The following is a 56,718-nucleotide window of genomic DNA, read 5'->3' as shown; positions in this document are numbered from 1 at the left end:
GGGTCAACTCCTGTAATTCGCTGGCGGTCATGCTGCGACTGGTCATGTCCGGTACCGCAATCGCCATTTTGCCGCGGGCGATTCTGGAGCGGGAGCTGGCCGAGGGTAGCATCGAGAAAATCCAGGTAGATCGGCCGGTGCCGCCGCTGGCCATTTATGCCTCGTTCCCGCTGATCGGAGACGTGCGCGTTTTCGAGCGCATTGCGAACATGGCTCGGCAAGCCTTACTGGACGCCAGACTGATCCAGGAGTGCGACGGCGAGCCGTAAGTGCGCCGAAGTGGACTCGGCGATGCCACCGTCATCGCCAGGGGCGTACGCTCATCCCGTCCGTGATAGACCGGCTATGATTAGCGTGGACGGAGGCTGGCCATCCCGCGAACTGCCGAATTCCCGGAGTGAGTTAGGAGGCAGGTTGGTGTCGTTCAAACCCAATTCCCTATGAGAAGCGACCTTCCTTATGGAGACGATGTACCTCACTCATCCGTCGTGCAAACTGCATGAAATGGGCAGTTGGCATCCCGAGTGCCCGCAGAGGCTCGATGCCATCACCGACCAGCTGCTGGCCAATGGGCTGATGCCGTTTCTGACGGAACAGGACGCGCCGCCCGCCACGCGCGAGGCCATTCTGCGCGTCCATGGCGCGAAATATCTGGACAGCTTGTACGCACAGTCGCCGCAAGAGGGATATGCCCAGATCGATCCCGATACGCTGATGAGCCCGCACACCATGGAGGCGGCCTTGCACGCGGCCGGGTCGGGGATCGCGGCGGTGGACGCCATCATGCAGGGGCAGGCGGCGAACGCTTTCTGTGCGGTCCGCCCGCCTGGTCATCATGCTCGGCCCAACCAAGCGATGGGTTTTTGTTTTTTGAACAATATCGCTATCGCCGCCCGGCACGCTCTTGAGGTGCACGGGCTCAGCCGCGTGGCGATCATTGATTTCGATGTGCACCATGGCAATGGCACGGAGGACGCTTTCGCCGGCGACGAGCGTGTGCTGATGTGCAGTTTTTTCCAGCATCCGTTCTATCCCAATAGCGGCACGACAGACCCCGCCGTCAATATGGTCAACGTTCCCGTTCCCGCCTATACCGGTGGTGATGTCGTGCGGGCACTGGTCAACGATGTCTGGCTGCCGCGCCTGCACGCGCACGCGCCCGAATTCATCTTTATCTCGGCGGGATTTGACGCCCACCGCGAAGACGATATGGCGCAGATGGGCCTGGTTGAAGCCGACTATCGCTGGATGACGGAACAAGTGATGGAAATCGCTGACCGGTACGCCCAGGGCCGCATCGTCAGCACGTTGGAAGGCGGTTACGATTTGTCCGCTCTGGGGCGCAGCGTCGTCGCCCATCTAAGAGCGCTCACAAAGTTGTAGAATCGACAAATTGTGCAATGCGGGACCGGCGACTGCCGGTCTGTTTATCTATAGCTAGGAGGCTGCTGGATGAAGGTGCTCGTACCTGTAAAGCGCGTCGTCGACTACAACGTCAAAGTACGCGTGAAATCGGATCAGACGGGCGTGGATATCGCCAACGTGAAGATGTCCATGAACCCGTTTGACGAAATCGCCGTCGAAGAAGCGACCCGCTTGAAAGAGAAGGGCGCCGCCACCGAGGTGGTCGCTGTCTCCGCTGGCGTCGCTCAGTGCCAGGAAACCCTGCGCACGGCCATGGCCATCGGTGCCGACCGTGGCATTCTGGTTCAGACGGACGTGGAGCTGCAGCCCCTGGCCGTGGCGAAACTCCTCAAGGGCCTGGTCGAAAAAGAACAACCCCAACTCGTCATCCTGGGCAAACAAGCCATTGACGACGACGCCAACCAGACCGGCCAGATGCTCGCCGCGCTGCTGGATTGGCCGCAAGCCACGTTCGCCAGCAAGGTCGAAGTCGCCGGTGACAGCGTCACCGTGACCCGCGAGGTCGATGGCGGTCTGGAGACGATCAAGCTCACGCTGCCAGCCATCATCACGACCGACCTGCGTCTGAACGAGCCGCGCTACGTGACCCTGCCCAACATCATGAAGGCCAAGAAAAAGCAGCTGGACACCGTCACGCCCGAAGAACTCGGCGTCGATGTTGCCCCGCGCCTGAAGACGCTGAAAGTCACCGAACCGCCCGCCCGCAAGGCTGGCATCAAGGTGGCCGACGTGGCTGCGCTGGTCGACAAACTGAAGAACGAAGCGAAGGTGATCTAAGATGACGACGTTGGTTATTGCCGAACACGACAACGCCCAGCTCAAGGGCGCGACCCTGAACACCATTGCTGCCGCCGCCAAGATCGGTGGCGATGTCCACGTGCTGGTCGCTGGCAGCAACGCCCGCGCCGTGGCCGATGAAGCCGCCCAGGTCGCCGGCGTCGCCAAGGTCCTGCTGGCCGACGGCGCGCAGTTCGCCGATGGTTTGGCTGAAAACGTGGCAGCCCAGGTGCTGGCTGTGGCCTCGGGCTACAGCCACATCCTGTTCCCGGCGACTGCCTCGGGCAAGAACGTGGCTCCTCGCGTGGCCGCCAAGCTCGACGTTGCACAGATCTCGGACATCATCGGCGTGGAATCCGCCGACACGTTCCAGCGCCCGATCTACGCCGGTAACGCGATCGCCACCGTGCAATCGGCCGATGCCGTGAAGGTTATCACCGTGCGTACGACCGCGTTTGACGCCGTTGCCGCTACCGGTGGCTCGGCTGCGGTCGAAGCCGCCGAAGCCGTCGCCGACTCGGGCAAATCGTCCTTCGTCGGTCGCGAAGTCGCCAAGAGCGATCGTCCCGAGCTGGCTGGCGCCCGCGTCGTGGTGTCTGGCGGCCGTGGCTTGGGCAGCGCCGAGAACTTCAAGATCCTCGATCCGCTGGCCGACAAGCTCGGCGCCGCGCTCGGTGCCTCGCGCGCCGCCGTGGACGCTGGCTATGCGCCCAACGACTGGCAGGTCGGCCAGACCGGCAAGATCGTCGCCCCGCAGCTGTACGTGGCCGTCGGTATCTCCGGCGCCATCCAGCATTTGGCCGGCATGAAGGACTCCAAGGTCATCGTGGCGATCAACAAAGACGCCGAAGCGCCGATCTTCGGCGTGGCCGACTACGGTCTGGTGGGCGATCTGTTCACGGTGGTGCCTGAACTGACGAACGCGCTGTAATTCAGTCGTTCTACGCAGGTAGTCATCGCGCGGTCCGCGCGCAAACGCCTGGTGTTGCTAGTCAACGCCAGGCGTTTTTTTTGGCCGGCTCCATAGGCGCTCCACCGGGCAGAGGAAGCCAGCAACGCGTCTCGCAAAGGTTTAACATCAGTCCAAAGCACTAACCGCAACTGGAGACACCATGCCGTACGTTACCCCGCTGCAGGATTATCGATTTGCCCTGAAACTCGCCGGTTTGGACGAGGTGCTGGCGTTGCCCGGCTATCAGGAAGTCACGCCCGATTTGGTCGACGCCATTCTTGACGAAAATGCCCGTTTCGCCGAACAGGCTATCGCGCCGCTGAATGTGGCCGGGGACATAAAGCCGGCACAGTGGCGAGACGGCCAGGTGACGACGACTCCCGGCTTCAAGCAAGGGTTCGCGGATTACGCCGCCGCTGGCTGGCAGGGGTTGCAGCACCCGCCCCAGTGGGGTGGGCAAGGGCTGCCCAAGCTAGTCGCCGCAGCGCCATGCGAAAACCTGCAGGCCGCTAACCTCGCGTTCTCGTTGTGTCCAATGCTCACCGATGGCGTGATCGAAGCGCTGCTGACGGTAGGGTCCGAGGCGCAGCGCAAGGCCTATATACCGCAGCTGATCGCCGGCAAATGGACCGGCACCATGAACCTGACCGAGCCGCAAGCGGGTTCGGATCTGGCCCAAGTCGCGACCCGCGCCGTGCCGCAGCCAGACGGCACCTATCGCCTGTCGGGGCAAAAGATTTTCATTACCTACGGCGAACACGATCTCGCCGAGAACATTATTCATCTGGTATTGGCGCGCCTGCCGGATGCGCCCGCGGGCGTCAAAGGCATTTCGCTATTCATCGTCCCCAAATTCCTCGTTAACGAGGACGGCTCGCCCGGTCCGCGTAATGACGTGTGGTGTGCATCGCTAGAGCATAAGCTCGGCATCCATGGCAGTCCCACTGCCGTCTTGCTTTATGGTTCCGGCAAGGGCGATGTCGGCGAAGGTGCGGTGGGCTATCTGGTTGGCGAGGCCAACCGAGGCCTGGAATATATGTTCATCATGATGAACGCCGCGCGCTTCGGTGTGGGTCAGCAGGGTATAGGACTATCCGAGCGCGCCTATCAGCATGCGCTGGCGTATGCGCGAGAGCGAGTGCAAGGCCGCGCCGTGGAAGGGTCGGCGGGCCCGGTCGCGATTGTCCATCACCCGGATGTGCAGCGTATGTTGCTGACCATGCGTGGGCTGACCGAGGCCGCGCGGGCCATCTCGTTCGTGGCGGCCGCCGAGCACGATAAGGGCACGCAGCATCCCGACGCGGCCGTGCGCGCGCGGGGTCGTGCGGTTTATGAGTATCTGGTGCCTGTAGTCAAAGGCTTCTCTACGGAAATTGCCGTCGAGGTGGCCTCGCTTGGTGTCCAGGTACACGGCGGCATGGGCTATATCGAGGAAACCGGCGCGGCGCAATATTACCGGGACGCGCGCATCCTACCGATCTACGAAGGAACGACGGCCATTCAAGCCAACGATTTTGTCGGCCGTAAAACATTGCGAGACGGCGGGGCGACGGCGTATGCTTGTCTTTCTGCCATGAGGGAAACGCTAGAGGCCTTGCATACCGAATCGGGGCGAGCCGCGGCCGATGACCGTGCCGGCTTGCAACTAATGCGCGATAACTTCGACCTCGCGATTCAAAACTACGAGTCGGTGGTGGCGTACATCCTGGAGCGAGCGCAGTCGGATATCCGTGCCGTGTATGCGGCGAGCGTCCCTTATTTGATGCTCGCCGGGATCGTACACGGCGGCTGGCAGATGGCCCGCGCGGCGTTGGCGTGCCAACGTGAGATCGGGGCCGGATCCACCGACCCGTTCTATCGCAATAAGCTGGAAACCGCTTTGTTTTACGGGGCGCAAATTCTGCCGAGGTCCTTGTCGCTGTCGGCTGCGGCGCGCGCGGCGCACGTGGCAGACCGCAGTGCGACCAGTCTGATATAGCTGCTGGTTATTAAACAATGCTGTAAACGTATTTCCAGTGATACCGCATTGATGTGAGAATCGTTGGCATGAGTCTTGCAGACCGCTAGCCATGCTGGTTAGCGGCTACCATCGCTAAGGAGATATCCATGACCCAACTTCGACTCGGCGACCTCGCTCCGGATTTTGAGCAGAATTCGTCTATTGGCCCGATCCGTTTCCATGAGTTCCTGGGAGATAGCTGGGGCGTGCTGTTTTCGCATCCGGCTGATTTCACGCCGGTGTGCACGACGGAACTGGGTTATACGGCTAAGCTCGCCGACGAGTTTGCCAAGCGCAACGTAAAGGTGCTCGCATTGTCCGTCGATGGCGCGGATTCCCACAAAAAGTGGATCGAGGACATCAACGACACGCAGTCCACGCAAGTTAATTTTCCCATCATCGCGGACGAAGACCGCAAGGTGTCCGAGCTGTATGACATGATTCACCCGAACGCCAACGCGACGCTGACCGTGCGTTCGGTGTTCATTATTGACCCGGCTAAAAAGATTCGCCTGATCATTACTTACCCTGCGAGCACGGGTCGCAATTTCAACGAAATTTTGCGGGTTATCGATTCGCTGCAACTGACCGATAGCCACAGCGTGGCCACGCCGGTGAACTGGCAGGATGGCGACGACGTGATTATTGTGCCTTCGTTGCAGGACGAAGCGGTGATTCAACAGAAATTCCCGAAAGGCTACAAGGCAGTGCGTCCTTACCTGCGCATCACGCCTCAGCCGAATAAGTAAATGACCCATGATGGGGGTAGTCGCGTAGTGCGGCGCTCCCATCAGGTGCCGCTTGCGCGCGCTTGCCCAGCGCGCGCTTTTTTATGCGCGTGCGATTCGCGTAGTCACGTCGTTCGATGTGGCTCGCGTGACACACTGAAGAACATCAGTTCCACAGTCAGCGGTTGCTGGGCATGCAAGGCCCATTCACCTATCTTGCCCCTCGCCGAGCGGAGCCTTGCCAAGGTCGGACTCGTCTCATATTTCTTCCAGCGATGAGCAATCAAAAAAAGCATCGTTCCGTTTAATACGTGCGCACTGCACACTTGCATCCAACCATCTTCCAAACAGGGTGCAACGATGCAGTACAAGAAAAAAGTGTGGACCACGCTCGTAGCGATCGCGATGACATTCACGCTGGGTCTGCCGGCACAGGCGCAGGACAAGCAAACACTATTGAACGTCTCGTACGATCCCACGCGAGAGTTGTACCGCGCTATCGATGAAGCCTTTGTAAAGCACTACCAGGACAAGGCGGGCGTGAGCCTCAATATCCGGCAGTCGCATGGCGGGTCGGGAAAGCAGGCACGCTCAGTGATTGACGGACTCGATGCGGATGTCGTGACGCTGGCATTAGCCTATGACATCGATGCGATCGCCGCGAACGGCCTGCTGCCGCAAGACTGGCAAAAGCGCTTGCCGCTGAACAGTTCGCCCTATACCTCGACCATCGTGTTCCTGGTGCGCAAGGGCAATCCCAAGAACATCCGCGATTGGAGCGACCTGACCAAGGACGGCATCGAAGTCATCACGCCGAATCCCAAGACTTCGGGCGGCGCGCGTTGGAACTATCTCGCGGCCTGGGCATATGCGCTCGCGCAAAACAATGGTGATGAGAACAAAGCGCGCGAGTTCGTTGCTCAACTGTTTAAACACGTGCCCGTGCTGGACACCGGCGCGCGCGGATCGACCACGACGTTCGTCGAGCGTGGCGTGGGCGATGTGCTGCTAGCCTGGGAAAACGAGGCGTTTCTCGCACTCGAAGAGCTCGGCCCGGACAAGTTCGATATCGTCGTGCCCTCGATGTCCATCCTGGCCGAGCCGCCCGTCGCGCTGGTGGATCGCAACGTCGATCGCAAGGGCACGCGTGCGGCTGCACAAGCGTATCTGGAATACCTGTATACCCCAGAAGCGCAGGAGATCATCGCGCGCAACTTCTATCGTCCCACTGATAAGCAGGTCGCGGAGAAGTATAGCCAGCGATTCCCGCAGGTGAAGCTGGTCACTATCGACGATCCGATATTCGGCGGATGGCAAAAGGCGCAGCAAACGCATTTCAGCGATGGCGGCACGTTCGATCAAATCTATCTGCCTCAGGGCAGGTAAATCAAGCGGGACGCGAGCATGACTACTGCCACGATGGGTATTCCGCCAGTCGCACCCGCGCCGCTCAGATTGCGCAGGCGTCCTGGCGTATTGCCGGGGTTCGGCCTGTCGATGGGCTTTACTGTTGTCTATCTGAGTCTGCTGGTGCTGCTGCCGTTGGCAACGTTGCCGCTCAAAAGCGCGAGTCTGGGTTGGGAGGGCTTCTGGCGCGTTGTGAGCGCGCCGCAAGCCGTCTATTCGTATCAATTGACCTTCGGCGCGGCATTGACCGCGGCGCTGGTTAATCTGGTGTTTGGCCTTATCGTCGCCTGGGTCCTCGTGCGCTACGAGTTCCCGGGCAAAAAGATCTTGGATGCGATGGTCGATCTGCCTTTCGCATTGCCGACCGCGGTGGCGGGGATCGCCTTGACGGCCCTGTATGCGAAGAACGGCTGGCTTGGCGGGCCACTGGAACAATGGTTTGGCATCAAGGTGGCGTTTACGCCGATTGGTATTGTGGTGGCGATGATCTTTATCGGCATTCCTTTCGTTGTGCGCACCGTACAGCCGGTGCTTGAGGATGTCGAACAGGAAATCGAGGAGGCGGCCGCCAGCCTCGGCGCGGACCGATGGCAGACGGTGCGCCGCGTGATCTTGCCGACGCTTGCGCCTGCATTGTTGACCGGCTTTGCCTTGTCCTTCGCCCGCGCAGTAGGCGAATACGGCTCGGTGGTGTTCATCGCGGGCAATCGGCCGATGGTCACCGAGATCACGCCGTTGTTGATCATGTCCAAGCTCGAACGCTTCGACTACGTAGGCGCGGCGGCGATTGCGACCGTGATGCTCGCCATCTCGTTTGCCATGTTGTTGCTCATCAACCTGCTGCAAGGATGGCAAGCACGGCGCGGCAGGAGAGTCGCATGACCGTCAGACATACCCGCCCTGACCATCTGACAGAGCCGCGCTGGGTGCGTGGCATTCTGCTTGGTGTGGCCCTGGCCTTCTTAGCGCTGTTCTTACTGCTGCCATTGGCCACTGTGTTTGTCGAGGCGTTCCGCAAGGGCTGGAAACTTTATCTGGCTGCCGTGACCGAGCCGGATGCCGTCAGCGCGATCACTTTGACGCTATGGGTCGCCGCGATCTCGCTGGTCATCAATATGGTCTTTGGTGTGTCGGCGGCGTGGGCGATTGCGAAGTTTGAATTTCGCGGAAAACAGCTGCTCATCACGCTCATCGATTTGCCGTTTTCCGTATCGCCCGTGGTGGCGGGGCTGGTGTTTGTCTTGCTGTTCGGATCACAGAGCTGGCTATGGCCAACGTTGCAGGATCACGATTTAAAGATCGTCTATGCCGTGCCGGGCGTGGTGCTGGCGACTTTGTTCGTCACCTTCCCCTTTATCGCCCGCGAGCTGATTCCACTGATGCAAGCGCAGGGTAGTGAAGAAGAACAGGCCGCGTTGACCTTGGGCGCGAGCGGATGGCAGATCTTTTGGCGCGTGACCTTGCCCAACATCAAATGGGGGCTGTTGTACGGCGCGATCCTGTGCAATGCGCGGGCGATGGGCGAGTTCGGCGCCGTGTCTGTTGTATCGGGCCATGTGCGTGGTTTGACCAACACGCTGACGCTGCACGTCGAGATTCTGTATGGCGAGTACCAGTTCGCCGCATCGTTCGCAGTGGCTTCACTGCTGGCGTTACTCGCTCTGCTGACGCTGGTAATCAAGAGCATTGTCGAGTGGCGCAGCGCCACACCCGCCGATGCCTTGGATCCCTTTGAAACAGCAGCTGCCCCGATTGCCGTGTCGCGGCCGGCAACCGCCTGAGGAAGATTGAATCATGAGTATCGAAGTCAAAAATCTCTCGCGCCGGTTTGGCAATTTTCGCGCGCTCGACAATGTGTCGCTGCATATCGAGACGGGCGAGCTCGTCGCGTTGTTGGGGCCATCGGGCTGCGGCAAAACCACGCTGCTACGCATTATCGCTGGACTGGAAACCGCCGATAGCGGCAGCGTGTTGTTTTCCGGTGAAGACGCGACAGGCGTGGACGTGCGCCACCGCCGCGTGGGGTTCGTGTTTCAGCACTATGCGCTCTTTAAACACATGACCGTGTTCGAGAACGTAGCGTTCGGTCTACGTGTCATGCGTCGTTCCGAGCGCCCCAGCGAGGCCCGTATTCGAGCCAAAGTGCACGAATTACTGAATCTGGTGCAGCTCGATTGGCTGGCCGATCGTTATCCCGCGCAGTTATCGGGAGGCCAGCGTCAACGGATTGCCTTGGCGCGCGCGCTCGCGGTCGAGCCTCAAGTGCTGTTGTTGGACGAGCCGTTCGGTGCCCTCGATGCCAAAGTGCGCAAGGAGCTGCGCCGTTGGCTGCGTCGGCTGCATGATGAACTGCATGTCGCCAGCGTGTTCGTCACCCATGACCAGGAAGAAGCACTCGAGGTCGCCGATCGCGTCGTGTTGATGAATGCGGGGCATGTCGAACAAGTCGGCACGCCGCGCGAGGTATGGGAACACCCGGCCACGCCATTCGTATACGGCTTTCTGGGCGACGTTAATCAAGTGGCCGGGCATGTCAACGATGGCATTTGGCAGGCACATGGGATCGAACTTCCCGCGCCCGAGTTGCATGGCGCTCGTCAGCAAGAGGCCGTCGCCTATGTGCGTCCCCATGAAATCGATCTGGCGCGCAACGACGGCGGTGGGCAGGGCATACCGGTGCGACTGCGCCATGTGTATCTGGCGGGTCCCAGTGCTTATCTGGAGCTCGAGCGTCAAGATCGTCAGGACATGATCGAAGCGCAAGTGCCTGAACAGCTATACCGCGAACTTCAACTCAAGGAGGGTGAAAGCTTGCTTGCGCGCCCACGTCGCGCGCGCGTTTTCGCCTCGGCATGACGATGACAAACTTCGATCTACAACCCGCCGTCGCCCAGCGCTGGCAAGCGCTGCAACAGACCCTCGCCGACATTGCGCATCGCTATCCAGACGCCGCGCTCGCCTCATCGCTGGCGGCCGAGGATATGGTATTGACGCATGCTATTTATGAATCGGGCTTGGCGCTCGAAGTGTTCACACTGGATACGGGGCGCTTGCATCGCGAGACCTTGGATATGCTGGACACAGTGCGTCAGCATTATGGCCGCGAGTTAACCGTATATCGGCCCGATGAGGATGCCGTGCATGCCTATGTGCGGATACATGGAGCCCATGCGTTCTACGAAAGTCTGGAGCTGCGCAAGGCCTGTTGCCAGATCCGCAAGGTCGATCCCCTCAAGCGCGCACTCGCGGGGCGCGGCGCATGGATTACCGGCCAGCGACGCGAGCAAGCTGCCACGCGCGGCACGCTTGCCGAACAAGAGCAAGACCCGGTCTTCGGGCTCTACAAATTCAATCCACTGGCATCCTGGAGCCAGGACGATGTCTGGCATGTCATCCGCGCGCTGGGCATTCCCTATAACCCCTTGCACGATCAAGGCTATCCCTCGATCGGTTGTGAGCCCTGTACGCGCGCTATCCGCCCCGGTGAGGACGTCAGGGCAGGGCGGTGGTGGTGGGAAAGTTCCGACGCTAAAGAGTGCGGCCTGCACGCTGGCAACCGCGTCATCCCGGTGACCGCCGCGCCGTACAAAGCAACATCTGTCTGAGAGGAAAATTATGTCTGTCGTTGTTCATCGTAGCCATCTCGACTGGCTGGAATCCGAAGCGATCACCATCTTGCGCGAAGTGGCGGCCGAATGCGCACGGCCGGTATTGCTGTTCTCGGGCGGCAAGGATTCGGTCGTGCTGTTGAGGCTCGCTGAGAAAGCCTTTCGTCCGGGGCCATTTCCGTTTCCTCTCATGCATATCGACACGGGTCATAACTTCGATGAGGTGATCGCGTTTCGCGACGAGCGTGCCGCCGAACTGGGCGAGCAGTTGATCGTGCGCAGTGTCGAAGACTCGATTCGACGCGGCAGTGTGGTGCTGCGTCAGGAAAACGATTCGCGTAACGCCGCGCAAGCCGTCACGCTGCTCGAAGCGATCGAAGAATTCGGCTTCGACGCTTGTATCGGTGGCGCCAGGCGCGATGAGGAAAAAGCACGCGCCAAGGAGCGCATTTTCTCTTTCCGCGACGCATTTGGTCAGTGGGATCCGAAAGCGCAACGCCCCGAACTCTGGAATCTGTTTAACACCCGCGTGCATCCAGGCGAAAACATGCGCGTGTTTCCGATCTCTAACTGGACCGAACTGGACGTATGGCAGTACATCCATCGCGAGGCGTTGCGACTGCCATCCATCTACTACAGCCATCGGCGTGATGTCGTGCGGCGCAAGGGTTTGCTGGTACCCGTGACGCCATTGACCCCGCCACGCGACGGTGAACAGGTCGAAAACTTGTCGGTGCGTTTTCGCACCGTGGGCGATATCTCGTGCACCTGCCCCGTGGCATCAGAAGCAGCCGACCCCTTAGCCATCATCGCCGAAACCGCCGTGACCGACATCACCGAGCGTGGCGCGACCCGTATGGACGATCAGACTTCCGAGGCGTCCATGGAGCGGCGCAAGAAAGAAGGCTATTTTTAACTGGTAAGCGGATAACGACATGAACGCTGTGAATGACTCTTTTCTGCCCGCCGCCGACCATGGTGTATTGCGCCTGATCACTGCGGGCTCGGTAGATGACGGTAAATCCACGCTGATCGGGCGGCTGCTGTATGACAGCAAGGGCGTGTTCGCCGATCAGCTCGATGCGATCTCGCGGGCCAAATACAAGCGTGTCGCCGGCGATGGCATCGACTTCGCCTTGCTGACGGACGGCCTGGAAGCCGAACGCGAACAAGGCATCACCATCGATGTGGCATATCGCTATTTCTCGACCCCGTTGCGTAAGTTCATCGTCGCGGACGCACCCGGACACGAACAGTACACGCGCAATATGGTCACGGGGGCTTCCACGGCCGATGCCGCGATCATTCTGATCGATGCGACACGGGTTACCAATGGACAGCTGCTGACCCAGACCAAGCGGCACAGCACGATTGCGCATCTGCTCGGTATCCGACACATCGTGGTCGCGGTCAACAAGATGGATTTGATCGGCTGGGATCGGACTGTGTTCGAGCGGATCCGCGGGGCCTACGCCGATCTCGCGGCCCGGCTGCAGATTGAGCAGTATCACGTTATGCCCATCTCGGCGTTGGAAGGCGATAACGTCGTGAATCCCTCGGCGCATACCCCCTGGTATGACGGCCCGCCACTGCTGACGTTGCTGGAGCAACTAGGTGTGGACGCTGCTCCCGTCGAGCGGCCCTTGCGTTTCCCGGTGCAATGGGTGCTGCGTCATGGTGGATCCAGCGTCGATGATTTTCGTGGGTATGCGGGGCGTATTGCCAGCGGCGAGTTGCGTCCCGGAGACGAGGTGGTGGTGCAGCCCTCGGGCGTGACGGCGCGCGTCAAGTCTGTTTCGTCCTTCGACCGGGAAGTCGATGTCGCGGTGGCGGGCGATTCCGTGACTGTCGTGCTCGACCGAGACGTGGACGTCTCGCGCGGCGATGTGCTGTCGCACGTCGCCGCTCCCGCGCGCGTCGGACGCGATTTCGAGGCCGAGGTCTGCTGGCTGGATGCCCAGGCGCTCAATCCCGCTCGCAAGTACTTGCTCAAGCAAGGCACGCGACTCACCTCCGCTAAAGTGCGCGAGGTGCTGACGCGGCGTGACATCCACGAGCTGCAGGAGGTGCCAAGCGGCGGGGAGTCCCTGAGTATGAATGACATCGGCCGCATCACATTCTCGACGCGGGAGGCCTTGGCGGTCGACGCCTACGCGGACTTGCCGGCCACCGGCGCTTTTATTCTGATCGATGCGGCCACGCATCAAACCGCAGCGGCCGGCATGTTGCGATAAATGCGCTGTGCTCCACTGTTGTTTTTCTGCGAGGGCGGGGCACATTATCGCTTTCCCCAACTCCTCCTAGGAGCGCGCAAATCGGACGCGCCGTGGCGGCCTGGCTTGGAGTAAAGTGACATTTCGCTCAACGAGCGAACTTGGGGCTTGCCGAAAATACTGTATTTATGTACAGTACTTTCCATGGCACGCACCAACGTCGTTTTCTCCGCCGGTACTGGGTCCCCGGCTGCCGCCCCCGCCGCCTTGCGCGGTCGGGGAGCGGTTACTAATGTCCGCCACCGCTTCGAGCAAACGGAGCGCGAGCCGGCCGACGACGGCTGGCACGGCGATCAGGATTCGGCGCTACTCGGCGGCTCGCATGGCTGCGAGACAGGGGCCAGAACTGTAGAGCTCCAACCGAATCCCCAGACGACCGTCGCACCCGAGCAGGCGCGCAAGCTCTTATCGCGCAACGATTCGCCGGATATTCCGTTCGATGTGGCGGTCAACACCTATCGCGGGTGCGAACATGGCTGCGTCTATTGCTATGCGCGGCCGACGCATGCTTATCTTGGCTACTCCCCGGGCTTGGATTTCGAAACCAAGCTGGTAGCCAAGACCAATGCGGTGGACGTGTTGCGCGCCGAACTTGCGCGCCCGGGCTACCGGGTGTCACCGATCAACATCGGCTCAGCGACCGACGTCTATCAACCGATCGAGCGCCAGTGGCAACTGACGCGCGGCGTGCTGGAACTGCTGCTGCAGACCCGGCATCCGGCAACGATCGTGACAAAGAATGCACTGATCGAGCGTGATCTCGATCTGTTGCGCGCGCTCGCTGAGCAGCGGCTGGTGACGGTCTACATCAGCATCACCACGCTGGATAGCGACATGGCGCGTACCTTGGAGCCACGCGCTTCCGCGCCTTGGCGACGTATCCAGGCGGTGCGCACTCTCGCCAATGCCGGGATCCCGGTCGGCGTTCTGGTCGCCCCGGTCATCCCGTTTATCAACGACGAGTCACTCGAGCGCATCCTTCAGGAATCCGCGCAAGCGGGGGCCTGCTACGCCAGCTACACCGTGATACGCCTGCCTTGGGAAGTCCGCGCGGTGTTCGAGCGATGGCTACACACCCATTTCCCCGACCGCGCTCAGCGCGTCCTGCATCGTATCGAAGACCTGCGCAATGGCCGCCGGAATGATCCGCAGTTCGGCACGCGTATGAGCGGCACAGGTCTCTGGGCCAATCTGCTGCGCCAACGGTTCAACCTGGCCGTGCGCAAGTTGGCTCTGAATACCACCCGGCCCCAACTGGCCACGCATTTGTTTCAAGCCCCCGAGGCGGCCACCGCCCTGGGAGGCGCGGCCGCAGCGTCCTCGGTAGCGGGCAACTCACGCCGCGCCCGCGGCGCTACGCCGATGTCGCCTTCCCCGCAGTTAGCGCTGTTTTAACCGGAGTCTCACATGTCCACTGCCACGCTCACTTCCGATTCCGATCTCGCCGTACCATCGCGGCTGTCCATTTGGGCGCCCGCCAGACTGGTACAGATGGTGGCCACGGGGCTACGCCGGCCGGTACGTTGGCCGTTCTCCGCGGGGCGAGGTCGGGCCCATTCGGTATGCATGCCGCCCGCCGCTGCGCCGCAATCCCTGGAGATTCCTCAAGCAGACAGCGCACCCACATCCGATGCGCCGGCGACAGGCGAGGCCGTCCACACGACGCCGGCCTCCACGGGTCACGCGCACATCGCCGGACACGCCAAGGCCGAGGCAATCCACCTGGAAGGTCTTGCATTACACAGCCAGTCCCTCGGCACGGCCTACGCCTGCCAGCCTGCGCTGAGCTTGCGTCAGAAAGTGGTCGATATCCTGCTGGTTGCCGTGTGGGGGGCGTTGATTCCAGGACTGATGTGGTTGGGTGCGGCAGCGGGGTTCTGACTCGACGCTTAGCTGAGTTAACTCGATCCCAGCAAAATCACGCCCGCCAAGATAGCGAGACAGCCTAGCAATCGGCCCACGCCAACTTTTTCGCGTAACAGGAACATCCCGGCCAGGGTCCCCAGCATCATGGACATTTCCCGCGCTGGTGCGACCAGGCTTAGCGGTGCGCCGTTGCGCAATGCGTAGAGCACAAGGATGTAGCCCAGCGGCGACAAAAGCCCGACCAACCACGCCAAACCCCAGTAGCCACGCATGGCTTCCCAGTTTTGCGCCCGGCGGCTTAGGATATGGGGGGCCATGATGACGCTGCGCGTGGCACAGGTGAACCAGTCAAACAGCACGGGCATCAGCAGCAGCACCTTGACGCCATAAGCGTCCACGACGGTATACGCCGCGATAAAGAGCCCGATCAGCACGCCCCAGCGCACGCCGACCCAGGCATGGGGCTGGCGAAATAGCGAGAGCCGGCCCTGCGTGGCGATCAGCAGCACCCCACCGACCACGCACAGCATGCCAATAATGCCGGTGGTAGTGGCCGGCTCGTGCAACAGGATGAATGCCCCCATGGTCGATAGCAGCGGCCCGGTGCCCCGAGCGATCGGATACACCACCGACAGATCCGCCACCTGGTAGCCACGCTGCAGGCATAGACTGTAGGCCAGGTGCAACAGTCCCGAGGCGAAGATGCACAGCACCACTGGCCAGGTCCAGTCCATCCCCTCGGTCATCAAGATCCATAGCACCCAGGGCGCGTAGAGCAATACGGAACACATGCCGTAAGCAAACACGAAAACCGGCCCCACCATGGCGGCGCGCTTTGCCAGCAGATTCCAGGTGGCGTGCGCCATGGCCGCCAAGACGACTAATAACAGGGATGCGTAAGACATGAATGCTGCGGCTGCTGCGTACGACAGTTTTGTGACAAGAAGCCGGACAGCGTACTGCGAAAACTCTGTCCGTGGGGAAAGCCACCCGCTAATATGCCTAAATGCTTGATTTGATGTAGAATGCTGGGTTTACCACAACCCTCATCCTCTGCTTGCGTCACGCTTATCGGGTACGGGCTCACGCCACGAATCCACGCTAATAAACCGCAAGGCATGATGATTTTGGAGTTCTTATGAACCTCATCGCTATCCTGGAACAGGAAGAAATCGCCCGCCTGACCGGCGACAAGACCATGCCCGAGTTCGCCCCTGGCGACACCGTGGTGGTCAGCGTCAACGTCGTTGAAGGCACCCGTAAGCGCGTTCAGGCTTACGAAGGCGTCGTGATCGCCAAGCGCAATCGCGGTCTGAATTCTTCCTTCATCGTGCGCAAGATCTCGTCGGGTGAAGCCGTCGAGCGTACGTTCCAACTGTACTCCCCGCAAATCGCTGGCATCGAAGTCAAGCGTCGCGGTGACGTCCGTCGCGCAAAGCTCTACTACCTGCGCAACCGTTCGGGCAAATCCGCTCGCATCAAAGAAAAGCTGGTCATCAAGAAAGCCAAAGCGGCTTGATTGGACCCGGTGTGATGCCTGCTTCGGCAGGCTTGCACCACGCTTTACGGCGATTCGGGTTAAAAAGGCACCTACCAAGGTGCCTTTTTTATTATTCAAAGCTGGTATGCCTGACCCTTCGTCCCGTCCTCGCCGCCCTCGCGTGGCCGTACCGTTTGATCCCGCCTCACAGCCCTGGCAACCCGCCGATATCGGGCTCACCGCCGTGCCCGAGCGCCTGTTGACGCCGGAGTCGCTGCGCGAGGTCTTGAGCCAGGACGGACCATGGCCCCAGGACCCGCTGGGTTCGACCGAGTATCGTCATCCCGGCCGAGAGGGGCCGCCTGTTATGGCGGCTGTGTTGGTTCCCCTGGTGGTGCGCCCGGAAGGGGTCAGCGTGATGTTGACGCAGCGCACTGCGCATTTGTACGACCATGCGGGCCAGATCAGCTTTCCGGGCGGGCGCGTGGAGACCTACGATGCCACGCCCATTGCGACGGCCTTGCGCGAGGCTCAGGAAGAGACGGGCCTTGCGGCCGAGTATGTGGATGTACTAGGTACGATGCCGGACTATCTGACTTCCACCGGCTTTGCCATCACGCCGGTGCTGTCCTTGGTGCGGCCGGGGTTCACATTGGCCCCGGATGTGTTCGAAGTCGCCGAAATTTTCGAAGTGCCCTTGGCGTTCCTTGCTAACCCGGCGAATCATCGCCTTTATCGCGGGCCGTTGCCAGATGGGCGCGAGCGGCGCTACTACGCCATGCCTTGGCAAAAGTATTTCATCTGGGGGGCGACGGCCGGTATGTTGCGCAACCTCTACCATGCCCTGCATCACGGCTTGGTGGCCGGGGAAGGGCATGCGCAAAGTGATGCTGCCTAAGATTATGTAGCAGGCCTCATCGGCCACCGCAGATGTAGGGCGATGAGGCTTCGCACACACGATGCTGCGCAATGGGCGCGGGCAGCGGTGTGCGATGTACGCCTACTAATCAATACCGCTGCTGCGCCGCCTCGCTCTCTTCGAGGATACGCTGATAAAGCGCATAGCGACCTGGATCGATTTCTCCCGCTTGTAACGCTTCAACCACCCCGCAGCCGGGCTCGCGCCGATGCGTGCAGTTATAGAAGCGGCAGCGCTCGATATGCTGCGTGAATTCGGGAAAGCCCCGGAGGATGTCGGTCCCGGAAAGATGTTGCAGGCCGAATGCCTGGAATCCCGGCGAATCGATCAGGTCCCCGCCCGGAGGCGGCAGATGATACAGGCGCGTGCTCGTGGTCGTGTGCCGGCCCATGTCCAGCGCGGACGAGTATTCCCGCGTCGGCGCATCGGCGTCCGGAACCAGCGCATTGAGCAGCGTTGATTTACCCATGCCGCTTTGACCCAGTAATAGCGTGGTCTTGCCGATCAACCGCTGCCCGAGTGCCGCGAGCACCGTTTCCCGATCCAACGCGCTGAGTTCAATGACCGGTACACCCAACGCTCGGACGGCGGCCAGTCGTGCGCGCGCGGCTTCCAAACCGTTCTGGATATCCACCTTGTTCAGAATGATGATCGGCTCGATGTCCGCGCTCCACGCGCCGGCCAACGCGCGTCCCACCAGATCGTCGGCAAAAGTCGGCTCGACGGCCACGACGATCAATAGTTGATCGACATTGGCCGCGAACTGCTTGGTCCGCATTTCGTCCGACCGGAACAATAGATTGGTGCGGGGCAAGATTGCATCAATGGCGCCCTCATCGCGGCCCTGCGGTGCGATGCGTACCCGATCGCCTACCGCGGCCCCGGCCTTTTTGCCGCGCGGGAAGCAGTGACGTTGCGAGCCGTCGGGGAATTCCACCACATAGTGGCGGCCGTGGGCCGAGATGATGCGGCCTTCCAGAAGTTGGGGAGCGCTCATGCGGTCTGAGTCAGGTGGCGGATACGCACGGCGGCGGGAGGATGGCTGTCATAAAAGGCGGAGTGCACAGGGTCCGGGGTGAGGGTAGCGGCGTTGTCGTCGTAGAGCTTGACCAGCGCCGCGACCAATTGCTGAGGCGAGCTCTGGCTGGCGGCGTAGCGATCCGCCTCGAATTCATCGCGACGAGAATACCAGCTTGCAACAGGCGTGAGCATAAAGGTGAACACGGGGATCACCAGGAAAAAGAGCAACAACGCCATCGCATCGTTGCGTCCGTCCAGACGCGGCACGACACCCAGGCCTTCGTAGAACCAAGGCTGCTGCGCGAGCCAGCCCAGCGCGGCGAAAAACACCAGCGCGGCGATAAAGCTCAACACGATACGTTTGACAATATGGCGTTTGGCGAAGTGGCCCAGCTCGTGCGCCAGGACGGCTTCAATCTCATCGGCGTTCAGACGAGCCAAAAGCGTGTCGAAAAACACGATACGCCGCGATTTGCCAAAGCCCGTGAAGTACGCATTGCCATGCGCCGAGCGGCGCGAGCCGTCCATGACGAACAGCCCATTCAAAGCAAATCCGCAACGTTGCGCCAGTTGACGGATACGGTCAGCCAGCGCTGCGTCCGTGAGCGGCGTGAACTTGTTGAACAGCGGGGCGATGAAGGTGGGATAGATAAAGAGCAGCAGCAAATTAAATGCCGTCCATAAGCCCCATGCCCACAGCCACCACAAGCTGCCAGCGCTGGCCATCAGCCACAATATGGCTGCCGCGAGAGGGGTGCCGAGGATCAACGCGACAACGAGTCCCTTGATCAGATCGGAGACAAATAGCCTCGGCGTCATGCGATTAAAGCCAAAGCGCGCCTCCAGCCGGAACTGGCGCCACAGCGTGAACGGAAGTCCGAGCACCCCCAGCAGCAGCGCCACACTACCCAACAGCAGTAGCTGCCGCAGCAGATCGTGCGAGGTGATTTGCGCGATCGCCATGTCGATGGCTTGCAAGCCGCCCATCAATGTCAGCGCCACCAGGATGGCGGCGTCATATACTCGTTCCACCATTCCCAGCCGTACGCGCGCGGCGGTGTAGTCCGCGGCGCGCTGGTGGCTGTGGAGTCCGATACGCGGCGAAAACTCCGGCGGTACTTGATCCCGATGGCGTGCGACATGGCGGATCTGGCGCGCGGCCAGCCATTGGCGCACGCACAGATCGGCGATGAGGAAAAAGGCAAACAGTAGGGTCAGAGTATTCAATGGCACGAGATAGGCGTCACGTATGAGAAAATGCAGTGTTTTATAGGCAAATTATATGGCTCTGAACGAGAATCGCCTGGTCTGGCTCGATATGGAAATGACCGGGCTCGACCCATCGAGGGAACGCATCATCGAAGTCGCGGTGGTGGTCACCGAGCCCGACCTGACGGTGGTGGCCGAAGGCCCCGTGCTGGTGGTGCATCAGCCCGACAGTCTGCTGGACGCGATGGATAACTGGAACAAGTCCACGCATGGCAAAAGCGGCCTCATCGAAAAGGTGAAAGCCTCGACGCTGACCGAGGCGCAGGCCGAGCAGATGCTGCTTGAGTTCCTGTCTCAACATGTGCCGGCCGGCAAGTCGCCCCTATGCGGCAACACCATCAGCCAGGATCGCCGCTTTATGGTGGCCTACATGCCCGAGTTGGAGCGGTTCTTCCATTACCGTAATCTCGATGTCAGTACGCTCAAGGAACTGGCGCGTCGCTGGGCGCCTGCGGTCTACAAGGGCTTTGAGAAAAAGAGCAAGCATGAAGCGCTGGCCGATATTTACGAATCTATCGAGGAGCTCAAGTATTACCGCGAGCATATGATGAAGATCTAGGCTCGTGGGACGGTTTTCCTCCGAACCTTCCGAACACGTCTTCTGATAGCGCCGTATAACGCTCGTTATCGCGGCCGGCTATCTGTTCCAGATGGCGTTCAGAGGCATCGAACAACTTCCAATAGAGCTGGCCGCATAAGGCCCTTGCGGCATGTCCCGGCCATTGCGGGGGCAGCATGGGCACGGGCAGCATCGGGTCATGCAGAACGATTCGCCGCCAGGTGTGCAGCAGCAGCATGCGCGCGACAAAAGCGTCTGCAGGATCAAGGTCGCCCTCGATCAGTGCCGCTAGCGGCGCGAACCGCAGGATGAACTGTTCGTACTGCGCGGCCACATCGTCCAGATTCCAGCTCTGTGGCGCAAGGCTCGCGATGGGCAAACCGCCCGCGCCGGCCAGATCCCGCGCACAAAGCACGAGTGCCTTGTCCGGGATGCCCAGCTTTTCCAAAACCTCATGCGCCGTGTGCGCGTCCGCTTGCGGGTGCGCGAACAGGCCCGGGGCGATCATCGCGAAGCCTTCCCAGGCGAGCTCGCGGCGCAGCTCCGTGCGTTCCGACAAACCCTGATTACCCAGGCGCGGCAAGGCGACCAGCGTCCAGTCACCATTCCAGGTCTGCGCCGGGCCGACATAGATCCGTTGCGACGCATGCGCGGTGCGCCGCAGCCCCTGATCAGATAGCTGATACAGGCTGCGCCGCCCGTGGCGCTCGGCCTGTAGCCAGCCTTGCGCCACCAGCCGAAACACGCTGGTGCGCAGCAGCCGTTCATTGATTCCTAACGGCTCGAGCAACTCAATAATCGCGCCCAGCCAGATTGCCCCACCGTGGCAGGCCAGCGCGTCCCCCAGAAAACTCACGCACAGCGACTTGGCCCGCGGTGGGTCTTCCTCTAACTGGCGGTCAAGAAACAGGCGCAGGGCGGACGGTGAATAGGCCATCGGCAGTCTAGGGTGGTGGGATGTGCGACATGATACACATTTTGAACGTGATACTAAAATATCTTTGACAATCGTTTTTTTGTATTAAATAATCGTCCCAGCAGAGTCAGAACATCGACCGCCGCAATCGCCCCAACGGGGCGCATGTGATACAGGAGACCAACATGTATGCACAGCTCGTGGACACGGGTGTCAAGCAGGTGCGCAGCGCCGACCAGTTCAGCGGTCCGGAGCAGGAATTCCAACGTCGCGTCGACGAAGGCGTGCGGATCGAGCCGCAGGACTGGATGCCCGAGGCATATCGCAAGACACTGATCCGTCAAATTTCCCAGCACGCGCATTCGGAAATCGTCGGCATGCTGCCCGAGGGCAACTGGATCACGCGCGCGCCGTCGCTCAAACGCAAGGCGATCCTGCTCGCAAAAGTGCAGGACGAGGCGGGGCACGGGCTGTATCTCTATAGCGCGGCCGAAACGTTGGGTGTGTCACGCGACGACCTGGTGGATGATCTGCTGGCCGGGCGTGCCAAGTATTCGAGCATCTTTAACTATCCCACGCTGACCTGGGCCGACATCGGCATGATCGGATGGCTGGTCGATGGCTCGGCCATCATTAACCAGATTCCACTGTGTCGCTGCTCGTATGGTCCATATGCGCGCGCCATGGTGCGCGTGTGCAAAGAGGAGTCCTTTCATCAGCGTCAAGGCTACGACCTGCTCATTCAAATGTGCCGGCATGGCACGGACGAGCAGAAAGCCATGTGTCAGGACGCGCTGAATCGCTGGTGGTGGCCGGCGTTGATGATGTTTGGCCCGCCCGATACCGATTCCCCCAACAGCGCGCAATCGATGGCGTGGAAGATCAAGCTCTTTTCCAACGATGAGCTGCGCCAAAAGATGGTGGATCAGACCGTGCCGCAGGCCGAGTATCTGGGCCTGACCATCCCCGATCCCGATTTGAAATGGAACGAAGCGCGCGGGCATTATGACTTCGGCGAGATCGACTGGTCGGAGTTTTATGCCGTTCTGAAGGGGCACGGCCCGTGCAATCAGGAACGTTTGCAGGCGCGTCAGCGCGCGCATGAGGAAGGCGCCTGGGTCCGCGAGGGACTCATGGCTTACGCCGATAAGCGAGCACAGCGTCAGGCGGCGTGACCGCATCGATTCATCACGAGGGATTCGCATCATGAGTAAGGAATGGCCGCTGTGGGAAGTATTCATCCGCAGCCAGCATGGTCTCGCGCACAAACACGTCGGCAGCCTGCACGCGCCGGATGCTGAAATGGCGATCAATAACGCGCGCGACGTCTACACGCGTCGTAACGAGGGATTAAGCATCTGGGTGGTGCGGGCCTCGGATATTGTGGCGAGTCAGCCCGGTGATAAAGAACCCTTGTTCGACCCGGCCAACAATAAGGTGTATCGCCACCCCACGTTCTTCCCAATGCCCGAAGAAATCAAGCACATGTAGGGAGAGCACGATGGATCGCGCTTTATTTGAAAGCCTGCTGCGCCTGGGGGACTCCACGCTGATTTTGTCGCAGCGTCTGTCGGAATGGTGTGGACACGCGCCCGCGTTGGAAGAGGATCTGGCGATCACTAATACGGCCTTGGATTTGTTGGGACAGGCACGGCTGTGGCTGACGCTGGCAGGAGAGGTCGAGGGCGCGGGGCGTGATGAAGATGCCTTGGCGTATTTGCGTCATGACCACGAATTCCGCAATGTACTGCTGGTAGAGCGTCCTAATGGACATTATGGCGATACGCTGGCCAGGCAGTTCTTGTTCGATGTCTGGCACTACTTTCTTTTGCAAGAGCTGACCCGGTCGAATGACGAGCGGATCGCAGCGATCGCGGCCAAGTCGGTGAAAGAGGTGACCTATCACGTCAGGCGCTCGTCCGATCTGGTGGTGCGCTTGGGCGATGGCACCGGTGTCAGCCACAACAAAATGCAGGAGGCGATTGACAGCGCTTGGCGTCATACCGGCGAGCTGTTCATCGACGACGAGATCGATCGCGAAATGGCGCAGCGCGGTGCGGGTTGTTCGCTCGCGGCGCTGCAAGCGCCGTGGTATGACCATGTGCGTGAAGTACTGGATGAAGCCACGCTGGTTATGCCAAGTCAAGACGAGGGCATGCACGCGGCGCATCGCGGTGGACGCCAGGGACGGCATACCGAAGCGCTCAGCTATGTGTTGGCGGAAATGCAATCCTTACCGCGCGCATATCCTGGGGCAGTATGGTGAACGCTATGGTGCTGCCCGACGTCCGAGAGGTGATGACCTGGCTCGAAGAGGTTCCAGATCCCGAGATCCCCGTTCTGTCGGTCGTGGATCTGGGCGTCGTGCGCGAAATTGCATGGGAAGACGACGTCTGTGTGGTGACTATCACGCCGACTTATTCGGGTTGCCCGGCCATGCGAGAGATTGCCGAGGATATCCGGCGTGTGTTGCTGGCGCATGGCGTGAGCACGGTGCGTATCGATACGCGTTTGGCACCGGCTTGGACCACCGATTGGATGTCTGATCGGGGCAGGGCGGCTTTACGGGGATACGGCATCGCCGCGCCAGTCGAACGCGCGATCGATATATCCGGCATTACTCGGCGCCGCGCCGCCCCACAGGTGAGCTGCCCGCATTGCGGATCGCGCAACACTTATGAAGTGAGTTTTTCCGGTTCGACGGCATGCAAGGCGCACTACCGCTGCAACGCGTGCCGCGAGCCATTCGATTATTTCAAAGCCCACTGAGCCCAAGCTGTCGCCTCATGAGCCAGAATCTATTTCATCCGTTAAAGGTGGCATCCATCGCACGCAACACGCGTGATGCCGTAGTCGTCACCTTTGATCTGCCCGTGGAACTACGTGAGGAATTCGCCTTTCGCCCGGGGCAGTATTTAACCCTGCGTACAGAGCTGGATGGTACGGAGTTGCGTCGCTCGTATTCGATATGCTGCGCTCCGGACGAAGGCGTTTTGCGTGTGGCAATCAAGAAGGTCGACGAGGGCGTGTTTTCCTCATGGGCCAACCACGAGTTGCAACCCGGGCAGGTGCTGGAGGTGATGCCGCCCGCGGGCAACTTCACGGTGGAATTTTCGCCAGAACATCAACGTCATTATGTGGCGTTTGCGGTGGGTAGCGGTATTACGCCTGTCCTGTCGCTGGTGAAGACCGCGCTGGCGACCGAGCCGCAGAGCCGGTTCACTTTGTTCTATGGCAATCGCGCCTCGTCCTCGGTCCTGTTTCGAGAGGAGATTGAGGACATCAAGAACACCTATATGGAGCGACTCTCGCTGGTCTACATCATGAGCCGCGAGACGCAAGATATCGAGTTGTTCAATGGCCGGCTCGATGGCGACAAGGTCGATCAGTTGTTATCGGTGTGGATGCCGCCAGATGCAATCGATTATGCCTTTGTATGTGGGCCGCATACGATGATCGATAGCGTGGTGCAGCGATTGCAGGCGCGAGGCGTGCCGAAATCGAATATCAAGTTTGAATTGTTCGGCGCGCCCGATGGCCCGCGCTCCCTGCGCACGGGGCGCGAGGAGCGGACAGCACCGGGAAAAGGCCAATGCGAGCTGACCGTCATTCAGGACGGCCACAGCCGCAGTATTGTCATCGAGAAGAACCGCGATAGTGTCCTCGATGCGGCGATGAAGCAAGGCCTGGAGTTACCTTATTCCTGCAAGGGGGGCGTCTGCTCTACCTGCCGTTGCAAAGTCATTGAAGGCGAAGTCGATATGGACGCGAATTTCGCGCTGGAGGACTACGAGGTGGCGCGCGGCTTTGTATTGAGCTGCCAAAGCTTTCCCGTCAGCGATCGTCTCGTCATCGACTTTGATCAAGAAACCTAGAACGATATTTAACGGAGACCCACTGTGTCATCAGATTTTTTTCAACGTCACGAGCCCCTGCTAGAGCGCGCAGTTGAAGCGGCCGCGTCGCGCGGCTACTGGAGCGCTTTCGCGGAGTCGCCGAGCCCGCGCCATTATGGCGAAACCGCCAACGAGCAAGGCCAGGCGGCGTTCGAGGCGTTACGCGGCAACGAATTCCCCTTGGCATTGAATGGTGCAGATGGGCAGGTGGGCGACGAGCAATCGCCATTTGGTTTTGCGCTGAATATTACGTACCCGCGCGTGCCGGCGACGACCTTGGTGAAACAGGCCAATCAAGCCTTGGCGCAATGGCGTCGCGCCGGGCCGCGCGCATGGGTGGGGGTGTCGCTGGAAATCCTGGCGCGGCTGAATCAACGTAGTTTCGAAATTGCCTATGCCGTTCAACATTCGACCGGGCAGGGTTTCATGATGGCGTTCCAGGCGGGTGGTCCGCATGCGCAGGATCGCGGCTTGGAAGCGGTTGCCTATGCCTGGCAGGAGATGTCACGCATTCCCGGCGTGGCATTGTGGGAAAAGCCGCAGGGCAAGCACGATCCTATCAAGATGGAAAAACATTTCACCATCGTGCCTCGTGGAGTCGCACTGGTGATAGGGTGTTCGACATTTCCAACGTGGAATGGGTATCCCGGGCTATTCGCCAGCCTCGCCACCGGCAATACGGTCATCGTCAAACCGCATCCGGGGGCGATCCTGCCGCTGGCGATGACGGTGCGCATCGCGCGCGAGGTGCTGGCCGAGGCGGGCTTTGACCCGGACGTTGTGCAACTGGCCGCGCATACGGCCGACGAGGATACGGCGAAGACTTTAGCGCTGGACCCTAGCGTCAAGATCATCGACTTCACCGGCAGCAGCGCCAATGGCAACTGGCTTGAACAGCAGGCGCGTCAGGCTCAGGTGTATACCGAAAAGGCGGGCGTAAACCAGGTCATCATCGACTCGGTTCAGGACCTGAAGTCGGCGGTAAGGAATCTCGCTTTCTCGCTGGCCCTGTACTCGGGGCAGATGTGCACGGCACCGCAAAACATCTATATCCCGCGCGCGGGTATCCAGACAGCCGAGGGTCTGGTGAGTTTCGACGAGGTCGCGCGGGCGCTTGCCACGGCGGTGGAGAAGCTCTGCAGCGATCCCGAGAAAGCGGTGGAGATTACCGGAGCCATTCAAAACCCTGGTATCGCGGAGCGTATTGATGCGGCGCGTGCATTGGGCTTGCCAGTGTTGACGGACAGTCGCGAGCTGACTCATCCGCGATTTGCTCAGGCGCGGATCCGCACGCCGCTATTGCTGCAGGCCGAGGCGGGCGATGCCAATATCGAGCGAGAGTGGTTCGGCCCAATCGCGTTTGTCGTGGCCACGGATTCCACGGAACACAGCATTGAACTTGCGCGCGAGAGCGTGCTACGTCATGGCGCATTGTCGATGTCTGCCTACACGACGGATGAGTCGGTGGCCGCGCGGATTCAAGAGGCCGCCGAAGTGTCGGGGGTGGCGCTATCGTTGAATTTGACCGGGGCGGTCTTTGTCAATCAGACGGCTGCGTTCAGCGATTTTCATGGCACGGGGGCCAATCCCGCAGCCAACGCGGCCCTGTCGGATTCGGCCTTTGTCGCCAATCGATTCCGCGTGGTGCAAACACGCCGTCATGTCTGAGGGTATCGCCATGACTTATCAGAACATCCTTTTTGACTTGTCTGACGGGATCGCGCGCCTGATCTTGAATCGGCCAGACAAACTCAATAGCTTTACTGCGCAGATGCACGAGGAAGTTGCCGATGCCTTGACGCGTGTGGAACAAGATGGCGCGCGTGTTTTGGTGTTGACGGGAGCGGGACGTGGGTTTTGTGCTGGCCAGGATTTGAGCGAACGTCGAATGGGCCCGCAGGATGGCCCTCCGGATTTGGGCGCGACAATCGAGAAGTTTTACTCTCCCTTGGTGCGTCGGCTCCATGCCTTGCCATTGCCCGTCGTGGTCGGAGTCAACGGGGTAGCAGCGGGCGCCGGCGCGAATCTGGCGCTGGCCGGAGACATTGTTATCGCGAAAGAGTCGGCCAGCTTTATTCAATCGTTCAGCCGTCTGGGCTTATTACCTGATACGGGCGGTACGTTCGTGCTGCCGCGATTGGTAGGCCGGGCTCGCGCATTGGGGCTGTCGCTATTAGGTGAGAAGCTTTCTGCGCGTCAGGCTCAGGATTGGGGATTAATCTGGCAATGCGTGCCGGATGCGGATTTCGAGCAAAGGCTAGAGGCCTTGGCGAAGCATTTTGCCAGCGCGCCAACCAAAGGCCTGGCCAGCACCAAGGCGGCGATTCAAGCAAGTTTGCAGAATGACCTGGATACGCAACTGGATCTCGAACGCGATCTGATGCGCGAATTGGGTCGCAGCGACGATTATGCAGAAGGCGTTGCCGCATTCCTCGATAAACGCGAGCCGCGATTCAAGGGGCGGTGATGAACGACATGAATTTCACTTCCGCTCCGACCAATGCCGTCGTACCCGAAGAACCTCAAGCGCTTGCCGAGGCCGTTGGCGAGGCGATGTTCGCGGTGGATGCCGCGAGCCAAGGCTTGGGCATGCGTGTGGTCGAGATGGCGCCGGGTTATGCGCGCCTGACCATGCGCGTGCGGCCGGAAATGTTGAATGGGCATCAAACCTGTCACGGAGGTTTTATGTTTTCGCTGGCGGACAGTGCGTTCGCGTTCGCCTGTAATTCACGCAACGTGAGTACCGTGGCGTCGGGCTGCACTATCGATTTCGTGGCGCCGGCATTCCCGGGCGATGAGTTGACAGCGGTCGCGCAGGAGCGTTCCTTGTCCGGGCGTACGGGCGTTTACGACGTCACGGTCACGAATCAAGATGGCAAAACACTCGCGTTTTTTCGCGGGCGTTCGTATCGCATCAAAGGTCAGATAGTCGGCACACCGACAGTTTAGGAGACAAACATCATGTCCATCGCCGTGAGCAAGCCCGGTCTGGATCCCATAGAACACGCCAGCCGCGATGAGATCGAATCCATCCAGTTGCAGCGGCTGCGCTGGACGCTGGCGCATGCCTATGAGAATGTGCCGCACTATAAAAAGGCGTTCGATGCGGCAGGGGTGCACCCGAGTGATCTGAAGCAGTTAGCGGACATCAAAAAATTTCCCTTCACCACGAAGAAAGATCTGCGTGATAACTACCCCTATGGGATGTTCGCGGTGCCGCGTGAGCAGGTGTCGCGGATTCATGCCTCCAGCGGCACAACAGGCAAACCCACTGTGGTGGGATACACCGCAAAGGACCTCGACAACTGGGCAGGCCTGGTGGCGCGTTCGATACGCGCGGCTGGCGGCAAGCCTGGTGACATCGTTCACGTGGCGTATGGCTATGGCCTGTTCACCGGGGGGCTGGGTGCGCATTACGGTGCGGAGAAATTGGGTTGTACCGTTATCCCGATGTCGGGCGGGCAAACGGAAAAGCAAGTCCAGCTGATCCAGGATTTCCGCCCCGATATCATCATGGTCACGCCTTCGTATTTCTGCAATATCCTTGAAGAGCAGCGCCGCCAGGGATTAGACCCCCGGGAAAGCTCGCTGCGTATCGGGATCTTTGGCGCGGAGCCATGGACCGGTCAGATGCGTCAGGACATCGAGGCTGCGGCCGCGATCGACGCGGTGGATATCTATGGTCTGTCTGAGGTGATGGGGCCTGGAGTGGCCAGCGAATGCGTTGAGAGCAAGGACGGCCCGGTGATCTGGGAGGATCATTTCTATGCCGAGATCATCAATCCTGATACGGGCGAACCCGTGGCCGACGGAGAAACAGGAGAGCTCGTGTTTACGTCGTTGACCAAGGAAGCGATGCCCATCATTCGCTACCGTACCCGCGATTTGACGCGCCTTCTGCCGCCCACCTCGCGTAGCATGCGGCGTATTGGCAAGATCACCGGTCGCAGTGATGACATGTTGATCGTGCGTGGTGTGAATCTGTTCCCAACACAGGTTGAAGAGCAGGTCCTCAAGATTGCGCAGCTTGCCCCGCATTACCAACTGGTGCTGACGCGTAGTGGTCATCTGGACGAACTAGAGATTCTGACCGAGGTACGCGACGAATATGCTCACCTGGCTGATGCTGAGCGTGAATCGCTAGGCAAACAGTTGCAGCACGCGGTGAAGTCTTATATCGGCGTAAGTGCGCGGGTGCGGGTGTCTGAGGTCGGGGCGGTCGAACGCACACTGACTGGCAAGGCTCGCCGGGTGATAGATAAGCGTGCGCGTAATACCTGATTGAAGACCGGGACGCACACAAGCCGAGGATTTCGAGTCGGCTTGTGTGCGTTCAACCATCGGTTGTCATGGAATGGGAAAGCCTTAAAGTAACCCTTGCATTTCCTTGGCGACCGCTACCGCCGTCTCTTTGGGTAACTGTACGCCATTCTTCACAGCGATGATTTCCGCCATCAGGCTCACAGCGATTTCCGCGGGAGTCTTGCTGCCGATGTACACACCGATCGGACCGCGCAGACGTGCCAGCGTGGCCTCGGTTTCGCCGAAATGCTCAATCATCCTCTGCCGACGCGCCGCGTTATTACGCCGCGATCCGATAGCGCCGATGTAAAACGCCGGGCTGCGCAATGCCTCTAACAACGCGAGATCATCCAGCTTAGGATCGTGCGTGAGGGCAATGATGCAACTGCGGGCGTCGGGGCGGAACGCGTTGACGGCATCGTCGGGCATTTCGCTGGTCATGTGCACCTGGGGCCCGCACCAGGTGGCCATATATTCGCGTCTAGGGTCGCACACCGTGATGGCAAATCCGTTGAACGTCGCGATGGTCGCGACATATTCCGTCAGAGATCCGGCACCGATGAGCAACATGCGGTAGCCCGGACCCAGTGTGTTCTGCATGATCTCATCAGTGATCATGAGTTCGTGCGCAGTATCGGCCGACTCCAGCTTCACACGCCCGTCAGCCAGACTGACCGTACGGCGCAGCAACTCGCCAGCATGCAGCCGCGTGACCACGGCGTCGAGCGATTCCAGCGACAGACGGCATTCAAGCAGCAATTCCAGCGTCCCGCCGCAGGGCAGGCCAAAGCGGTGCGCCTCGTCGGCGGTTACGCCGTAGGTGACGCGTCGTGTGGCCTCGTCGGGCAGCCCTGAGCCCCCGAATGCCGTTGTGTAGGTTTGGATGAGGTCGTCCTCGATACAGCCGCCCGAGACGCTGCCCACGGCGCGACCGTCTTCATTCAACGCCATCATCGCGCCCACCGGCCGGGGCGAAGAACCCCATGTCCGTATGACCGTGGCAAGCAAGACACGGTCGCCCGCGCGCAGCCAGTCGCGCGCGGTACGCAGCACCATGACATCGATGTTGTCCATGTCGAAAATATATCCGTACTGATGCGATTCGAGAGTGACGCCAAGCGGGTCTGAAGCACTTTAGCATGTTGCACGACCCGCGCACCGCACCGACGGCGCGATGCATGGAGCTAATCGTCGCCGAGCGCACGCAGACGAAGAGTGGGTGGGGCGGCAACCCCGTTACGCCTGTTCCTCCATCCCCAGCATCTGCGCCAGACTCAGCTCATCCTTATCGGTATCAAGCTTGATATGGCTCTCCAAGTCACGCAGATGATGGTCCATCTCGGCGATGGCAAGGTCGACTTTTCCTTGTTCCAGGTAATCGACAACACGCGCGTGTTCGTCATGCTCGCAGGTGGCGTTGCCCGGTGGCTGAAAGATCGCGACAACCAGCGAACAGCGCGAGATGAGTTCCATAAGATAACGCGATAGCAGGGGATTGCGAGACAGCTCGCCCAACTTCAGATGAAATCCGCTCGCCAACCGTGCCCATTCGGTCTGGGGCGCATGATGCATGGCGCGCTGTTCGTCGCGCAGCTGGCGGCGCAGCATCGCATAGTCGGCACGGGTCGCCCATTGCGCGACCAGCGGCAGGACGGCTGCTTCGAGTGCCCGTCGTGCTTCGAATAGTTTGCCCACTTCGTCAAGGGTCGGCATGGCGACGATGGCACCACGATTGGGACGCAATTCCACCACGTGGTCATGCGCGAGCCGCTGTAACGCTTTCTGCACAATGCTGCGGCCCACTCCGAAGAGTTCGCATAGCGCCGCCTCCGGCAGCTTGGTGCCGGGCCGCAGTCGTTGGCTCATCACGCCGCTGACCACGGATTGATAAATCCGTGTCTCCGCATCCTCGTGGGATTCCTCGGCACGGGTTTGCAAGGCAGGGCGGCTGCGCCGGGTCTCGCGCGGGGCGTCAGCCATGGCCGCACCCTAATGCGTTCAGTTTTTTACCCACGGCAACGGCGAGTCGTATCAGCGCGAGGTCGCTGCCGGCCGGACCCAACAGTGATACGCCTGCCGGCAAACCGTTCTGTGCAATAAACGGAATGTTGACCTGTGGCAAGCCCGCCAAGCCCGCGACGGAGGTGATCCGGAAGGTACTGGCGCGAATCGCATCGACGGTCGCCGCATCGGCACCGCGTTCGATCGCGGGGCTGGAGGCCGACGGGAGGATCGCGATGCGATTCGCACCCAGCAGATTGCGCACCTGCGCCTTCAGATTGGTTTCTAACGATCGGGCTTGTTCAACGGCATCGACGCTGATGTTGGCGGCGGCTTGCCAGCGCCCCTGAATCGCGTCTGCGAACGTCGGGCGGGCGGATGTGATCCAGTCTTTATGCGTTTGCCAGGCGTCGTAGGCCGAAACCGTGATATAGGTTTGTCGCCAAATCTCGAGTTCCGTGTCCGAGCTGGGCGCATAGCTGACCGGCAATGAAAACTGCGTGCTTAATGTGTCAATGACGCGATCGATCAGCGGCGCGAACAAGGGTTCGGCCTGCGCGCATGCGTCGGTCAGCATCACGGCGTCACGCCAGACGGGTTCATTCGAATCGTTCAGCAGCGTTTGACCGACGCGTTCGAAGACGTCCGCATCGGCGGCTAACCACGTCATCGTGTCGAATAAGGGCGATAAGGGCACCACGCCTTCGGTACTAAGCAAGCCATGCGTGGTGCGTAGACTCCACAGGCCACAATAGCTGCCGGGCACGCGTGTGGAGCCTCCGGTGTCCGTACCCAACGCGAAATCCACCAATCCGGCAGCCGCAGCCGCAGCCGAACCACTGGAAGATCCGCCCGTTACGCGATCCGGCGCCCGCGTGTTGAGCGGTGCGCCATAGTGCAGATTGTCGCCATGAATGCTGTAGGCGAGTTCATCCGTAATTGTTTTTCCGTGTAGCGTCGCGCCAGCGCCAAGCAGCTGGGCCACCAACGCGCTATGGGCGCTGGCCGGTGCATGGGTGTCGAGCCACGTGGGATTGCCCGCGCCGGTGCGATGGCCGGCCACGTCGAATAAGTCCTTGGCGGCAAAGGACAGTCCGCTTAATGGACCGTCGGAGGTGGGTTCAACAGTAAAGCGACCATGCGGCACCCAAGCGCCCACGGTGTCTTCAAAAGGCAGAGAGTTAGTTGTTGACGAGTTCATACGGCAGTCGCTTGATTCAATTGAGTGACATGATCGCAGATGGCGCCTGGCGTAGTGAACCAGATTTCATCACGATCACGATAGGCGGCAATATGGCTGAGCGCGCGGCGCAGGTATCGTAAGCGGTAAGGTTGGCCAACGAGATAGGGATGCAGCGCGATGCCCATGACCAAGGGCTGTTGGCGCGACTGTTCAAGCATCTCGTCGAAGTTGTCGATGATCAATTGCGCGAAGTCTTTGCCATCCATTTGTCGCGCGACGATCATGGGAATGTCGTTGACTTCCTGGGGATAGGGAATCGACCAGAGCTGGCCGCCGTCGCGCGTGCACAGTTGTGTGGGTTGATCATCATGGCACCAGTTCAAGGTATAGCGATAGCCCGATTCCGCCAACAGATCCGGCGTCAAATGCGATTCGGCGATCCAGGGCGAAAGCCAGCCCGTGGGCCGCACGCCGACGCTGCGCTCGAACCGATGGGCGCAACCCTGCAGCAACGCGCGCTCGGCGGCTTCGCTATAGGCGCCTTGGTGTTCGGCGTTGGTGTGTCCATGCGCGATGATCTCGTCGCCACGCGCCACGCAGGCTTCGATGAGTTCGGGACAGTGGTCCAGGATGGCAGTGTTGGCGATCACGCCGGTCGGCAAACCGAGATTGTCAAACAACTCCAGGCAGCGCCAAGCGCCCACACGGTTGCCATATTCGCGCCAGCTATAGTTCAGCACATCCGGCTCGCCAAAGCTCGCGCCGAGCTTTGCGCCCATGCCTGATCCAAACGCAAAGTGTTCGATATTAAAGCCGATATACACGGCCAGGCCATTGCCCTTGGGCCAAAGGTAATGCGGGCGTCGATGAATCGCGCTATAGCCAAACCGGGTATGGCATTGCAGTGGCGCAAAGAGCGCGTCGGCGTCATGCTGCAGATCGACGTGTTCGCTCATAGTGTTGCTAATCCTGCTTTGACCAACAGCCACTCTGCGGAATCATTCCACACGTCCATTTCCGTGATGAGGCCATCACGCACGACGTAGCGGTCGACATACCGGTTCCCTTCGAAAGGCGTGCCGTCCAGCCATTCGCCATACAGGGTGCCACGGTTATAGACGACCGCGTACGCCGGCGTCGCACCCATCACCACATCGGTGGATTCGAAGCGCTTTTTCACCCACGCATAACGTGATTTGTTGAATGCGGTGCACTCAGACGGATCACGCATCGCGCGTCCGCCGGTGAACCGGATGCGCAGCTCGGGGCTGACGTAGCGGCGCGCGCCCTCTGGGTCGGGTTTCATCAGCGTCGTCAAATAAGCGTCGACCAGGGCTCCCGGATCGGCGGGAAGGGCTTGCATGTCCTGTTGTGGTGCGTTTTGCATCATATGTCCCAGTGAGTGCGCCATGTTGGTGCATGAGTTAAGGCATTGTGGTCGTCGTACCGTGCCGCAATCCGTGCGTCCCCACGCACTTGGCTGCGAGGAAAGCACCAGATTGTCGGCAATCTTCACGGCTGAATTGACGACAAATCACTATGGAAGATCAAGCAAAGTGCATGCCAACGTCACAGCATTTTTAAAAATTTGGCATGGGTTTTGCTTGAGTGACCGTGCAGGCCCACCACATCACGGCCTTCTATCTCGATTACTTTTGGGAGTACCCCATGTCTCGTATTTCTCGCCGCTCCTTTGTTTGCACTGCTATTGCGTTGTTCTGCGCGGGCCTGGGGGCTGGCGCTCAAGCTGCCGAGCCGATCAAGATTGGTTTGATCACGGCGTTGTCCGGTCAGTCGGCGTTGGCCGGCGAAGCGATCACGCGTGGATTGACGGTTGCCATCGACGAGATCAATGCCGCGGGCGGTTTGCTGGATGGCCGCAAGCTGGAACTCGTGCGTCGCGATGACGAAGCGAACCCGGCCAAGGGCGTCGTGGCGGCACGTGAACTGATCTATAAGGAAAAGGTCGCCGCGATCTTTGGTGGCCTCGATACCCCTGTTTCGATGGCAATCGTCCCATTGGTCAATCAAGCCAAGGTGCCTTATATCGGTCCCTGGGCAGCGGGTACTGGCATAACGAAGAACGGCGCGAACCCGAATTACGTGTTCCGCGTCTCGGCCGTCGATGAGATCGTTGACGCAGGCATGGTGGACTACGCCCAAAAAACCTTCGGCACTTCGAAGTTTGGCCTCATCATGGTGAATAACCCGTGGGGTGAATCGAACGAGAAAGGCGTGGTGGCGGCGCTCGCAGCCAAAGGCATGAAGCCCGTGGGCAGCGAAAAATTCGAAGGCAACGATGTGGACGTGGTGCCGCAGTTGACGCGCCTGAAGGCGGCCGGCGCTGACACCTTGTTCCTCGTGGGCAACGTCGGCCCCTCGGCGCAGGTGGTGAAGTCGCTGGATCGCATGGGCTGGAAGGTGCCGGTGGTGTCGCACTGGGGCCCTGCCGGTGGTCGCTTTACCGAACTGGCCGGGCCCAACGCCAAGAACGTGCACTTCGTGCAAACGTATAGCTTCTTTGGCCCGCAATCGCCCGTGGGTGAAAAAGTCGTGGCTGCGCTCAAAGCCAAGTATCCCAATATCAAAGGCCCCGAGGACATCACGCCGGCCGTGGGCGTAGCCAATGCATATGACGCGATGATGCTTACCGCACTGGCGATTCAAAATGCAGGCTCGACCAAGGGCGAGGCCATCCGTGAAGGCTTCTACAAGATTGCCAACTACGACGGCCTGATCAAGCAGTACAAGCAGCCGTTCACCCCCGAGCAGCATGACGCCCTGACCTCGGACGACTACGTGTGGGCGCAATTCATCGACAACCGGATTCTGCCGGTTGGTCTATCGCAGTAAATCGGGCAGTCAAGCGGAGTATGTGATGCAGTCTATAGCGGCGCTCATTACGGGCCTGGGCCTGGGCAGTATGTATGGTTTGATGGCCCTGGGATTTCATGTGACCCATTCCGTGTCGGGCACGGTGAACTTTGCGCAGGGCAGTTCGATGATGCTTGGCGCGGTGCTGTGCTTTACCTTTGCACAGACGCTGGGATGGGGTATGGGTCCCGCCATTGTGTTGGCGCTGCTGTGCTGCGCGCTGTATGGGCTGCTCGTGGAGTTTCTCGCGGTGCGCCCGTTCGCATCGCGAGGGTCCAATGCCTGGCTGATGTCTACCGTGGCGTTAGGCATCGTGTTGGACAACATCGTGATGCACACCTTCGGTAAAGAGCCTCGCAGTCTGCCATCGCCGCTGGCGGTGTCGCCGATCGATATCGGCGGGCAGGGCCTGGGGGTCTATCCGTTGCAGCTGGTGATTCCCCTCATTGGTTTTGCGCTGGCGGGCGCACTGCATGTGGTTGCGCGCCGCACGCGATGGGGCACTGCCTTGCTCGCCGTGGTGCAAAACCGCGATGCGGCACGCTTGATGGGTATTCCCATCAAACGCGCGGTCGCGGCCGCGTTCGCGGTATCGACGGTGTTCGCCGGTGTGGCTGGCATTCTGATCGCGCCGCTCTTTAACGTTAATGCCGATATGGGCACGTTGTTTGGTCTGAAGGCCTTCGCGGTGGCCATTTTGGGTGGTATCTCCAGCGCCTGGGGCGTGATGATCGCGGGGCTGATCTTCGGCATTGCCGAAGCGCTGATCACTGTCACGTGGGGCTCGGGTTACACGCAAATCATCACGTTTGCCTTGGTTATTGTTGTGTTGGCAGTGCGCCCCAACGGTCTCTTCGGTCGGTCAGAGGTCAAGAAAGTATGAAGCACTCATCATTAGTCGCGGGCGCTGCGGCGGTTGCGCTGGTCCTGGCATTGGCGTTCACGCTCAATAGCTATTATGTATTCGTCCTGGCCAGTATCGTATTGATTGCGATCGTGGGTATAGGCTTGAACGTCCTCGTTGGACTGACTGGCCAGGTCTCTTTTGGTCACGTTGGATTTTACGCGATAGGGGCATACACCGTTGCGATCCTGACGACCAAGGCGGGTTGGAGTTTTTGGTCCGCCTGGGCAGCGGGGACCTTCTTTGCCGCCGTGCTGGGCACGCTGTTGGCGTTGCCTGCGTTACGCGTCAAAGGCCCCTATCTGGCCATGATCACGATCGCGTTCAGCTTTATCGTGCAGCACGCCATTGTGGAAATGTCCGGCCTGACAGGCGGGCAAAACGGCATCATGGGCATCATGCCGCCGCAATTGATTGAAAGCTGGAGTCCAGAACAAACCGTGACCGTGCTGGCCCTGGTCTCTGCGGTAGTGCTGATGCTGGCCTACGTGCGCCTTGCGCGAGGAACCTGGGGTGCGGCGATGCGCGCGGTCAACGATAGCGAGACCGCGGCGCAGTCGATCGGCTTGAATCCTCTGGTTGTGAAGGTCGTCGCGTTTACGGTCTCGGCAGCCGCGGCCGGCCTGGCTGGCGGCTTGTTCGCCCCCTTGTCTGGCTTCGTGACGGCCGAGACATTCAGCTTCATGCAGTCCATCCTGTTCGTGCTGGTCGTGATTTTGGGCGGTGCTGGTACTGTGCTGGGTCCGATCGTGGGCGCCTTGGTGGTGGGCTTGTTGCCCGAGCTGCTGGCATCGCTCGAAAGCTATCGTCTCTTGTTCTTCGGCGCGTTGCTGCTGGTCGTATTGTGGGTTGCCCCCGATGGCGTGGTAGGGTTGTGGCGGCAGATGTTCCGTAAGCACAAATCGGATCAGGCACCGGCTGCGATGCCCGCAACGGAGAACGTGGCCCTGTCCAAACGTGAACGCGCGACGCTCGCGGCCGAAGGCCTGGGCATCACCTTTGGCGGTGTGCGTGCGGTGAGCGATCTGTCCATGCATGTGCCGCCATCGAGCGTCACCAGCTTGATCGGTCCGAACGGCGCGGGCAAAACCACAGCGCTCAACATGCTGAGCGGGTTCTATCGTCCCTCTACGGGTGCGGTTCGCCTGGGCGACAAAACATTGTCGGCTTCTTCTGCGTTCCGTATCTCTCGCGCGGGTGTCGCTCGTACCTATCAAACCTCGCAGTTGTTCGGCACGCTCAGCGTCGAAGACAACATTGCACTCGCGATGTGCCGGGGCCGTTTGGGTGGGCTCTTCTCGTCCGCGCGCTATCACGCGCCATCGGTGCGCCAGCATGCCCGTGCGCTGCTCGCGTTTTGTGGATATGAAGGCTCACCGTATATCGCTGCGGCAGGTCTGGCGCATGTAGACCGCCGCTTGGTGGAAATCGCGCGCGCGTTGGCAACAGACCCCGATGTACTGTTGCTGGATGAACCCGCCGCGGGCTTGTCGCGAGAGGATAAAGATCGCCTTGCCGCATTGCTGCGTCGTATCGCAAGCATGGGAGTGGGCGTGGCGCTGGTCGAACATGACATGGCGCTGGTCATGGCGATTTCCGATCAGCTGGTGGTATTGGATGCCGGTAAGCGTCTGGCGGTGGGCACGCCGGCCGAGGTGCAGAATGATCCCGCGGTGAAACAAGCCTATTTGGGCGAATCGCTGGACGCTCCCGTGCGCGATGCCAAAGCGCCACGCGAGCCGGGCAAGGAACTGTTGGGCGTGGACAGTCTTGTGGCTGGCTATGGCGCCGAACCGGTGCTTCACGGCATCAGCCTGCATGTGCGGGCGGGCGAAATGGTGGCGCTGCTGGGCGCCAACGGCGCGGGTAAATCCACGTTAATGCGCACGCTCTCCGGGCTGCATCGCAGTCAGTCGGGCGCGATGCATATCGACGGCCATCAATTGGAAGGGCGGGGCGCGGAGGAGGTGGTGGGTCTCGGTCTCGTACTGGTGCCCGAAGGCCGTCAGGTATTTCCCGAGCTGTCGGTTCTGGACAATATCCGGCTGGGGGCATTCCTGGACCCGACCGATCGCGAAGCGCGTGTGGAAAGCATGTTGCAACGTTTCCCGCGTCTGCGTGAACGTCTGCATCAGCGTGCCGGTCTGCTGTCTGGTGGGGAACAGCAGATGCTGGCGGTGGCACGCGGTCTGATGAGTCGGCCACGCGTGCTGTTGCTGGACGAGCCTTCGCTGGGTCTTGCGCCCAAAGTGATCGCGGAATTGTTCGCGGCCTTGGATCGCTTGCGCGACGAGAACATGACCATCTTGTTGGTGGATCAGATGGCGGGTCTGGCCCTGGCCTTGGCGGATCGCGCTTATGTGCTCGAGGGCGGACACGTGGTCGCCGAAGGCACTGCCGCGCAGATCGCCGCCAACGATGATCTTGCACAAGCCTATCTTGGTGGGCATGCCTGACAGGTGGGCGCGTATCGGACGCGCGCTACGATCCGACGACGGCCGACTTTTGCCGCCGTCGGGTCTGCCCCCAGAGTGCGCAGCGTTCTATGATCACGGGATCATCTGACACATAAAGAGGTCGAACGTGGACGCCCGCGACATCATCAACACCTTGGGCATGCAGCGCCACCCTGAAGGGGGCTGGTTTGTCGAGACGTTTCGAGACACGCAGGGTAGTGGGCGCGCGCATTCGACCGCCATCTATTACCTGCTGGAAGCCGGAGACGCCTCACATTGGCACCGTGTGCACGACGCCGCCGAGGTCTGGCATTTCTACGCCGGCGATCCGCTGCTGCTTAGCGTCTCCGATGGCACCACATCCGAAGACATTACGCTCGGTATTGACCTCGCACGTGGTCAACGTCCGCAGGCCGTGGTGCCGGCCAATTACTGGCAGGCCGCACGTCCGTTGGGACGTTTTACCCTGGTGGGCTGCACCGTCGCGCCGGGGTTCGAATTTTCCAGCTTCGAGATGGCCGAACCTGGATGGCAGCCGACACGCGGCTAGGTAAGCCTCGCAAGCGTCACAGGCTGGCGGCTATGGACGCCTGCGCGGTTGTCGATTGCGCGTGCTCCTGAAGCAACTGCAGAAAGACATCACGCGCCGCCGAACTCGTATCAGTGCGCCAGATCAAATAGGTTTTCAGTACCGCGAACTCAGCTCCCATGGGCCAAGCTTTGACGGTGTGATGTCCTGGCATGCTCTCGAGCATGGAACGCGGGATGATGGCCACACCACCCCCTGCGCTGATACAGGCCAGCATGCTGTGATAGGACTCCATTTCGCGCACCTTGCCCGGCACCGCGCCGTCGCTGGCGAGCCATTTGATCAGATGATGGCGATAGGAACAGTTTTCGCGGAATCCATAAATGACCGCGCCCGCCACATCCTGCCCTCGTGTGACGGGGCCGTGCTGCGACGAAGTGATGATCAGCATTTCTTCGTCGAATACGGGCACGCCCGTCAACGAAGGATGATTGATAGGGCCATCGACCAATGCGGCGGCGAGTTGCCCGTCCAGGACGCCCTGAATCATGGACCCAGACGGCCCTGTCGTTAAATCCAGTTCGACCTGTGGGTAGCGCTGGTTAAAGGCCGCCAACAGCCAAGGAATACGAACGGCCGCCGTGCTTTCCAGTGACCCGAGGGAAAAACGGCCGGCCGGGACGTCTCCGGATAACGCGCGGCGCGCTTCCTCGACCAGTCCGAGAATGCGATTGGTGTAGCCCAGAAACATATGTCCCGCCGGCGATAAGCGCAAACGGTTGTTCTCGCGGATGAAGAGGGAGACGCCTAATTCCGCCTCCAGTTGTTTGACGCGGGTTGTCAAATTGGACGGCACGCGATGCAAGGCCTGGGCAGCCAACGCCACCGTCTTTTGCTGCGCGACGGCGCGAAACATTTCCAGCTGGGCGAAATCCATAACGCTCTCGATTCGTGAATGATTCGTTGAATATTATTCACTTTTCGGTAATTTCTCGCCAGGGTATGGTCACGCTTTACCCATCTCGTTCGAGGATAGGAGATCAGATCCATGAACAAACCCACCGCTGCCATCTCGGTCAACCCCGCCACCGGCGAACAGTTGGCGACTTACCCTTTCGAAACCGCCGCGCAGTTGGAACAAGCCCTCGCGCGTGCCGCCACGGGATTCGCCACATGGAAGCGCACGCCGCTCGCGCAACGTGCCGCGGCCATTACGCGGTTGGCTAAAGCCCTGCGCGACGATATCGATCGCCTGGCCGGCATGATCACCGCCGAGATGGGTAAACCCATCACGCAGGCGCGCGGCGAGATCGAGAAATGCGCGGGTATGTGCGATTGGTATGTGGCCAACGGCCCGGCCATGCTGGAAAACGAACCCACGGCGGTGGATAACCAGAAAGCGTGGGTCGAATACCACCCGCTGGGTCCTATCCTGGCCGTGATGCCGTGGAATTTCCCCATCTGGCAAGTCTTGCGCGGCGCGGTGCCGGCGCTGCTTGCCGGTAATACCTATGTGCTCAAGCATGCACCGAGCGTGATGGGCTGCGCCTACCTGTTGGGCGAAGCCTTTGAGCGCGCCGACTTGCCGGCCGGCGTGTTCGAAATCATCAACGTAGACAACGATCTGGTCTCCGCGGCAATCGTCGATGATCGCATCGCCGCCGTGACCTTGACCGGCAGCGTGCGCGCAGGCGCGGCGATCGGCGCGCAGGCCGGCGCGGCACTGAAAAAATGCGTGCTTGAGCTGGGCGGCTCGGATCCCTTTATCGTGCTGGCGGACGCCAATCTGGACGAGGCGGTGCAGGCCGCCGTGATTGGTCGATTCCAAAACTCGGGACAAGTCTGCGCGGCGGCCAAGCGCTTTATCGTCGAGGACGCGATCTACGATGCGTTCACCGAGCGTTTTGTCGCCAAGACCCGGGAACTGATCATGGGCGATCCGACGGATCCGAAGACCTACATCGGCCCCATGGCGCGTTTCGATCTGCGTGACGAACTCGATAAGCAAGTGCGCCGTACGATCGAAGAGGGCGCAACCTTGCTGATGGGCGGCGAAAAAGCCCCGGGCGCGGGCAACTACTACCAGCCCACGGTATTCGCCAACGTGACCTCGGACATGACATCATTTCGCGAAGAAATGTTCGGCCCGGTAGCGTCCATTATCCGCGCGCGCGATGCCGAGCACGCGGTGGAGCTGGCCAATGACAGCCAGTTCGGCTTGACCGCCACGGTGTACGCGGGCGATCCGCAGCGCGCCTTGGAAATCGGTGCTCAACTGGACGTGGGCGGCGTGTTCGCCAACGGCTATAGCGGCAGCGATGCGCGCGTGCCGTTCGGGGGCGTGAAGAAAAGCGGCTTTGGCCGCGAGCTCTCGCACTTTGGCGTACGCGAATTCTGCAGCGCGAAGACAGTATGGGTGGGGCGTAAATAGGCGTGATGGCGGTAGCGTGGCCGACGCGTCACGCTGCCGCATCGTGCTGCGGTATCAGACCGCTTTACCAAGCCGTGCAGGAACTGCGCTACGAGGCGAGTTACTTAGGGCTGCCAATAACTGAAGTCTATTGCTTCATATTGAAAATAGACATCGTTGTTGGTCATTCCTGATCCAGACATCTTTCTCGTAGTGCGTCCCGTGACTATCAATTCAAATACTTTTTCCCATCTCTGGCCCGCCGGCCATGCGACCGCATTACCCCTTGACGCGGTCACGCCCCTCGATGATTCCGAAGAATGGGATTACATGGAATCGTTGCGTCGGGCTATTGAAGAAGGTGACGAGGGCACGTTGAGCACGCTTTTGCAGCAGCGCCCCGATTTCGATCTCTCCGAACCTCTGAATGAAGGACATCCTGCGCTCTTTCAGGCGGCTATGAAGGGCAATGTGGCGGTTGTTGAGGTCCTGCTTCGCCATTGCGACGCTAGTCCCGCGGTGCTCGCCTCTCCCGGCAACGACTTTGACGTGATGAGCCCGCTGGCCATCGCCTATTTGCTTCAGCATCGTGAGGTGGTTGCGTTACTCTGCGAGGCGGGTGCGGAGGTCAACCACCCGGATGACCAGATAGGCGGGACCCTCCTGTGCCTGGCCGCTGCGCGCGACGATGTGGTGATGTTGAACGTTCTGCGCGCAGCCGGCGCTGATCTGGAATTGATGGGCGTTAACGGCAAGACACCCTTGCTTGCCGCGGTGTCCGGGGGCAATGTGCGGGCGGTCAAGGTGTTGCTCGAAATGGGCGCCAAGATCGATGGTCCCTATCCCGAGGGGCGTGCCCTGTTTACCGCGATTGAACGCGCGGACGCCCACATGGTTGAACTCGTGCTGGACCTGGGCACGCCCGTGAATGTTCGTAATCCGGAGACGGGGCTGACGCCATTGTTGACCGCCATCCGTGCCCAGAAGACAGACGTGGTGCATCTGCTGCTGCAGAGAGGGGCGGACGTCACGGCCAGGGACTATCGGGGCTATAGCGTCTTGCTGAGTGCGATGGAGGCCAAAGCGCCGGAATTGGTCACCTTGTTCGCCGCGCACCCCGACGTCGACATTGCACGGCGGTCGCATCACGCGCTAAGTAATGCAAGAGCGCCTGAAAGCGCCCCATATTTTCAAAGCGATACGCAATGTTTGGTGAATAATGCCGGCCGCGGCAGGTTTTTCTATTCCGAAACGGCCCTGATGGTTGCGGCCCGGTTGGGTAACTTGCCGGCGATCAAAGCGTTCCTCGACGTAAAGCGCACGCCCGACCCCGACCGCAATCGGAACCTGCTCCACGATCCCATGCGGCTGTTGGACGAGCAAAACGACCAGCGATCGACGGCGCTGATGCTGGCCGTGCAGCACGGGCATGTCGACATCGTGGCGGAGCTCAGCGCGCGCGGTGCGAATGCAAACCTGTGTTCAATCGACGGCAAGTTTCCTTTGCTGGTTGCGATCGAGCGCGGGGACGATGCGATGATCGAAGTACTGCTTGCCAGCGGCGTTGACGTCAATGCGTCATCGCGTCCTGATCGAACGACCGCGCTCATGAGGGCAGTGGAGCGGGGGAGAGTCGATCTCCTTTCCGTACTATGCAGCAAGGGTGCACAACTTGATGCCCGGGATGCCGACGCTGGTACGGCGCTGACACGGGCGGTTTACCTCGGAAATCTGGACGCCGTCAAAAAGCTGCTGGAGCTGGGCGCGCAGCCTGGCCCGGGGCCGCGCGCTCGTCAGGTACCCCTGATTCTCGCCGCCATGAAGGGCCGCGCTGATATTGTCGCCGCGTTGATCGAGGCGCGCGCGGATGTGAATGCACGAAGCCTGCGCCATACCGCATTGATGGTGGCCGCTGGCTACAACCATCACGAGGTCGTGCGAATCTTGATCGCCGCCGGAGCGGACATCATGGCCACGAACGGCAACTGGACCGCCAAGCAAATTGCAGCCAAGCGAGGCGCTTGGGCGGCTTATCGGTTATTGCTGGAGGCCGGAGACCTCACCGGCGCACGAAAGCGGCGGCTCTAAGTGCGGTAATTGCGTTGGTTACCGCGTGCCAAGGGCCGGGTGCGTCACGGTGCTCGTTTAAAGTCCACCCAGCAAGTCGTGAGAATTCAACAACTCATACACGATAGCGGGATTGCGATCCAGACCGCGTCGCACAGCGGCGGGGATGGTTTGCCGTGTCTTGCTGCATAGTCCCGGCATCGGTGCGACTTCGATCTGCAGGCCGCGCACGGTGCGCACTTCGTTCGCACCGGGGTGCACGGTTAACGTGATGCCCAAGAGCGCATGCAGGCGTTCCTGCATGCGCCGCAAATCGTCCAGGCTCGCCAGATTTTCCAGGCGCAAGAGCAGCTTCTTTTCTTCCTGGCGCGTCAAGCGCAGTATGCGTATATCCGCGCCCGGCGTCTCCAATAGCCGATCATGATCGCAGATGCAGGCCCCGGGCGGGCAGGGTTGGCGGATAGGAAACGGTGCGTTCATATCAGCTGCCACGGTAGCACAGAGCGATCCTCATCCTCAGGCATGCCGCCTATTTGGCATACACCAGATCGCGCAGCCCCAGCGACAGCCCGGGCCAGTAGGTGATCACCAGCAAGCAGGCGATTACGACCAGCACAAATGGGATCAGCGGTCTGATCAGGCGCTCAAGCGGGACTTTGCCTACCGCACATGCGGCGAACAGATTGACGCCGAAGGGAGGCGTGATCATCCCGAGCGCCAGGTTCACCACCATGATGACGCCGAAATGCACCGGCTCGATGCCGAACTGCATGGCGACCGGCAGCAATAGCGGGGCCAGCACCACCACAGAAGCTGATGTTTCGATAAACATGCCAATGACAAAAAGCGCCGCATTGACCCCGATCAGGAACGTCGTCTTGTCGTGGAACAGTTGCGCCAGCCACGCGCCCAGCGCGTCCGGCACGCCCGCGCGATTGAGCAAAAAGCTGAACACGCCCGCATTGGCGATGATGAACATGATCACCGAGGTCGAGATCACCGAGCGGTGTAGCGTGTCGGAGATCGTGCGCAGGCTGAGCCGCCCGTAGACGAACTTCCCGACCAGCACGGCGTACACCACGGCCACCACCGAGGCTTCCGTGGGCGTAAAGATGCCACCATAGATGCCACCCAGGATAATCACGGGCATCAGCAAGGCCAGCCACGCCCGTTTAAACGAGGGCCACAAGGGTAATCGGCCTTGACCATCGAGCTTGCCGAGGTTGTTGCGTTTGGCGTAGAGCCAGACATACAGCATCAGCGCGGCGCCAATTAAGATGCCCGGCACCACGCCCGCGATAAACAGTTCACCTGTCGACGTGTCGGTGGACACGGCAAATAGAATCATCGGAATCGAAGGTGGAATGATCACGCCGAGCTCGGCCGCGCTGGCTTGCAGCGACGCAGCGAAAGGTGCGGGATACCCATGTCGCACCATCGCGGGAATTAGGATCGCCCCCACGGCGAACGTGGTGGCGACACTCGACCCCGCGACGGCTGCGAAGATCATGCAGGTCAGCACGCAGGTGCAAGCCAGTCCGCCCTGGATGCCGCCCACCACGCTCTTGGCGAACTCCACCATGCGTTCCGAAATGCCGCCGGCTTCCATCAGGTTGCCGGCCAAAATAAAAAACGGCACTGCCACCAGCGGATATTTATCGAGCGCGGCATACAGTTGCTGCGCAATCACCAGCCACGGCAGGCCGGCGACATGCACGCCAGTCACACTGGCCAGACCGATGGCGACCGCAACGGGCACGGACAGCCCGAAGAAGATCAGCATCGTGAGAATCATTAATTGCGACATGACAGATAACCCGGATGCAAAGCGTGCCGTATAACGGAATCAACCCTGTGCGTCATTACGAACCGGCGCGGGTTCGTCGGCGCCGAGCAGCCAACGCATCAAGACCGCGATAGCGGCCAGCGTCGCGCCCACGGGGATGGCGAGATAGATCCAAGAAATCGGGATATCCAGACTCGGTACGTTCTGAAAGCGCACGCGATAAGTCATTTGCCCGCCAATCCAGGCGATAAACCCCAGAAAGCCTATGCAGGTCACTGCGATGACGTGCTGCAGCCACCGTTGCCATCGATGCTTCAGCAGGTTCTGTAGCAGTTCCACGCTGATCATCGCGCCATGGCGAAACGCCAGGGAAATGCCCAGCAATACGGTCCAGATCAGCAAGGCGCGCGTGAGCACCTCGCTCCAATCAGCGGGCGACTGCAGGATGAATCGGGCGATGACTTGATAGAACGCAGCGCCCGCCGAGGCGACCAGCAACAACTGCGCGATGACGGACACGACCTTAAAGAGGACGCGTTCGGTGATACGGAGCATACGCATGGGATTCCAGATGCGGATGGGGGCGGAATGAGAAACTGGTCAAGCCATGCGAACCACGTCATGCGCCTGGCTTGACCCACCTGCAACGATTACTTCGTATTCCGGATCGAGTCGATCAGACCCTTATCGTATTTTTTATAGTATTCCGCATAGACCTTCTCCACTGCAGCGGCGAAGGCGGGGCCATCGACATCGGTAGTGACCTCCATGCCTTCGGCGCGCAATTGATCCACGCCGGTTTTCTCGATGTTATCGACAAAATCGCGCATGGCTTGGGCGGATGCCTTGCCGGCTTGCTTGAACTGCGCTTTTTGCTCGTCCGAAAGACTGTCGTAGACATTCGGCGACATCAGCACCAGCGCGGGGCCATACACGTGCCCGGTCAGAGACAGGTGCTTCTGGATTTGCGACAGCTTGGCGGACGTAATCACCGACAGCGGGTTTTCCTGGCCGTCGATCGTGCCTTGCTGCAACGCGGTCGCGACCTCGGGCCATGCCATGGGCGTGGGCAGAATGCCGATCGCGCGGAATGCGGTGATATGGATCGGGTTCTCCGTGGTGCGGATCTTCAGGCCCTTGGCATCGGCCGGCGTTTTCACGGGACGGACGTTATTGGTCAGATGGCGAAAGCCCTGTTCGCCCCAGGCCAGCGCGACGATGCCCCGGTCGGGGAATTTCGCCAGCATGTCCTGGCCGATGTCGCTGTCGAGCACCTTGCGCGCGTGATCCAGATCACGCAGCAGGAACGGAATGTCGAATACGCCGGTCTCGGGTACGAAGTTCAGCGTGGCGCCGGTCGAGACGATGGCCAAGTCGATCGTGCCGATTTGCAGGCCCTCGATCACCTCGCGTTCGCCACCCAACGCGCTATTTGCAAACTGCTGCACTTTGTATTTGCCGCCCGTCGATTGCTCGATGGACTTGGCAAAGGCATCGGCGCCCGCGCCATAGTGCGAGTTGGTGGACAGCGCGTATGCCATCTTCAGCGTGTTCTGCGCGGCGGCGGGCAGCGCGGCGGTGACAGCGCAGGCAGCCATGATGGTTGCGGCGAGCCAAGTCTTGCGCATAGTGTCTTCTCCTTTATTTGAACGAATTCTGATGTCGTCGGTCGCATGTTACGCCCTGCGCGCATGATAGCGGGATTCAGCTGACAAACCACCGATAAACCCGTGATTGGTTACCATTGAAGAATGATGGATTTCCCTGATTCCGACCTTGCTGGCCGTCCTGTGATCGAAAAAAATCGAACCCCTCGCCCTAGTCTGATGGCCACGCTGCGCCAGGGCGCGCGCATGATGTGGCGCGACGCGCGGGCCGGCGAGTTGCGGCTCTTGATATGGGCATTGGTCGTGGCGGTCGCGGCAGTGACCAGCGTGGGATTTTTAGCCGACAGGGTAGGGCAGGCACTGACTCGCGATGCCAGTCAGATGTTGGGGGCGGATCTGCTGCTCGAGGCAGATGCGCCGGTGGCGCAGGATCAGATCGATGCCGCGCGGCAGCGTGGGTTAGAGGTTTCGCGCACCTGGCAGTTTCCTTCCATGGCCAGTGCGGGCGATGCGGCGCAACTTGTATCGGTCAAGGCGGTCGAGGCGGGATATCCCTTGCGTGGCAGCCTGCGCGTGGCGGTTGACCCCGTTACAGCGGGTGAACTCACCAATGATATCCCGGCGGCGGGCACCGTATGGGTGGATGCGCAACTGCTGGCATTGTTGAATATCGGGGTTGGCGACTCGCTGGGGCTGGGGGACAGCCACTTTCGGGTGTCGCGGGTGATCACCTATGAGCCGGATCGTGGCATGCAGTTCGTCAACGTCGCGCCGCGCGTGCTGATGCGCGCCGACGAATTGGAGGCGACCGGTTTAGTCACGCTGGGTAGCCGCGTCGGCCACGCGCTGTTGGTCGCGGGTGATCCGAACGAGATGGCCGCCTACTCCTCCTGGTTGCAGGGCCACCTGCAAAAAGGGCAGAAGATCGCCACTGTGGAATCGGGTCGGCCCGAAGTGCAGCGCACGCTCGATCGCGCACAGCGCTTTTTGGCCCTGGTGGCGTTGCTGGCGGTCTTGATTTCGGCGGTGGCCGTTGCGCTGGCCGCTGGGCGTTTCATGGTGCGTCACCGCGATGGGATCGCGGTGATGCGCTGTCTGGGTGCCGAACAACGGCAAATCACCCTGATGCTCCTCGCTGAATTCGTGCTGGTTGGCTTGTGCGCGTCCGCTGCGGGTGGCCTGCTCGGTTATGCGGTGCACGAGGGCTTGGTATACGCACTCGGCAATTTGATCGACACCGAGTTACCTGCGCCGTCGCTCATGCCGGCGCTGCAAGGGCTGGTCACGGGCATATTGCTGCTGTTGGGATTCGCGCTGCCCTCGTTGGCGCAGTTGCGTCATGTGCCGCCCGCGCGCGTCTTGCGGCGCGAAGCCGATGGCGGGCGCTTGCGGGGAGTGCTGGGTTACGCGTTGGGCGCCGTGGGCTTCGCGCTCTTGATCTGGTGGTTCGCCGGGAATGCGCGGCTCGGCGGCGTGGTGGCGGCTGGCTTTCTTGGTGCGTTTGGCGCTTTCGCTCTGGTGGCGTGGCTATGCGTGCTTGCCCTGGCGCGCCTGCGGGGCTGGGCGGCAGGGATGCCCACGCTGCGGTTTGCGTTGGCCGGTGTGGTGCGTCGCAGGGCGGCCACCATCACGCAGGTCTGCGCGCTGGCCGTCGGACTCATGGCGTTGCTGCTGCTCGCGATGACCCGGACCGACTTGGTCGCGGGCTGGCAGCGTACCTTGCCGGCGGATGCGCCCAACCGGTTTCTGATCAATATTCAGCCAGACCAACGTGAGCCCGTGCAGAATCTCCTGGCCACGCATGGGATCGATCATCCGACGTTGTGGCCCATGGTGCGCGGCCGGCTGGTCGCCGTCGATGGCCGCCAGGTCGGCCCCGACGACTACGACGAGCCGCGGGCCAAACGCTTGGTCAATCGCGAATTCAACTTGTCGTACGGCACACAGTTGCCGGCCGCCAACCGCGTGGTCGATGGCCGATGGCTGAACCCCAATGCGCCAGAAGTTTCCCTCGAGGCCGGACTGGCGAAATCGCTGGGCATCGGTGTCGGCAGCGTACTGACGTTCGATGTCGCCGGTCAGCCGATAGACGTCACGGTAGCGGGCACGCGCAGCGTGGACTGGGACTCGATGCAGGTCAATTTTTTCGCGGTGTTGTCACCGGTGGCCTTGCGGGATGCACCTCAGAACTGGATTACGTCCTTTCACCTGCCGGCCGACCGCGCCGATCTCCCCCGCGAACTCCTTAAGCAGTTTCCCAATCTGACCGTGTTCGATGTGGGCTCGATTCTGAGTCAACTGCAATCCGTGCTGGATCAGGTGATCACTGCCGTCCAGCTATTATTCGTCTTTACCCTGGCGGCCGGCGTGCTGGTGCTGTCGGCGGCGCTGACGGCTACGCGCGATGAACGCATCCGCGAGGCCGCCGTGCTGCGTGCCCTGGGCGCCACGCGCAGCCAGCTCGCCCGCGCGCAGCGCCTGGAGGTTTGGGCGGTGGGCGGGCTGGCCGGCTTGCTGGCGGCCGCCGGGGCGAGCGCGATTGCCTGGGCGCTGTCGACCTACGTATTCGATTTCCGTATCACGTTGAGCCTGTGGCCCTGGTTGGCGGGCATCGGCGTGGGCATACTGGCCGCCTGGGGCGGCGCGGCCATGGCGTTGCGCGGGGTGCTGCGCACGCCTCCTTTATTGACGTTGCGACAGGCCGGATGACGGCCGGCATGTTGGAAACAAAATCCGGTGCGAGCGTGTCGCACCGGCTAGCGAGATTGTGATGACCTCTACCCGGGTGCAACCCACGACCGAATCTTTGGACAACTCGGTCACCTTGTTTGAAACCCTAGGCGGCGAGCCTGCGATTCGCGCGCTCGTGGACCGGTTTTATGACCTGATGGAAATGGAATCGGACTTCGCCATTTTGCGCGCCGCGCATGGGCCGAGCCTCGATTCGGCGCGCGACAAGCTGTTTCTGTTTCTGTGCGGGTATTTTGGCGGGCCGAATTACTACATCGAGCGTTATGGCCATCCTCGGTTGCGCGCGCGCCATCTGCCGTTTTCGATTGGCATCGTAGAGCGCGATCAGTGGCTCGCTTGCATGGGCCGCGCCATGCAGGACGAAGGCTTCCCACCGGAACTCGTGGACCGCCTGCTGGAGGCGTTTTTCGGCACGGCTGACTGGATGCGCAATCGTGACGGCTAAACGCGATATCGACGCGGATACGCAGTCGCTTTCCTGGTCAGGGCCGCCCGCGGGGGCCATGCTGTGCAGCGCGCGCGTCGGCTCAGCGAGCCCGGATCTGCTGGATCCCGCCCACTACGGCGATCATGCGCGTCCTGTCGACGCGGGCGGGCGCCAAGCCGCGTGGTTTGTCGAAAAAGACGGCTGGCACGGCGTGCTGCGCGGTTACCGGCGCGGCGGCCTGGTCGCACGCTTGAGCCGCGAGGCCTATATTTGGCAGGGCGAATCGCGCACGCGCAGCTTTCGCGAATATCGCCTGCTGGCTTGGATGCGAGAGCAGGGCCTGAATGTCCCCGCGCCGCTAGCGGCCGCCTATTGGCGCCACGGATTGACCTACCGCGCAGCGATCCTCGTGGAACGAATCCCCGATGTCCGTCCACTGGCCCATTTGCTGGACGAACCCGTATGGGAGGCCGCCGCCCGCGCCATCGCTGCCATGCATCGCGCGGGCGTCTGGCATGCGGATCTGAACGCCTTTAACATTTTGCTCGATGCTCAGGGCTTGGCCTGGCTGATCGACTTCGACCGAGGCACTCAAGGCGGCGTGTCCGAAAGCCAGCGCCGCGCCAATCTGTTGCGTTTGCGCCGTTCCCTGGAGAAAGTCGGCGGCGAGCGCGGTCTGGAATGTTGGGAGCGTCTGGAACGTTCCTATCAGGCGCTATATTGACGCTACCGCTGTCATAAACAGGAAAATCGGCCCTGCCGCGGGCCGGACCTCGCCAAAAAGGCATTATCATTTTGCCCTTTGGCAAATTTCGCATTCGTCGAATGCGGCAAGGGGCTCGCAATGAAAAAATACGCGGGAATGCAGTGGGCGCTCGGGGCGACGCTGGCTGTTGCTGCGATCTCGAGTGCCTGGGCGAAAGACCAGGTCGTGAATGTTTATAACTGGGCGGAATACACGGCCCCCGACACCATTCCCGGCTTTGAGCGCGAGACGGGCATCAAGGCGCGTTACGACGTCTACGACAGTAACGACACCTTGCAGGCCAAGCTGCTGACCGGTAAATCCGGCTACGACGTGGTGGTTCCTTCCACCCATTATGCGTCGCGGCAGATCCAGGGCGGCCTGTATCAGAAACTCGACAAATCCAAGATTCCCAATTGGTCGAATCTGGATCCGGACATCATGGCGCTGGTCGCCTCGATCGATCCGGGCAACGAGTATGTCATTCCCTGGGGTTACGGCACCAATGGCCTGGGTTACAACGTCACCAAGGTCAAGCAGATCTTTGGCGACGATGTCGATCTGGCCAACTGGGACATGCTGTTCAAGCCCGAAAACGCCGCGAAACTGAAAGAATGCGGCATCTCCATGCTCGACGAGGCCGCGCAGGTGTTTCCGGCTGTCCTCAAATACATGGGCAAGGACCCCAACAGCGAAAATCCCGACGACTACAAAGAGGCCCTGGCGCTGCTCAAGCAGATCCGCCCCTACATCCGTCAGTTCAGCTCGTCCGGTTATATCGATGAGCTGGCTGTGGGCGACCTGTGCATGGTCTATGGCTTTTCGGGCGACGTGATGATTTCGCGCAAGCGCGCGCAGGACGCTAAAAAGTCCTACGAGATCAATTACTTCATCCCGAAGGGCGGTGCGCCCGCTTGGTTCGATGTGATGGCGATCCCCAAAGACGCCAAGAATGTCGACGAGGCGCACGCCTTTATCAACTACATCGAGAAACCCGAAGTTCACGCGGCGATCACCAACACCATGTTCTATCCCAATGCCAACAAGGCGGCGCGCGAGTTCGTGGTCAAGGACGTAGCGGATAATCCGATGATTTATCCGCCGGCCGATGTCGCCAAATCGCTGTACGTGATCAAGGCGCAACCGATGAATATTCAACGCCTGCAGACTCGCATGTGGGCGGAACTCAAGTCCGGACGATAGGCATCATGAGCGAAAGCCGGTATACGGCGCAGCATACGGTCGACCCTGATGAGTTCATCAAGGTCACCGATCTGGTGAAGATTTTTGGCGACGTGGTCGCGGTGCGTTCGGTCAATCTGAGCGTCAGGCGCAATGAGATTTTCGCGCTCTTGGGTAGCTCCGGTTGCGGCAAATCGACCTTGTTACGCATGCTGGCCGGGTTTGAGGAAGCCACCTCGGGCCAGATCATGCTCGATGGCGAGGACATCACCCGCGTGCCGCCGTATCGCCGGCCCGTGAACATGATGTTCCAGTCGTATGCGCTTTTCCCGCATATGACGGTCGAAGCCAACGTCGCGTTTGGCTTGAAGCAGGAGGGCGTCGATCGCGCGGAAATCCACGACCGCGTGTTCGAGGCGCTGGACCTCGTGCAAATGGCCGGATACTCGCGCCGCAAGCCCCATCAGTTGTCGGGCGGCCAACAGCAGCGCGTCGCGCTGGCGCGTAGCCTGGTCAAACGCCCCAAGCTCTTGCTGCTGGACGAGCCCATGTCAGCGCTGGACAAGCAGATCCGTCAAAAGACGCAGATCGAGCTCGTCAAAATCCTGGAACAAGTCGGCGTGACCTGCATCATGGTGACGCACGACCAGGAAGAAGCCATGACCATGGCGCATCGCCTCGCCGTCATGACAGAAGGCCAGATCGTGCAATGCGGCACGCCGCAAGACGTGTACGCGTTCCCGAACTCGCGCTTCGTGGCGGGCTTTATCGGATCGACCAATCTGCTGTCGGGCACCATCGTCGTGGATGAGCCCGACCATGTGGCGATCGAATGCCCCGAGCTTTCGCGTACGCTCTACGTCAGCCATGGCGTGAGCGAGCCGCTAGGCATGGAGGTTCATGTCTCCATCCGCCCAGAACGCATGGTCGTCACCCGCGCGCAACCCGAGGGCGACTATAACTGGGCGCATGGCATGGTCAGCCATATGGCCTGGATGGGTAGCTATGCCCTCTATCAAATCCGCCTGGACTCCGGCAAGGTCGTCGAAGCCAGCGTGCCTAGCTTGCAGCTCACGCAGTTCGATGCCCCCGGTATCGACGAAGAGGTCTACGTGAGCTGGGATGCGGACAGCGCGACGGTGCTGGCATCATGAAACGGCTGGACCCGCGTAATCTGATGCCATCAGGTCGCACGCTGGCCATCGTGCCGCCATTTATCTGGCTGGCGCTGTGCCTGCTGATTCCGTTTCTGCTGGTACTGAAGATCAGTTTCGCCGAACTGGAATTCGGCATTCCGCCTTACACGGCGCTGGCGGAATTCGAAGATGAGGCTGTGCGATTCAGTTTGCACCTTGCCGGCTACATCCGACTGTTTACCGACAGTCTGTACCTGCAAACGTATTTGAGTTCGCTGAAAATGGCGGCGGTCACCACCGTGTGCTGCGTGGTGATCGGCTATCCAATTGCCTACTACATCGCGCGATCGTCGCCATCGATACGCAATCTGCTGCTGTTAGGCGTGATACTGCCGTTCTGGACTTCATTGCTATTGCGCGTCTATGCGTGGGTCGGCATCCTGCGCAATGATGGCCTGCTCAATAAGTTCTTGATGAGCCTGGGCATTATCTCCAGCCCGCTGGAGATTTATCGCACGGATCTGGCGGTATATATCGGGCTGATCTACGCCTATCTGCCATTTTTTATTCTGCCGTTGTACGCCAATCTGGTGAAGATGGATCTGCGTCTGCTCGAAGCCGCCTACGACCTCGGCGCGCGGCCGTGGCAGGCCTTCTGGCGCATCACCGTGCCGTTGTCGCGTCCGGGTGTCATCGCGGGGGCAATGCTGGTGTTCATTCCTTCCGTTGGCGAATACGTGATCCCCGAGATGTTGGGCGGTGCGAATACGCTGATGATGGGCCGCGTGATGTGGAACGAGTTCTTCAATAACGCCGACTGGCCGATGGCTTCGGCCGTTACCTGCATCATGGTGCTGCTGTTATTGGTGCCGCTCGCCCTGTTCCAGTACAACCAGGTGCGCCAGCAAGAACTGAGCACGCGGGGGCGAGCATGAAAGGGCCCAATAAATCCCTGCGTGCCGTGGTGCTAGGCCTGGGCTACTTCTTTCTGTATGCGCCCATCCTCAGCCTGATGGTGTTTTCGTTCAACGATTCACCGCTGGTGACCTCGTGGAGCGGATTCTCGCTGCGTTGGTATAGCGCGTTATTTCAGGATAGCGCGCTGCTGAGCGCCGCCTGGCTGTCCTTCAAGATCGCCGTCTTCACAGCGACTGCCGCGGTCGTCATCGGCACTTGGGCGGGCTACGTGCTGGGACGCATGGGTCGTTTTCGCGGGTTCACGTTGTATCTCGGCATGCTGAGCGCGCCCCTGGTGATTCCGGAAGTCGTGCTCGGCATCTCGCTCTTGCTCATGTTCGTGGAAATGCGCACGCTCTTTGGCTGGCCGGCCGACAATGGCGTGTTTACCATCTGGGTGGGACACGTCACCTTGTGCGTAGCCTACGTGGCGGTCGTGCTGCAAGCGCGTATCCGGGATCTGGATCGTTCGCTCGAAGAAGCCGCGCTCGACCTGGGCGCGACACCGCTCACGGTGTTCTTCCGTATTACCTTGCCCATGATTGCGCCCGCATTGATGGCGGCCTGGCTGCTGGCGTTTACCTTGTCGCTCGACGATGTGGTCATCGCCTCGTTCCTGTCGGGCCCTGGCTCGACGACGTTGCCGATGGAAGTCTTCTCGCGCGTGCGCCTGGGCTTAAAACCCGAAGTCAATGCGCTGGCCACGATTTTCATCCTGGCCGTCGGCGTATGCGTCATCATCATGAATCGCCTGCAGCAGCGCAGGGAAGAGGAGTCGAAGTGAAGCAGCAAGCCACCCTCTACGGTCTGACCAAGTGCAGCACCTGTGTGAAGGCGCGCGAATGGTTGAAGTCCAATAACGTCGCCCACGAGTTCATCGACTATCGCGACCAGCCCGTGCCCGCCGCCACCTTGAAGGCGTGGGCCGACAAGCTGGGCGGTTGGGAAAAGCTGGTCAATCGCGCTTCCATGACCTGGCGCAATCTGGCCGATGACCGCAAGACCGCGCAGACCGATGCAGAATGGACGCAGTTGATCGCTGAATATCCTGCCCTGGTGCGCCGGCCCGTCACCGTAACGCCAGACGGCGAAGTCAGCGTCGGCTTTTCCGAAAAACGCTACACAGAACGCTTCGCTTGAATATGACACGCCAGCCTGGCCCCGCGTTGCCCGATGCCTTTTTCGATCGCGACGCCTGCCAGCTGGCGCGTGATCTGCTTGGCAAGGTTATACGCCGACGCCTGGGCGATCTGTGGCTGTCGGTTCGTATCATCGAGACCGAGGCGTATTACCTGGACGAGAAGGGCAGCCATGCCTCTCTGGGCTTCACGCACAAGCGCCGCGCGCTGTTCATGGATGGCGGCACGGTCTACATGTACTACGCGCGCGGTGGCGATTCCCTGAATTTCAGTGCGGGCGGGCCGGGTAATGCCGTGCTTATTAAATCGGCTTATCCCGTCACCGATGCAGTCTCCGGCCCAGAGGCGCTGGCGCGCATGCAGGCGCTCAGTCCCGACGCCAGAGGCCTGCCTCGTCCGCCTACACGTCTGTGCGCGGGGCAAACACTGCTATGTCGCGCGTTGGGCTTGAAAGTCCCCGACTGGGACGCAAAACGTTTCGATCCGGATACCTTTTTCGTCGAAGACATCGGGCAATCGCCGCAGCGCCTCATTAACACGCCGCGTCTGGGTATCCCGCCAGGGCGTGACGAACATCTGCGCTACCGCTACGTGGACCCCGACTACGCGCCTTATTGCACACGCAATCCGCTGCGCCGGGGCCAGCAGGCTGGTCGCGATTACGATTGGGTTGATCGCGACGGCGTCATTTTGGCCTGAGCTTCATCGTACTCGCGCTGAATGCGTGCCCGCCAGGCCGCATACTTGCGCCGCATACGACGATCGTTCAGGCGCTTGCTCCAGGCATACAGCGGAATCAACGGCAATACGCCAAAGCCATCGATCAAGTACATGCCCGGTTTTCCGTCGGCATTGCGCCCCAGCGCGATGTTCTTGGCCGACAGATCGCTGATCACGACGTGAGCATCAATCAGCTCCTCGAAAAACGCATCCAGCTGCGCGCTGAGTTCCGGCGTCATGCCGCCGCGAGCCATCAACTTTGCCAGCGTGGGCGCCAGAGCGCCATCGTCTCCGGTGATCTTTTCGACGAGTTGCCCCAGACCCAGCGACGTCTGTGCCAACCCGACCACGCGCGCCATGGGCACCTGCCACGCCTGCGTGGGCGTGGTCGTGGTGGTCACATATTCCGAAATCTCGTCCAGATACACGCGATAAGCGCGATCGCGTT

Annotated in this window: 57 protein-coding genes (2 of these 57 only partly in view); 42 read left to right on the top strand and 15 right to left on the bottom strand. The window is 60.6% G+C overall.

The window, feature by feature from the left end; translation table 11 throughout:
* From GOQ25_RS12355 to GOQ25_RS19390, 15 genes are all read left to right on the top strand, one after another.
* Positions 1-269, top strand: the final stretch of a protein-coding gene (locus tag GOQ25_RS12355) for a LysR family transcriptional regulator (protein WP_160350757.1). The gene continues 643 nt to the left of window position 1, outside the view; the window shows 269 of its 912 coding nt (coding positions 644-912); the start codon falls outside the window, past its left edge; the stop codon is at positions 267-269.
* A gap of 190 nt (positions 270-459) precedes the next feature.
* Entirely contained in the window at positions 460-1,383 is a 924-nt protein-coding gene (locus tag GOQ25_RS12350; RefSeq protein WP_202109424.1) for a histone deacetylase family protein, read from the top strand.
* A 69-nt stretch (positions 1,384-1,452) separates the two neighbouring features.
* A complete protein-coding gene (locus tag GOQ25_RS12345) occupies positions 1,453-2,202 on the top strand; it encodes an electron transfer flavoprotein subunit beta/FixA family protein (RefSeq protein ID WP_160350755.1) in 750 nt (249 codons plus the stop codon).
* Position 2,203: 1 nt separating this feature from the next.
* The gene (locus tag GOQ25_RS12340) at positions 2,204-3,133 is read left to right on the top strand and encodes an electron transfer flavoprotein subunit alpha/FixB family protein (RefSeq protein WP_160350754.1); all 930 of its coding nucleotides are present in this window, start codon (positions 2,204-2,206) and stop codon (positions 3,131-3,133) included.
* 181 nt (positions 3,134-3,314) lie between these two features.
* Positions 3,315-5,132 carry an acyl-CoA dehydrogenase gene (locus tag GOQ25_RS12335; RefSeq protein WP_160350753.1) on the top strand — a complete coding sequence of 606 codons (1,818 nt, stop codon included), beginning with the start codon at positions 3,315-3,317 and terminating at the stop codon, positions 5,130-5,132.
* 128 nt (positions 5,133-5,260) lie between these two features.
* Positions 5,261-5,902, top strand: a complete 642-nt coding sequence (locus GOQ25_RS12330) for a peroxiredoxin (protein ID WP_160350752.1) — start codon at positions 5,261-5,263, stop codon at positions 5,900-5,902.
* A 384-nt stretch (positions 5,903-6,286) separates the two neighbouring features.
* Positions 6,287-7,267: a sulfate ABC transporter substrate-binding protein gene (locus GOQ25_RS12325; RefSeq protein WP_236844564.1), complete on the top strand. Its 981-nt coding sequence runs from the start codon at positions 6,287-6,289 to the stop codon at positions 7,265-7,267.
* 18 nt (positions 7,268-7,285) lie between these two features.
* Positions 7,286-8,170 carry a sulfate ABC transporter permease subunit CysT gene (gene cysT / locus GOQ25_RS12320; RefSeq protein WP_160350750.1) on the top strand — a complete coding sequence of 295 codons (885 nt, stop codon included), beginning with the start codon at positions 7,286-7,288 and terminating at the stop codon, positions 8,168-8,170.
* The gene (gene cysW, locus GOQ25_RS12315; RefSeq protein ID WP_160350749.1) at positions 8,167-9,069 is read left to right on the top strand and encodes a sulfate ABC transporter permease subunit CysW; all 903 of its coding nucleotides are present in this window, start codon (positions 8,167-8,169) and stop codon (positions 9,067-9,069) included. The genes cysT and cysW overlap by 4 nt, the downstream gene beginning before the upstream one ends.
* 13 nt (positions 9,070-9,082) lie before the next feature.
* Positions 9,083-10,144, top strand: coding sequence for a sulfate/molybdate ABC transporter ATP-binding protein (locus GOQ25_RS12310; protein WP_160350748.1), 1,062 nt, complete (start codon positions 9,083-9,085; stop codon positions 10,142-10,144).
* Complete coding sequence (locus tag GOQ25_RS12305; protein ID WP_160350747.1) at positions 10,141-10,893, top strand: phosphoadenylyl-sulfate reductase; 753 nt, start codon at positions 10,141-10,143, stop codon at positions 10,891-10,893. The genes GOQ25_RS12310 and GOQ25_RS12305 overlap by 4 nt, the downstream gene beginning before the upstream one ends.
* 10 nt (positions 10,894-10,903) lie before the next feature.
* A complete protein-coding gene (gene cysD, locus GOQ25_RS12300) occupies positions 10,904-11,812 on the top strand; it encodes a sulfate adenylyltransferase subunit CysD (protein WP_160350746.1) in 909 nt (302 codons plus the stop codon).
* A gap of 19 nt (positions 11,813-11,831) precedes the next feature.
* Positions 11,832-13,130, top strand: coding sequence for a sulfate adenylyltransferase subunit 1 (locus GOQ25_RS12295; protein WP_160350745.1), 1,299 nt, complete (start codon positions 11,832-11,834; stop codon positions 13,128-13,130).
* A gap of 183 nt (positions 13,131-13,313) precedes the next feature.
* Complete coding sequence (locus tag GOQ25_RS12290; protein WP_160350744.1) at positions 13,314-14,564, top strand: PA0069 family radical SAM protein; 1,251 nt, start codon at positions 13,314-13,316, stop codon at positions 14,562-14,564.
* 12 nt (positions 14,565-14,576) lie between these two features.
* The gene (locus tag GOQ25_RS19390) at positions 14,577-15,050 is read left to right on the top strand and encodes a hypothetical protein (protein WP_202109442.1); all 474 of its coding nucleotides are present in this window, start codon (positions 14,577-14,579) and stop codon (positions 15,048-15,050) included.
* A 17-nt stretch (positions 15,051-15,067) separates the two neighbouring features.
* Here the strand turns inward: GOQ25_RS19390 and GOQ25_RS12285 are convergent, their stop codons facing one another.
* Positions 15,068-15,940, bottom strand: a complete 873-nt coding sequence (locus GOQ25_RS12285) for a DMT family transporter (protein ID WP_160350743.1) — start codon at positions 15,938-15,940, stop codon at positions 15,068-15,070.
* Positions 15,941-16,173: 233 nt separating this feature from the next.
* Here GOQ25_RS12285 and rplS point away from each other — a divergent pair, with 233 nt between their 5' ends.
* Both rplS and GOQ25_RS12275 read left to right on the top strand, forming a co-directional pair.
* Positions 16,174-16,554 carry a 50S ribosomal protein L19 gene (gene rplS, locus GOQ25_RS12280; protein WP_160350742.1) on the top strand — a complete coding sequence of 127 codons (381 nt, stop codon included), beginning with the start codon at positions 16,174-16,176 and terminating at the stop codon, positions 16,552-16,554.
* 106 nt (positions 16,555-16,660) lie between these two features.
* Entirely contained in the window at positions 16,661-17,413 is a 753-nt protein-coding gene (locus GOQ25_RS12275; protein ID WP_160350741.1) for a CoA pyrophosphatase, read from the top strand.
* A 109-nt stretch (positions 17,414-17,522) separates the two neighbouring features.
* Here GOQ25_RS12275 and rsgA read toward each other — a convergent pair whose 3' ends face one another.
* Positions 17,523-18,431 carry a ribosome small subunit-dependent GTPase A gene (rsgA, locus tag GOQ25_RS12270; RefSeq protein ID WP_160350740.1) on the bottom strand — a complete coding sequence of 303 codons (909 nt, stop codon included), beginning with the start codon at positions 18,429-18,431 and terminating at the stop codon, positions 17,523-17,525.
* On the bottom strand, positions 18,428-19,687 hold the full coding sequence (locus GOQ25_RS12265; protein ID WP_160350739.1) for a M48 family metallopeptidase: 1,260 nt from the start codon (positions 19,685-19,687) through the stop codon (positions 18,428-18,430). Before GOQ25_RS12265 ends, rsgA begins: the two co-directional genes overlap by 4 nt.
* A gap of 49 nt (positions 19,688-19,736) precedes the next feature.
* Between GOQ25_RS12265 and orn the strand changes: the two genes are divergently transcribed.
* Positions 19,737-20,282, top strand: coding sequence for an oligoribonuclease (gene orn, locus GOQ25_RS12260; protein ID WP_160350738.1), 546 nt, complete (start codon positions 19,737-19,739; stop codon positions 20,280-20,282).
* Here orn and paaX read toward each other — a convergent pair.
* A complete protein-coding gene (paaX, locus tag GOQ25_RS12255; protein WP_160350737.1) occupies positions 20,248-21,219 on the bottom strand; it encodes a phenylacetic acid degradation operon negative regulatory protein PaaX in 972 nt (323 codons plus the stop codon). The genes orn and paaX overlap by 35 nt on opposite strands.
* 164 nt (positions 21,220-21,383) lie before the next feature.
* On the opposite strand from paaX, the gene paaA reads away from it, so the two are divergent.
* Genes paaA through paaK form a run of 9 tightly spaced genes read left to right on the top strand, consistent with a single transcriptional unit; the run spans position 21,384 to position 29,375 of the window.
* Positions 21,384-22,373: a 1,2-phenylacetyl-CoA epoxidase subunit PaaA gene (gene paaA / locus GOQ25_RS12250; protein WP_160350736.1), complete on the top strand. Its 990-nt coding sequence runs from the start codon at positions 21,384-21,386 to the stop codon at positions 22,371-22,373.
* Between the two features lie 31 nt (positions 22,374-22,404).
* Positions 22,405-22,689, top strand: coding sequence for a 1,2-phenylacetyl-CoA epoxidase subunit PaaB (paaB, locus tag GOQ25_RS12245; protein WP_160350735.1), 285 nt, complete (start codon positions 22,405-22,407; stop codon positions 22,687-22,689).
* 10 nt (positions 22,690-22,699) lie between these two features.
* Positions 22,700-23,464, top strand: a complete 765-nt coding sequence (gene paaC, locus GOQ25_RS12240; RefSeq protein WP_160350734.1) for a 1,2-phenylacetyl-CoA epoxidase subunit PaaC — start codon at positions 22,700-22,702, stop codon at positions 23,462-23,464.
* Positions 23,461-23,967 carry a 1,2-phenylacetyl-CoA epoxidase subunit PaaD gene (gene paaD / locus GOQ25_RS12235; RefSeq protein WP_370519949.1) on the top strand — a complete coding sequence of 169 codons (507 nt, stop codon included), beginning with the start codon at positions 23,461-23,463 and terminating at the stop codon, positions 23,965-23,967. The genes paaC and paaD overlap by 4 nt, the downstream gene beginning before the upstream one ends.
* Positions 23,968-23,984: 17 nt before the next feature.
* Positions 23,985-25,073, top strand: a complete 1,089-nt coding sequence (gene paaE, locus GOQ25_RS12230; protein ID WP_160350733.1) for a 1,2-phenylacetyl-CoA epoxidase subunit PaaE — start codon at positions 23,985-23,987, stop codon at positions 25,071-25,073.
* 24 nt (positions 25,074-25,097) lie between these two features.
* Positions 25,098-26,762, top strand: a complete 1,665-nt coding sequence (gene paaN / locus GOQ25_RS12225) for a phenylacetic acid degradation protein PaaN (protein WP_160350732.1) — start codon at positions 25,098-25,100, stop codon at positions 26,760-26,762.
* Positions 26,763-26,772: 10 nt separating this feature from the next.
* Entirely contained in the window at positions 26,773-27,561 is a 789-nt protein-coding gene (paaG, locus tag GOQ25_RS12220; protein ID WP_160350840.1) for a 2-(1,2-epoxy-1,2-dihydrophenyl)acetyl-CoA isomerase PaaG, read from the top strand.
* A gap of 8 nt (positions 27,562-27,569) precedes the next feature.
* The gene (gene paaI / locus GOQ25_RS12215) at positions 27,570-28,043 is read left to right on the top strand and encodes a hydroxyphenylacetyl-CoA thioesterase PaaI (RefSeq protein WP_160350731.1); all 474 of its coding nucleotides are present in this window, start codon (positions 27,570-27,572) and stop codon (positions 28,041-28,043) included.
* Positions 28,044-28,055: 12 nt separating this feature from the next.
* Positions 28,056-29,375, top strand: coding sequence for a phenylacetate--CoA ligase PaaK (paaK, locus tag GOQ25_RS12210; protein ID WP_160350730.1), 1,320 nt, complete (start codon positions 28,056-28,058; stop codon positions 29,373-29,375).
* Between the two features lie 84 nt (positions 29,376-29,459).
* Here the strand turns inward: paaK and GOQ25_RS12205 are convergent, their stop codons facing one another.
* The 5 genes from GOQ25_RS12205 to GOQ25_RS12185 form a co-directional block, all read right to left on the bottom strand.
* Positions 29,460-30,470 carry an XdhC family protein gene (locus tag GOQ25_RS12205; RefSeq protein ID WP_160350729.1) on the bottom strand — a complete coding sequence of 337 codons (1,011 nt, stop codon included), beginning with the start codon at positions 30,468-30,470 and terminating at the stop codon, positions 29,460-29,462.
* 162 nt (positions 30,471-30,632) lie between these two features.
* Entirely contained in the window at positions 30,633-31,376 is a 744-nt protein-coding gene (locus tag GOQ25_RS12200; RefSeq protein WP_160350728.1) for a GntR family transcriptional regulator, read from the bottom strand.
* Positions 31,369-32,598: an amidase gene (locus GOQ25_RS12195; RefSeq protein WP_160350727.1), complete on the bottom strand. Its 1,230-nt coding sequence runs from the start codon at positions 32,596-32,598 to the stop codon at positions 31,369-31,371. The genes GOQ25_RS12200 and GOQ25_RS12195 overlap by 8 nt, the downstream gene beginning before the upstream one ends.
* The gene (locus tag GOQ25_RS12190) at positions 32,595-33,536 is read right to left on the bottom strand and encodes a polysaccharide deacetylase family protein (RefSeq protein WP_160350726.1); all 942 of its coding nucleotides are present in this window, start codon (positions 33,534-33,536) and stop codon (positions 32,595-32,597) included. The genes GOQ25_RS12195 and GOQ25_RS12190 overlap by 4 nt, the downstream gene beginning before the upstream one ends.
* Positions 33,533-33,943 carry a nuclear transport factor 2 family protein gene (locus GOQ25_RS12185; RefSeq protein WP_202109423.1) on the bottom strand — a complete coding sequence of 137 codons (411 nt, stop codon included), beginning with the start codon at positions 33,941-33,943 and terminating at the stop codon, positions 33,533-33,535. Before GOQ25_RS12185 ends, GOQ25_RS12190 begins: the two co-directional genes overlap by 4 nt.
* 305 nt (positions 33,944-34,248) lie before the next feature.
* Here GOQ25_RS12185 and GOQ25_RS12180 point away from each other — a divergent pair, with 305 nt between their 5' ends.
* The 4 genes from GOQ25_RS12180 to GOQ25_RS12165 all read left to right on the top strand — a co-directional run bounded on the left by GOQ25_RS12180 (position 34,249) and on the right by GOQ25_RS12165 (position 39,364).
* Entirely contained in the window at positions 34,249-35,433 is a 1,185-nt protein-coding gene (locus GOQ25_RS12180) for an ABC transporter substrate-binding protein (RefSeq protein ID WP_160350724.1), read from the top strand.
* A 25-nt stretch (positions 35,434-35,458) separates the two neighbouring features.
* Positions 35,459-36,337: a branched-chain amino acid ABC transporter permease gene (locus GOQ25_RS12175; RefSeq protein WP_160350723.1), complete on the top strand. Its 879-nt coding sequence runs from the start codon at positions 35,459-35,461 to the stop codon at positions 36,335-36,337.
* On the top strand, positions 36,334-38,814 hold the full coding sequence (locus GOQ25_RS12170; protein WP_160350722.1) for an ATP-binding cassette domain-containing protein: 2,481 nt from the start codon (positions 36,334-36,336) through the stop codon (positions 38,812-38,814). Before GOQ25_RS12175 ends, GOQ25_RS12170 begins: the two co-directional genes overlap by 4 nt.
* Positions 38,815-38,941: 127 nt before the next feature.
* Complete coding sequence (locus tag GOQ25_RS12165; protein WP_160350721.1) at positions 38,942-39,364, top strand: cupin domain-containing protein; 423 nt, start codon at positions 38,942-38,944, stop codon at positions 39,362-39,364.
* 16 nt (positions 39,365-39,380) lie between these two features.
* Here GOQ25_RS12165 and GOQ25_RS12160 read toward each other — a convergent pair whose 3' ends face one another.
* Positions 39,381-40,280: a LysR family transcriptional regulator gene (locus GOQ25_RS12160; protein ID WP_160350720.1), complete on the bottom strand. Its 900-nt coding sequence runs from the start codon at positions 40,278-40,280 to the stop codon at positions 39,381-39,383.
* A gap of 111 nt (positions 40,281-40,391) precedes the next feature.
* Between GOQ25_RS12160 and GOQ25_RS12155 the strand changes: the two genes are divergently transcribed.
* Together GOQ25_RS12155 and GOQ25_RS12150 are read left to right on the top strand one after the other, a co-directional pair.
* Positions 40,392-41,774 carry an aldehyde dehydrogenase family protein gene (locus GOQ25_RS12155; protein WP_160350719.1) on the top strand — a complete coding sequence of 461 codons (1,383 nt, stop codon included), beginning with the start codon at positions 40,392-40,394 and terminating at the stop codon, positions 41,772-41,774.
* 201 nt (positions 41,775-41,975) lie between these two features.
* Positions 41,976-43,841 carry an ankyrin repeat domain-containing protein gene (locus GOQ25_RS12150; protein ID WP_160350718.1) on the top strand — a complete coding sequence of 622 codons (1,866 nt, stop codon included), beginning with the start codon at positions 41,976-41,978 and terminating at the stop codon, positions 43,839-43,841.
* A 57-nt stretch (positions 43,842-43,898) separates the two neighbouring features.
* Here the strand turns inward: GOQ25_RS12150 and GOQ25_RS12145 are convergent, their stop codons facing one another.
* From GOQ25_RS12145 to GOQ25_RS12130, 4 genes are all read right to left on the bottom strand, one after another.
* Positions 43,899-44,300, bottom strand: coding sequence for a hypothetical protein (locus GOQ25_RS12145; protein WP_160350717.1), 402 nt, complete (start codon positions 44,298-44,300; stop codon positions 43,899-43,901).
* 49 nt (positions 44,301-44,349) lie between these two features.
* Entirely contained in the window at positions 44,350-45,627 is a 1,278-nt protein-coding gene (locus tag GOQ25_RS12140; protein WP_160350716.1) for a TRAP transporter large permease, read from the bottom strand.
* A gap of 39 nt (positions 45,628-45,666) precedes the next feature.
* Entirely contained in the window at positions 45,667-46,167 is a 501-nt protein-coding gene (locus tag GOQ25_RS12135) for a TRAP transporter small permease (RefSeq protein ID WP_160350715.1), read from the bottom strand.
* An 89-nt stretch (positions 46,168-46,256) separates the two neighbouring features.
* Entirely contained in the window at positions 46,257-47,234 is a 978-nt protein-coding gene (locus tag GOQ25_RS12130) for a TRAP transporter substrate-binding protein (protein WP_160350714.1), read from the bottom strand.
* A gap of 123 nt (positions 47,235-47,357) precedes the next feature.
* Here GOQ25_RS12130 and GOQ25_RS12125 point away from each other — a divergent pair, with 123 nt between their 5' ends.
* The 9 genes from GOQ25_RS12125 (at position 47,358) to GOQ25_RS12085 (ending at position 56,249) form a co-directional block, all read left to right on the top strand.
* On the top strand, positions 47,358-49,922 hold the full coding sequence (locus GOQ25_RS12125) for an ABC transporter permease (RefSeq protein ID WP_370519945.1): 2,565 nt from the start codon (positions 47,358-47,360) through the stop codon (positions 49,920-49,922).
* 61 nt (positions 49,923-49,983) lie between these two features.
* Positions 49,984-50,409 (top strand): group II truncated hemoglobin, encoded by a 426-nt coding sequence (locus GOQ25_RS12120; RefSeq protein ID WP_160350713.1) that lies wholly within the window; start codon positions 49,984-49,986, stop codon positions 50,407-50,409.
* 58 nt (positions 50,410-50,467) lie between these two features.
* Complete coding sequence (locus GOQ25_RS12115) at positions 50,468-51,115, top strand: 3-deoxy-D-manno-octulosonic acid kinase (protein WP_160350838.1); 648 nt, start codon at positions 50,468-50,470, stop codon at positions 51,113-51,115.
* A 120-nt stretch (positions 51,116-51,235) separates the two neighbouring features.
* Positions 51,236-52,339 (top strand): polyamine ABC transporter substrate-binding protein, encoded by a 1,104-nt coding sequence (locus GOQ25_RS12110; RefSeq protein WP_160350712.1) that lies wholly within the window; start codon positions 51,236-51,238, stop codon positions 52,337-52,339.
* Between the two features lie 5 nt (positions 52,340-52,344).
* Positions 52,345-53,472, top strand: coding sequence for an ABC transporter ATP-binding protein (locus GOQ25_RS12105; RefSeq protein ID WP_160350711.1), 1,128 nt, complete (start codon positions 52,345-52,347; stop codon positions 53,470-53,472).
* On the top strand, positions 53,469-54,389 hold the full coding sequence (locus tag GOQ25_RS12100; protein WP_160350710.1) for an ABC transporter permease subunit: 921 nt from the start codon (positions 53,469-53,471) through the stop codon (positions 54,387-54,389). Before GOQ25_RS12105 ends, GOQ25_RS12100 begins: the two co-directional genes overlap by 4 nt.
* Positions 54,386-55,195, top strand: a complete 810-nt coding sequence (locus GOQ25_RS12095; RefSeq protein ID WP_160350709.1) for an ABC transporter permease subunit — start codon at positions 54,386-54,388, stop codon at positions 55,193-55,195. Before GOQ25_RS12100 ends, GOQ25_RS12095 begins: the two co-directional genes overlap by 4 nt.
* Positions 55,192-55,551 (top strand): Spx/MgsR family RNA polymerase-binding regulatory protein, encoded by a 360-nt coding sequence (locus GOQ25_RS12090; RefSeq protein WP_370519944.1) that lies wholly within the window; start codon positions 55,192-55,194, stop codon positions 55,549-55,551. Before GOQ25_RS12095 ends, GOQ25_RS12090 begins: the two co-directional genes overlap by 4 nt.
* 2 nt (positions 55,552-55,553) lie before the next feature.
* Positions 55,554-56,249 (top strand): DNA-3-methyladenine glycosylase, encoded by a 696-nt coding sequence (locus GOQ25_RS12085; protein WP_160350707.1) that lies wholly within the window; start codon positions 55,554-55,556, stop codon positions 56,247-56,249.
* Here the strand turns inward: GOQ25_RS12085 and GOQ25_RS12080 are convergent.
* Positions 56,210-56,718 carry the 3' portion of a YrbL family protein gene (locus GOQ25_RS12080; RefSeq protein ID WP_160350837.1) on the bottom strand. It continues 220 nt past the right edge of the window, so the window shows 509 of its 729 coding nt (coding positions 221-729); its start codon lies off the right edge, out of view; it ends in the stop codon at positions 56,210-56,212. The genes GOQ25_RS12085 and GOQ25_RS12080 overlap by 40 nt on opposite strands.

This window comes from Bordetella sp. 15P40C-2 (genome assembly GCF_009763235.1).
In the GTDB taxonomy this organism is placed as follows: Bacteria; Pseudomonadota; Gammaproteobacteria; order Burkholderiales; family Burkholderiaceae_B; genus Bordetella_A.
The sequence above is the reverse complement of the archived record's forward strand: the minus strand, read 5'-3'. Positions and strand labels throughout refer to the sequence as shown.

Coding starts and splice junctions, on each gene's coding strand:
- GOQ25_RS12350 (WP_202109424.1), top strand. CDS start 460: ATGGAGACGATGTACCTCACTCATCCGTCGTGCAAACTGCATGAAATG.
- GOQ25_RS12345 (WP_160350755.1), top strand. CDS start 1,453: ATGAAGGTGCTCGTACCTGTAAAGCGCGTCGTCGACTACAACGTCAAA.
- GOQ25_RS12340 (WP_160350754.1), top strand. CDS start 2,204: ATGACGACGTTGGTTATTGCCGAACACGACAACGCCCAGCTCAAGGGC.
- GOQ25_RS12335 (WP_160350753.1), top strand. CDS start 3,315: ATGCCGTACGTTACCCCGCTGCAGGATTATCGATTTGCCCTGAAACTC.
- GOQ25_RS12330 (WP_160350752.1), top strand. CDS start 5,261: ATGACCCAACTTCGACTCGGCGACCTCGCTCCGGATTTTGAGCAGAAT.
- GOQ25_RS12325 (WP_236844564.1), top strand. CDS start 6,287: ATGACATTCACGCTGGGTCTGCCGGCACAGGCGCAGGACAAGCAAACA.
- cysT (WP_160350750.1), top strand. CDS start 7,286: ATGACTACTGCCACGATGGGTATTCCGCCAGTCGCACCCGCGCCGCTC.
- cysW (WP_160350749.1), top strand. CDS start 8,167: ATGACCGTCAGACATACCCGCCCTGACCATCTGACAGAGCCGCGCTGG.
- GOQ25_RS12310 (WP_160350748.1), top strand. CDS start 9,083: ATGAGTATCGAAGTCAAAAATCTCTCGCGCCGGTTTGGCAATTTTCGC.
- GOQ25_RS12305 (WP_160350747.1), top strand. CDS start 10,141: ATGACGATGACAAACTTCGATCTACAACCCGCCGTCGCCCAGCGCTGG.
- cysD (WP_160350746.1), top strand. CDS start 10,904: ATGTCTGTCGTTGTTCATCGTAGCCATCTCGACTGGCTGGAATCCGAA.
- GOQ25_RS12295 (WP_160350745.1), top strand. CDS start 11,832: ATGAACGCTGTGAATGACTCTTTTCTGCCCGCCGCCGACCATGGTGTA.
- GOQ25_RS12290 (WP_160350744.1), top strand. CDS start 13,314: ATGGCACGCACCAACGTCGTTTTCTCCGCCGGTACTGGGTCCCCGGCT.
- GOQ25_RS19390 (WP_202109442.1), top strand. CDS start 14,577: ATGTCCACTGCCACGCTCACTTCCGATTCCGATCTCGCCGTACCATCG.
- GOQ25_RS12285 (WP_160350743.1), bottom strand. CDS start 15,940: ATGTCTTACGCATCCCTGTTATTAGTCGTCTTGGCGGCCATGGCGCAC.
- rplS (WP_160350742.1), top strand. CDS start 16,174: ATGAACCTCATCGCTATCCTGGAACAGGAAGAAATCGCCCGCCTGACC.
- GOQ25_RS12275 (WP_160350741.1), top strand. CDS start 16,661: ATGCCTGACCCTTCGTCCCGTCCTCGCCGCCCTCGCGTGGCCGTACCG.
- rsgA (WP_160350740.1), bottom strand. CDS start 18,431: ATGAGCGCTCCCCAACTTCTGGAAGGCCGCATCATCTCGGCCCACGGC.
- orn (WP_160350738.1), top strand. CDS start 19,737: ATGGCTCTGAACGAGAATCGCCTGGTCTGGCTCGATATGGAAATGACC.
- paaX (WP_160350737.1), bottom strand. CDS start 21,219: ATGGCCTATTCACCGTCCGCCCTGCGCCTGTTTCTTGACCGCCAGTTA.
- paaA (WP_160350736.1), top strand. CDS start 21,384: ATGTATGCACAGCTCGTGGACACGGGTGTCAAGCAGGTGCGCAGCGCC.
- paaB (WP_160350735.1), top strand. CDS start 22,405: ATGAGTAAGGAATGGCCGCTGTGGGAAGTATTCATCCGCAGCCAGCAT.
- paaC (WP_160350734.1), top strand. CDS start 22,700: ATGGATCGCGCTTTATTTGAAAGCCTGCTGCGCCTGGGGGACTCCACG.
- paaE (WP_160350733.1), top strand. CDS start 23,985: ATGAGCCAGAATCTATTTCATCCGTTAAAGGTGGCATCCATCGCACGC.
- paaG (WP_160350840.1), top strand. CDS start 26,773: ATGACTTATCAGAACATCCTTTTTGACTTGTCTGACGGGATCGCGCGC.
- paaI (WP_160350731.1), top strand. CDS start 27,570: ATGAATTTCACTTCCGCTCCGACCAATGCCGTCGTACCCGAAGAACCT.
- paaK (WP_160350730.1), top strand. CDS start 28,056: ATGTCCATCGCCGTGAGCAAGCCCGGTCTGGATCCCATAGAACACGCC.
- GOQ25_RS12205 (WP_160350729.1), bottom strand. CDS start 30,470: ATGGACAACATCGATGTCATGGTGCTGCGTACCGCGCGCGACTGGCTG.
- GOQ25_RS12200 (WP_160350728.1), bottom strand. CDS start 31,376: ATGGCTGACGCCCCGCGCGAGACCCGGCGCAGCCGCCCTGCCTTGCAA.
- GOQ25_RS12195 (WP_160350727.1), bottom strand. CDS start 32,598: ATGAACTCGTCAACAACTAACTCTCTGCCTTTTGAAGACACCGTGGGC.
- GOQ25_RS12190 (WP_160350726.1), bottom strand. CDS start 33,536: ATGAGCGAACACGTCGATCTGCAGCATGACGCCGACGCGCTCTTTGCG.
- GOQ25_RS12185 (WP_202109423.1), bottom strand. CDS start 33,943: ATGCAAGCCCTTCCCGCCGATCCGGGAGCCCTGGTCGACGCTTATTTG.
- GOQ25_RS12180 (WP_160350724.1), top strand. CDS start 34,249: ATGTCTCGTATTTCTCGCCGCTCCTTTGTTTGCACTGCTATTGCGTTG.
- GOQ25_RS12175 (WP_160350723.1), top strand. CDS start 35,459: ATGCAGTCTATAGCGGCGCTCATTACGGGCCTGGGCCTGGGCAGTATG.
- GOQ25_RS12170 (WP_160350722.1), top strand. CDS start 36,334: ATGAAGCACTCATCATTAGTCGCGGGCGCTGCGGCGGTTGCGCTGGTC.
- GOQ25_RS12160 (WP_160350720.1), bottom strand. CDS start 40,280: ATGGATTTCGCCCAGCTGGAAATGTTTCGCGCCGTCGCGCAGCAAAAG.
- GOQ25_RS12155 (WP_160350719.1), top strand. CDS start 40,392: ATGAACAAACCCACCGCTGCCATCTCGGTCAACCCCGCCACCGGCGAA.
- GOQ25_RS12145 (WP_160350717.1), bottom strand. CDS start 44,300: ATGAACGCACCGTTTCCTATCCGCCAACCCTGCCCGCCCGGGGCCTGC.
- GOQ25_RS12140 (WP_160350716.1), bottom strand. CDS start 45,627: ATGTCGCAATTAATGATTCTCACGATGCTGATCTTCTTCGGGCTGTCC.
- GOQ25_RS12135 (WP_160350715.1), bottom strand. CDS start 46,167: ATGCGTATGCTCCGTATCACCGAACGCGTCCTCTTTAAGGTCGTGTCC.
- GOQ25_RS12130 (WP_160350714.1), bottom strand. CDS start 47,234: ATGCGCAAGACTTGGCTCGCCGCAACCATCATGGCTGCCTGCGCTGTC.
- GOQ25_RS12125 (WP_370519945.1), top strand. CDS start 47,358: ATGATGGATTTCCCTGATTCCGACCTTGCTGGCCGTCCTGTGATCGAA.
- GOQ25_RS12120 (WP_160350713.1), top strand. CDS start 49,984: ATGACCTCTACCCGGGTGCAACCCACGACCGAATCTTTGGACAACTCG.
- GOQ25_RS12115 (WP_160350838.1), top strand. CDS start 50,468: ATGCTGTGCAGCGCGCGCGTCGGCTCAGCGAGCCCGGATCTGCTGGAT.
- GOQ25_RS12110 (WP_160350712.1), top strand. CDS start 51,236: ATGAAAAAATACGCGGGAATGCAGTGGGCGCTCGGGGCGACGCTGGCT.
- GOQ25_RS12105 (WP_160350711.1), top strand. CDS start 52,345: ATGAGCGAAAGCCGGTATACGGCGCAGCATACGGTCGACCCTGATGAG.
- GOQ25_RS12100 (WP_160350710.1), top strand. CDS start 53,469: ATGAAACGGCTGGACCCGCGTAATCTGATGCCATCAGGTCGCACGCTG.
- GOQ25_RS12095 (WP_160350709.1), top strand. CDS start 54,386: ATGAAAGGGCCCAATAAATCCCTGCGTGCCGTGGTGCTAGGCCTGGGC.
- GOQ25_RS12085 (WP_160350707.1), top strand. CDS start 55,554: ATGACACGCCAGCCTGGCCCCGCGTTGCCCGATGCCTTTTTCGATCGC.